This is a genomic window from Paracidovorax citrulli, assembly GCF_900100305.1.
GTDB classification, from domain to species: domain Bacteria; phylum Pseudomonadota; class Gammaproteobacteria; order Burkholderiales; family Burkholderiaceae_C; genus Paracidovorax; species Paracidovorax citrulli.
This window is the reverse complement of sequence record NZ_FNEY01000016.1, coordinates 57,474-101,343: the sequence shown is the minus strand read 5'-3', so window position 1 is coordinate 101,343 and position 43,870 is coordinate 57,474. Positions and strand designations below refer to the sequence as shown.

47 protein-coding genes and 1 pseudogene are annotated in these 43,870 nt (G+C 68.5%); 19 read left to right on the top strand and 29 right to left on the bottom strand.

Annotated elements, in window-relative coordinates; genetic code table 11:
• The 7 genes from BLR99_RS12680 to BLR99_RS12650 all read right to left on the bottom strand — a co-directional run.
• Positions 1–242, bottom strand: a 242-nt coding sequence (locus BLR99_RS12680) for a leucine zipper domain-containing protein (RefSeq protein WP_139160162.1), incomplete at its 3' end; no start/stop codon positions are given.
• A 174-nt stretch (positions 243–416) separates the two neighbouring features.
• Positions 417–1,073, bottom strand: a complete 657-nt coding sequence (gene adk, locus BLR99_RS12675) for an adenylate kinase (protein ID WP_011795659.1) — start codon at positions 1,071–1,073, stop codon at positions 417–419.
• Positions 1,074–1,228: 155 nt separating this feature from the next.
• Complete coding sequence (kdsB, locus tag BLR99_RS12670) at positions 1,229–2,020, bottom strand: 3-deoxy-manno-octulosonate cytidylyltransferase (protein ID WP_011795660.1); 792 nt, start codon at positions 2,018–2,020, stop codon at positions 1,229–1,231.
• On the bottom strand, positions 2,017–2,199 hold the full coding sequence (locus BLR99_RS12665) for a Trm112 family protein (protein WP_011795661.1): 183 nt from the start codon (positions 2,197–2,199) through the stop codon (positions 2,017–2,019). The genes kdsB and BLR99_RS12665 overlap by 4 nt, the downstream gene beginning before the upstream one ends.
• Before the next feature lie 35 nt (positions 2,200–2,234).
• Positions 2,235–3,278 carry a tetraacyldisaccharide 4'-kinase gene (gene lpxK, locus BLR99_RS12660; RefSeq protein ID WP_048857579.1) on the bottom strand — a complete coding sequence of 348 codons (1,044 nt, stop codon included), beginning with the start codon at positions 3,276–3,278 and terminating at the stop codon, positions 2,235–2,237.
• A gap of 5 nt (positions 3,279–3,283) precedes the next feature.
• A complete protein-coding gene (locus BLR99_RS12655; protein ID WP_011795663.1) occupies positions 3,284–3,709 on the bottom strand; it encodes an ExbD/TolR family protein in 426 nt (141 codons plus the stop codon).
• 8 nt (positions 3,710–3,717) lie between these two features.
• Positions 3,718–4,344: a MotA/TolQ/ExbB proton channel family protein gene (locus BLR99_RS12650; protein WP_011795664.1), complete on the bottom strand. Its 627-nt coding sequence runs from the start codon at positions 4,342–4,344 to the stop codon at positions 3,718–3,720.
• 362 nt (positions 4,345–4,706) lie between these two features.
• Between BLR99_RS12650 and xseA the strand changes: the two genes are divergently transcribed.
• Both xseA and BLR99_RS12640 read left to right on the top strand, forming a co-directional pair.
• Positions 4,707–6,017, top strand: coding sequence for an exodeoxyribonuclease VII large subunit (gene xseA / locus BLR99_RS12645; RefSeq protein WP_011795665.1), 1,311 nt, complete (start codon positions 4,707–4,709; stop codon positions 6,015–6,017).
• A 130-nt stretch (positions 6,018–6,147) separates the two neighbouring features.
• Entirely contained in the window at positions 6,148–6,732 is a 585-nt protein-coding gene (locus BLR99_RS12640; RefSeq protein WP_011795666.1) for a superoxide dismutase, read from the top strand.
• 61 nt (positions 6,733–6,793) lie between these two features.
• On the opposite strand, the pseudogene BLR99_RS12635 reads toward BLR99_RS12640, so the two are convergent.
• The 3 genes and pseudogenes from BLR99_RS12635 to BLR99_RS12625 form a co-directional block, all read right to left on the bottom strand.
• A pseudogene (locus tag BLR99_RS12635) lies at positions 6,794–7,045 on the bottom strand (HD domain-containing protein); the annotation flags it as partial.
• A gap of 165 nt (positions 7,046–7,210) precedes the next feature.
• The gene (locus BLR99_RS12630) at positions 7,211–7,717 is read right to left on the bottom strand and encodes a DUF192 domain-containing protein (protein WP_017438192.1); all 507 of its coding nucleotides are present in this window, start codon (positions 7,715–7,717) and stop codon (positions 7,211–7,213) included.
• A gap of 134 nt (positions 7,718–7,851) precedes the next feature.
• Positions 7,852–8,070: a hypothetical protein gene (locus BLR99_RS12625; protein WP_011795668.1), complete on the bottom strand. Its 219-nt coding sequence runs from the start codon at positions 8,068–8,070 to the stop codon at positions 7,852–7,854.
• A gap of 201 nt (positions 8,071–8,271) precedes the next feature.
• On the opposite strand from BLR99_RS12625, the gene icd reads away from it, so the two are divergent.
• Entirely contained in the window at positions 8,272–9,531 is a 1,260-nt protein-coding gene (gene icd / locus BLR99_RS12620; protein WP_011795669.1) for an NADP-dependent isocitrate dehydrogenase, read from the top strand.
• A gap of 287 nt (positions 9,532–9,818) precedes the next feature.
• On the opposite strand, the gene BLR99_RS12615 is transcribed toward icd, so the two are convergent.
• Positions 9,819–10,730 (bottom strand): LysR family transcriptional regulator, encoded by a 912-nt coding sequence (locus BLR99_RS12615; RefSeq protein WP_011795670.1) that lies wholly within the window; start codon positions 10,728–10,730, stop codon positions 9,819–9,821.
• Between the two features lie 115 nt (positions 10,731–10,845).
• Here BLR99_RS12615 and gstA point away from each other — a divergent pair, with 115 nt between their 5' ends.
• The 4 genes from gstA to BLR99_RS12595 are packed head-to-tail and all read left to right on the top strand — an operon-like array spanning position 10,846 to position 12,432.
• Positions 10,846–11,454 carry a glutathione transferase GstA gene (gstA, locus tag BLR99_RS12610; protein WP_011795671.1) on the top strand — a complete coding sequence of 203 codons (609 nt, stop codon included), beginning with the start codon at positions 10,846–10,848 and terminating at the stop codon, positions 11,452–11,454.
• 23 nt (positions 11,455–11,477) lie between these two features.
• Positions 11,478–11,723, top strand: coding sequence for a tautomerase family protein (locus BLR99_RS12605; protein WP_074687253.1), 246 nt, complete (start codon positions 11,478–11,480; stop codon positions 11,721–11,723).
• Positions 11,720–12,106 carry a nuclear transport factor 2 family protein gene (locus BLR99_RS12600; RefSeq protein WP_074687251.1) on the top strand — a complete coding sequence of 129 codons (387 nt, stop codon included), beginning with the start codon at positions 11,720–11,722 and terminating at the stop codon, positions 12,104–12,106. Before BLR99_RS12605 ends, BLR99_RS12600 begins: the two co-directional genes overlap by 4 nt.
• A complete protein-coding gene (locus BLR99_RS12595) occupies positions 12,103–12,432 on the top strand; it encodes a VOC family protein (protein ID WP_233427230.1) in 330 nt (109 codons plus the stop codon). The genes BLR99_RS12600 and BLR99_RS12595 overlap by 4 nt, the downstream gene beginning before the upstream one ends.
• A gap of 73 nt (positions 12,433–12,505) precedes the next feature.
• Here the strand turns inward: BLR99_RS12595 and BLR99_RS12590 are convergent, their stop codons facing one another.
• The gene (locus BLR99_RS12590) at positions 12,506–13,786 is read right to left on the bottom strand and encodes an MFS transporter (RefSeq protein WP_211481582.1); all 1,281 of its coding nucleotides are present in this window, start codon (positions 13,784–13,786) and stop codon (positions 12,506–12,508) included.
• A 107-nt stretch (positions 13,787–13,893) separates the two neighbouring features.
• On the opposite strand from BLR99_RS12590, the gene BLR99_RS12585 reads away from it, so the two are divergent.
• Complete coding sequence (locus tag BLR99_RS12585; protein ID WP_011795676.1) at positions 13,894–14,325, top strand: helix-turn-helix domain-containing protein; 432 nt, start codon at positions 13,894–13,896, stop codon at positions 14,323–14,325.
• An 83-nt stretch (positions 14,326–14,408) separates the two neighbouring features.
• On the opposite strand, the gene BLR99_RS12580 is transcribed toward BLR99_RS12585, so the two are convergent.
• The 10 genes from BLR99_RS12580 to BLR99_RS12535 form a co-directional block, all read right to left on the bottom strand.
• Positions 14,409–14,768: an H-NS histone family protein gene (locus BLR99_RS12580; RefSeq protein WP_011795677.1), complete on the bottom strand. Its 360-nt coding sequence runs from the start codon at positions 14,766–14,768 to the stop codon at positions 14,409–14,411.
• A 95-nt stretch (positions 14,769–14,863) separates the two neighbouring features.
• Positions 14,864–15,442, bottom strand: coding sequence for a putative pterin-binding protein (locus tag BLR99_RS12575; protein WP_074687249.1), 579 nt, complete (start codon positions 15,440–15,442; stop codon positions 14,864–14,866).
• Positions 15,443–15,673: 231 nt separating this feature from the next.
• On the bottom strand, positions 15,674–16,294 hold the full coding sequence (locus BLR99_RS12570; RefSeq protein WP_074687248.1) for a hypothetical protein: 621 nt from the start codon (positions 16,292–16,294) through the stop codon (positions 15,674–15,676).
• A 257-nt stretch (positions 16,295–16,551) separates the two neighbouring features.
• Entirely contained in the window at positions 16,552–17,763 is a 1,212-nt protein-coding gene (locus BLR99_RS12565) for a S8 family peptidase (protein ID WP_233427229.1), read from the bottom strand.
• A 149-nt stretch (positions 17,764–17,912) separates the two neighbouring features.
• Positions 17,913–18,596 (bottom strand): zf-HC2 domain-containing protein, encoded by a 684-nt coding sequence (locus BLR99_RS12560; RefSeq protein WP_074687246.1) that lies wholly within the window; start codon positions 18,594–18,596, stop codon positions 17,913–17,915.
• Positions 18,593–19,186 (bottom strand): RNA polymerase sigma factor, encoded by a 594-nt coding sequence (locus BLR99_RS12555; RefSeq protein WP_011795682.1) that lies wholly within the window; start codon positions 19,184–19,186, stop codon positions 18,593–18,595. Before BLR99_RS12555 ends, BLR99_RS12560 begins: the two co-directional genes overlap by 4 nt.
• Positions 19,187–19,262: 76 nt before the next feature.
• A complete protein-coding gene (locus BLR99_RS12550) occupies positions 19,263–19,979 on the bottom strand; it encodes a hypothetical protein (RefSeq protein WP_074687244.1) in 717 nt (238 codons plus the stop codon).
• A gap of 132 nt (positions 19,980–20,111) precedes the next feature.
• Positions 20,112–21,023: a 5-dehydro-4-deoxyglucarate dehydratase gene (gene kdgD / locus BLR99_RS12545; RefSeq protein WP_011795684.1), complete on the bottom strand. Its 912-nt coding sequence runs from the start codon at positions 21,021–21,023 to the stop codon at positions 20,112–20,114.
• Between the two features lie 71 nt (positions 21,024–21,094).
• Positions 21,095–22,069, bottom strand: a complete 975-nt coding sequence (locus tag BLR99_RS12540; protein WP_011795685.1) for a Bug family tripartite tricarboxylate transporter substrate binding protein — start codon at positions 22,067–22,069, stop codon at positions 21,095–21,097.
• Between the two features lie 81 nt (positions 22,070–22,150).
• A complete protein-coding gene (locus BLR99_RS12535; protein WP_074687257.1) occupies positions 22,151–22,963 on the bottom strand; it encodes a FadR/GntR family transcriptional regulator in 813 nt (270 codons plus the stop codon).
• 65 nt (positions 22,964–23,028) lie between these two features.
• On the opposite strand from BLR99_RS12535, the gene BLR99_RS12530 reads away from it, so the two are divergent.
• The 8 genes from BLR99_RS12530 to BLR99_RS12495 all read left to right on the top strand — a co-directional run bounded on the left by BLR99_RS12530 (position 23,029) and on the right by BLR99_RS12495 (position 31,478).
• Entirely contained in the window at positions 23,029–23,841 is an 813-nt protein-coding gene (locus BLR99_RS12530) for an NAD-dependent epimerase/dehydratase family protein (RefSeq protein WP_074687242.1), read from the top strand.
• A 5-nt stretch (positions 23,842–23,846) separates the two neighbouring features.
• Positions 23,847–24,785 (top strand): SMP-30/gluconolactonase/LRE family protein, encoded by a 939-nt coding sequence (locus BLR99_RS12525; RefSeq protein ID WP_074687255.1) that lies wholly within the window; start codon positions 23,847–23,849, stop codon positions 24,783–24,785.
• Between the two features lie 108 nt (positions 24,786–24,893).
• A complete protein-coding gene (locus BLR99_RS12520; protein ID WP_011795689.1) occupies positions 24,894–25,862 on the top strand; it encodes a TRAP transporter substrate-binding protein in 969 nt (322 codons plus the stop codon).
• Positions 25,863–25,921: 59 nt separating this feature from the next.
• Positions 25,922–26,410, top strand: coding sequence for a TRAP transporter small permease (locus BLR99_RS12515; RefSeq protein ID WP_017438132.1), 489 nt, complete (start codon positions 25,922–25,924; stop codon positions 26,408–26,410).
• A gap of 3 nt (positions 26,411–26,413) precedes the next feature.
• On the top strand, positions 26,414–27,709 hold the full coding sequence (locus BLR99_RS12510; RefSeq protein WP_074687240.1) for a TRAP transporter large permease: 1,296 nt from the start codon (positions 26,414–26,416) through the stop codon (positions 27,707–27,709).
• 46 nt (positions 27,710–27,755) lie between these two features.
• Positions 27,756–29,312 (top strand): galactarate dehydratase, encoded by a 1,557-nt coding sequence (gene garD, locus BLR99_RS12505; protein ID WP_074687238.1) that lies wholly within the window; start codon positions 27,756–27,758, stop codon positions 29,310–29,312.
• Positions 29,313–29,358: 46 nt separating this feature from the next.
• Positions 29,359–30,432 carry an SMP-30/gluconolactonase/LRE family protein gene (locus BLR99_RS12500; RefSeq protein ID WP_011795693.1) on the top strand — a complete coding sequence of 358 codons (1,074 nt, stop codon included), beginning with the start codon at positions 29,359–29,361 and terminating at the stop codon, positions 30,430–30,432.
• A gap of 44 nt (positions 30,433–30,476) precedes the next feature.
• Entirely contained in the window at positions 30,477–31,478 is a 1,002-nt protein-coding gene (locus tag BLR99_RS12495) for a Bug family tripartite tricarboxylate transporter substrate binding protein (protein ID WP_074687236.1), read from the top strand.
• A 2-nt stretch (positions 31,479–31,480) separates the two neighbouring features.
• Here the strand turns inward: BLR99_RS12495 and BLR99_RS12490 are convergent, their stop codons facing one another.
• The 7 genes from BLR99_RS12490 to BLR99_RS12460 form a co-directional block, all read right to left on the bottom strand.
• The gene (locus BLR99_RS12490; protein WP_074687234.1) at positions 31,481–33,652 is read right to left on the bottom strand and encodes a TonB-dependent receptor family protein; all 2,172 of its coding nucleotides are present in this window, start codon (positions 33,650–33,652) and stop codon (positions 31,481–31,483) included.
• Positions 33,653–33,657: 5 nt separating this feature from the next.
• On the bottom strand, positions 33,658–34,377 hold the full coding sequence (locus BLR99_RS12485; RefSeq protein WP_074687232.1) for a superoxide dismutase family protein: 720 nt from the start codon (positions 34,375–34,377) through the stop codon (positions 33,658–33,660).
• A gap of 157 nt (positions 34,378–34,534) precedes the next feature.
• Complete coding sequence (mmsB, locus tag BLR99_RS12480; protein WP_074687230.1) at positions 34,535–35,434, bottom strand: 3-hydroxyisobutyrate dehydrogenase; 900 nt, start codon at positions 35,432–35,434, stop codon at positions 34,535–34,537.
• A gap of 59 nt (positions 35,435–35,493) precedes the next feature.
• Positions 35,494–35,994: a TfoX/Sxy family protein gene (locus BLR99_RS12475; protein ID WP_074687228.1), complete on the bottom strand. Its 501-nt coding sequence runs from the start codon at positions 35,992–35,994 to the stop codon at positions 35,494–35,496.
• Positions 35,995–36,027: 33 nt separating this feature from the next.
• Entirely contained in the window at positions 36,028–37,194 is a 1,167-nt protein-coding gene (locus tag BLR99_RS12470) for an acyl-CoA dehydrogenase family protein (protein WP_074687226.1), read from the bottom strand.
• A gap of 74 nt (positions 37,195–37,268) precedes the next feature.
• On the bottom strand, positions 37,269–37,691 hold the full coding sequence (locus BLR99_RS12465; protein WP_074687224.1) for a lysozyme inhibitor LprI family protein: 423 nt from the start codon (positions 37,689–37,691) through the stop codon (positions 37,269–37,271).
• Positions 37,692–37,839: 148 nt separating this feature from the next.
• The gene (locus BLR99_RS12460; RefSeq protein ID WP_074687222.1) at positions 37,840–39,363 is read right to left on the bottom strand and encodes a CoA-acylating methylmalonate-semialdehyde dehydrogenase; all 1,524 of its coding nucleotides are present in this window, start codon (positions 39,361–39,363) and stop codon (positions 37,840–37,842) included.
• 163 nt (positions 39,364–39,526) lie between these two features.
• Between BLR99_RS12460 and BLR99_RS12455 the strand changes: the two genes are divergently transcribed.
• The 3 genes from BLR99_RS12455 (at position 39,527) to cycA (ending at position 43,811) form a co-directional block, all read left to right on the top strand.
• Complete coding sequence (locus tag BLR99_RS12455) at positions 39,527–40,414, top strand: LysR family transcriptional regulator (RefSeq protein WP_011795702.1); 888 nt, start codon at positions 39,527–39,529, stop codon at positions 40,412–40,414.
• Positions 40,415–40,832: 418 nt separating this feature from the next.
• Complete coding sequence (locus BLR99_RS12450; protein ID WP_011795703.1) at positions 40,833–42,152, top strand: ATP-grasp domain-containing protein; 1,320 nt, start codon at positions 40,833–40,835, stop codon at positions 42,150–42,152.
• 195 nt (positions 42,153–42,347) lie between these two features.
• Positions 42,348–43,811: a D-serine/D-alanine/glycine transporter gene (gene cycA, locus BLR99_RS12445; protein WP_011795704.1), complete on the top strand. Its 1,464-nt coding sequence runs from the start codon at positions 42,348–42,350 to the stop codon at positions 43,809–43,811.
• Positions 43,812–43,870 lie beyond the last annotated feature (59 nt).

Here is a 43,870-nt window from a genome sequence, read left to right as displayed (position 1 = left end):
TGTTCGAACAGCTGGACCTGCTCGGGTGGGCAGGCCTGGGGGCTGCGGTGCGGGCGGGAGCTGCGGTCGAGCAAGCCATCGGGGCCTTCGTTGCGAAAGCGGGCCATCCACTTGTAGCCGGTGCGCAGGCTCACGCCTGCGGCTTCGCTGGCTTGGCGCATCGTCCAGTTCTGCTGGAGCACTCTGTCGACCAGAAGGGCTCGACCTGCGCGGGTCAATCGCGCATGCTTATGACTGTTCATCCGGTGTCCTGTCCTGAGTTGCTGGGGCCTGGTAACCACAGCTTCCCAGGTCGGGCCTGGATGAACAACCTATTGAGACATCACACCTAGGCCCCCCCGGTCCGGAAACGAAAACGCCGCCCGGAGGGCGGCGTCGGTCAAGGGCCGGAAAGGCGCCGGCCCTGTGCCAGGCACTCAGTCCGCCAGGGCGGCCAGCGCACGCCGGGTGATTTCCTCCACCGTGCCGGTACCGCTGATGGCGCGGTATTTGGGGGCGTTGGCCGGATCGTTCTTCGCCCAGGTGGAGTAGTACTCCACGAGCGGGCGCGTCTGCGCGCTGTACACCTCCAGGCGCTTCTTCACCGTGTCTTCCTTGTCGTCCTCGCGCTGGATCAGGTCCTCGCCGGTGACGTCGTCCTTGCCTTCCACCTTGGGCGGGTTGAACTTCACGTGGTAGGTGCGGCCGCTGGCCGGGTGCGAGCGGCGGCCGCTCATGCGCTCGATGATGGCATCGAACGGCACGTCGATCTCCAGCACGTAGTCGAGCTTGACGCCAGCGGCCTTCATGGCATCGGCCTGGGGAATGGTGCGCGGAAAACCGTCGAAGAGGAAGCCCTTGGCGCAGTCCGGCTGGGCGATGCGGTCCTTCACGAGATTGATGATGAGGTCGTCGCTCACCAGCTTGCCGGCATCCATGACGGCCTTGGCCTGCTGTCCCAGCGGCGTGCCGGCCTTCACGGCGGCGCGCAGCATGTCGCCGGTGGAGATCTGCGGAATGCCGTATTTCTGGCAGATGAACGCGGCTTGCGTGCCCTTCCCGGCGCCGGGCGCGCCCAAAAGAATCAGTCTCATGGAGGTCCTCTAAGTGTTGAAATCAGCCAGCGCCGGAAGCCCGGGGCTTGCCGTAGGCCCGGGTTGGCGCTTCAATCGCGGGCAAGGATAGCATGCGGGTCCTTCCGTCTGCCTGACAGCCGCGACACCATCGTGACGGCGTCCGGCGCGCGGTTTCAGCCCAGCAGCGAGCGCACCCGTTCGAGGTCTTCCGGCGTGTCCACGCCCGGCCCCGGCGCGGCGTCCGCCACATGCACGGCGATGCGGTGTCCGTGCCACAGCGCACGCAGTTGCTCCAGCGCTTCCAGCGCTTCCGTGGGGGCCGGCGGCAGCGCGGCAAACGCCCGCACGAACGCTGCCCGGTAGCTGTAGATGCCGATGTGGCGCAGCGGCGCGCAGCCCGCGGGCACGCCTGCCTGCCCGCCCTGCCACCACGCCGTGTCCGCATGGCCGCGCGCATGCGGGATCGGTGCCCGGCTGAAGTAGTGCGCGAGGCCGCGGGCGTCGAGCACCACTTTCACCACGTTGGGATTGGCGAAGTCCTCCCGCGCATGGATGGCATGCGCGGCCGTGCCCATGTCCGCTTCGGGGCGGGCCGGCAGCAGGGCCGCGACCGCGTCGATGAGGGCCGGTGCGATCAGCGGCTCGTCGCCCTGCACGTTCACCACCACGTCGTCGTCGGCCAGCCCGAGCTGCACGCAGGCTTCGGCCAGCCGGTCGCTGCCGCTGGGATGGTCCGCGCGCGTCGCGACGGCCTGCACGCCGTGCGCGGCGCAGGCTTCCAGGATGCGGGGATGGTCGGCGGCCACGACCACGCGCGCGGCCCGGCTGCGGGCGGCCTGCTGCGCGACCCGGACGACCATGGGGATGCCGCCGATGTCCGCCAGCGGCTTGTCGGGCAGGCGGGTGGAGGCCAGCCGCGCAGGAATCAATACGGTGAAGCCGGCGGACGCGGCCCCACCGCTCACGCTTCGAGCTCCGCGTCGGTCAATGGGCGTGCCTCGGTTTCCAGGAGCACCGGGATGCCGTCGCGCACCGGGTAGGCGAGGCGGGCACTGCGCGACACCAGTTCGTCGCGCTCGCGGTCGTAGGTCAGCGGACCCTTGGTGACCGGGCAGACCAGCAGTTCGAGCAGTTTGGGATCCATGGCGTGACAAGCGTGTTCAGAAAAAGGGAAACCGATCATAGCGAGCGCCGGCGCGGCAGCGCCTGCAGTCGCGCGTGCAGCCGGTCGAAGAAAGCGGCAGGGATGTCCACCACGAGCGGCACCGCCAGCGCCTGGGGATGGGTCCGCCAGAGTTTGGCGGCATCCTTTTCGGTGCATACCAGCGGCATGCCCGGATCCGTGACGGGGGCCCAGTCCGAGAAGTCCGCATGGTCGGGCAGGGCGGTTTCCTTCGCCAGCGTGAGCCCTTCGGCACGCAGCATGGCGAAAAAGGCGGCGGGCCGGGCAATCGCGGCCACGGCATGCACGGGCCGACCGCGCAGGCACGAAAGTGCCGTGGTGCTTCCGGAGGCATCCACCGCATGGGACGCGAGCGACCTCCGCAGGGCGAACGCCCCCATGGGGGCGCGGTCCGCGCCTTCAGGGGCGGCTCCGGCGTGCAGCACGGCATCCACGTGCCGCGGCCAGCGCTCGCGCAGCGGGCCGGCCGGCAGCAGCCATCCGTTGCCGATGCCTTCCTCGCTGAATACGCACAGCTCCACATCCCGGGCCAGCGCCCAGTGCTGCAGACCGTCGTCGCAGACGACCACGTCGGTCCGCGGATGCCGCTCCAGCAGGGCGCGGGCCGCCTGCGCGCGCCGTGGCGCGACGAACACCGGCACGCCGGTGGACCGCGCGATCAGCAGGGGCTCGTCTCCGGACTCGGCGGCGCTGCTGCCCGCCAGCACCTCGCGGCAGTCGGAGGTGCCGCGCCCGTACCCGCGGGACACCACGCCCGGGTGCCATCCATGCCGCCGCAGCGCCTGCACGACGGCCAGGGTCACGGGGGTCTTGCCGGCGCCGCCGGCCACTACGTTGCCCACGACGACCACGGGAACGGGCAGGCGCTCCACCCGCAATACTCCCCGGACATAGAGCAGCCGCCGCAAACCGGCCAGGGCGCCGTAGAGGAGGGAGATGGGCGACAGCAGCCAGGCCATCGCGCCGCGGTGGCGCCACACCCGCTGGATCCCCGGCGTCGCGTCCGGCGCGGATCGTCCGCGGCGGCGTGGCTGCGCCATGCGGATCAGCGGCCCGCGCTGGCGGACGATTGCGTGGCGAAGGTGATCTGCGACAGGCCCGCGCGGCGCGCGGCTTCCATCACGGAAATCACGGCCTGGTGCGGGGCGCTGGCATCGGCGCTGATGATCACCACGCTGTCGCGCCCGGCCTGCGCGGCGGCCCCGAGGGCCTGCGCGATCGCTTCCACGCCCTTGCCTTCCACGGCCGTCTTGTTGACGGCGTAGCGCCCATCGGCGGCGACCGCGACGATCACTTCCTTGGGATGGTCGCGCTGCTGTTCCGCGTCCGCCACCGGGAGCGTGAGCTGCAGTTCGGTGAACTTGCTGTACGTGGTCGAGAGCATCAGGAAGATGAGGATCACGAGCAGCACGTCGATGAACGGGATCAGGTTGATCTCCGGCTCTTCCTTGGGACGGGGGCGGAAATTCATCGCGCCGCTCACTTGCGCAGGCGCAGGAGGTGGCGGACGAACTGCTCGGAGGCGAGCTCCAGCGTGAGCAGGTAGGCGTCCACGCGGCTGCGGAAATACCGCCAGAAGATCAGCGTCGGGATGGCGACGATCAGGCCGAAGGCCGTGTTGTAGAGCGCGATGGAGATCCCGTGCGCCAGCTGGGCCGGGTTGCCCTGGCCCGTGGCGGACGATCCCTGCGAGCCGAAGATCTCGATCATGCCGATCACCGTGCCGAGCAGGCCCAGCAGCGGGGCGGCCGAGGCGATGGTCGCCAGGGCGTTGAGGTACTTCTCGAGCCGCTGGGCGACGGCACGGCCCGTTCCCTCCATCGCGGCGCGGACGTCCGCCTCGCTGCTCTGGGGATGGCTGTTGAGCGTGCGCAGTCCGCTGGCCAGCACCTCGCCGAGGGCGGAGTTCTGCGCCAGTTGGTTGACGACGTCCGGCGTGGGCAATCCGCGCGAGGAAACGGAGATGGCCTCGTCCAGCAGTTTGGGGGGGACGACCTTGGTGGTTTTCAGGGTGGCGAAGCGCTCCGCCACCAGTGCCAGCGCCAGGATGGAGCAGGCTATCAGGGGCCAGATCGGCCAGCCTGCGGCTTGTATGATCGACAGCAATTCTCTCTCCGCGCAGATGGAAGCAGTCCGCGATTATGGCCCAGTGCCATGGCGGTCCGGCGGCTGCGCAGGCATGGGCCCGGCTCGCCGGTCGCGACGGCGCCGTTTTTCACAGCCACCCACATTTTCTGTGGATAACTTTGTGGGCAACCGGGTGTGTAACACCTGCTACATGGCGCCAAATCGACACTTTGACAGATTGATGAAAAATTGCGCAGCAAAAAATCGTTGTAAATCAACAGGTTGCACGGAATCTCGTGGCTTGCGCGCACATCCGGCCCACCTGTCCGCCACGCCGCAGGCTCCGCGCAGCTTGTGGACTATTGGGGCGGTGCCGCTCCCCGCAAACCCTGGTGGCGCCGATGTTTGAACGGCCGGACCCAGCAACGGCGCCGCGAATCTGGGACGTCGGGGCGCTGTGCCGCGCCGTTGCTGATGCGCTGGAGGCGCGGTTCAATCCTGTGGCGGTGCGCGGGGAGATCACGGGCTTCTCGCGGGCTTCCAGCGGGCATTGCTACTTTTCCATCAAGGACGGACAGGGACAGATCCGCTGCGCCATGTTCCGCCGCGCAGCCATGTTGCTCAACGGCACCCCGCGGGACGGGGAAATGGTCGAGCTGCGGGGACGGCTGGCGGTTTACGAAGCCCGGGGCGACCTGCAGCTCATCGTCGAGAGCCTGCAGCGGGCAGGGCAGGGGGCGCTGTTCGAGCAATTCCTGCGGCTCAAGGCCCGGCTGGAATCGGAAGGCCTGTTCGACTCCGCCCGCAAGCGCGGCCTGCCGGTCATGCCCCGCTCGATCGGGCTGGTCACCTCGCCGGGCGCCGCCGCGCTGCACGATGTGGTGACCGCCCTGCGGCGGCGCGTTCCGCACCTGCCGGTGGTGCTGGCCCCGGCCCTGGTGCAGGGGGCGGCCGCGCCGGCATCGATCTGCACCGCCCTGCGCGCGCTCTACCGCATGGCCGAGCCGGGCGGCGGCGCAGGCCATCCGCCGGTGGAGGTGATCCTGCTGGTGCGCGGCGGCGGCTCCATCGAGGACCTGTGGGCCTTCAACGACGAGCAGGTCGCCCGCACGCTGGTGCAGAGCCCCGTGCCGGTGGTGTCCGGGGTGGGCCATGAAACGGATTTCACCATCGCCGATTTCTGCGCCGACCTGCGGGCCCCGACCCCCACGGCCGCGGCCGAACTGGTCGCGCAACCCCAGGCCACCTGGCTCGCAGGCATGGACGCGCTGGCCGGCCGCCTGTCGGACAGCCTGCAGCGCCAGCTCGACGGGCGCCACCAGCGGCTGGACATGGCCGCCCAGCGGCTGGGGCGGCCGTCCGGCCTGGTCACCCGGCAGGAACTGCGCCTCGCGCGCCTCGCGCAGCAGCTGCGCCACGGCGCGGCCTGGACGACCCAGCGGTACGCCCAGCGGCAGGATGCCCTGGCAGACCGTTTGCCAAGGGCTGTGGCGCAGGGCGTGGCCCGGCAGGCGCAGCGGCTGGACCATGCGGCATTGCGGCTGGAACTGCTCGACCCGCGCCTGGTGCTCCAGCGCGGCTATGCGCTGCTCACGGACAGCGGGGGCCTGCCCGTGACCCGCACCGCCCAGGTACGCACCGGAGACGCCGTGCGCGCCGCCGTATCGGACGGCGAGATCGATCTGACGGTGTCTGCTCCGCGCCCGCTGTGAGCCCGGCATTCTGGGCCGTCGCCTACAACGCGGAACGCGATTAACTTCCTACAATGCCGCCCTGTCGCGTCGCATGTCACACCGCGGCGTCGCACACGCAAGAATCACCAACCACCCACGAGGACCGCACATGGAACATACCCTGCCACCGCTGCCTTACGCTATCGACGCCCTGGCTCCGCACTACAGCCAGGAAACCCTGGAGTACCACCATGGCAAGCACCACAATGCCTACGTGGTGAACCTCAACAACCTCCAGAAGGGCACCGAATTCGAGAACATGCCCCTCGAGGAGATCATCAAGAAGTCCAGCGGCGGCATCTACAACAACGCCGCCCAGATCTGGAACCACACCTTCTTCTGGAACTGCATGGCTCCCAATGGCGGCGGCGAACCCTCGGGCGCGCTGGCCGACGCCATCAAGGCGAAGTGGGGCAGCTATGCCGCCTTCAAGGAAGCCTTCGTGAAGAGCGCCGTGGGCAACTTCGGCTCCGGCTGGACCTGGCTGGTGAAGAAGGCGGACGGCAGCGTGGACATCGTCAACACCGGTGCCGCCGGCACGCCCCTGACCACCGCCGACAAGGCGCTGCTGACCGTGGACGTCTGGGAGCACGCCTACTACATCGACTACCGCAACCTGCGTCCCAAGTTCGTCGAAACCTTCCTCGACAAGCTGGTGAACTGGAAGTTCGCGGAAAGCAATTTCGCGGCCTGAATCCCACGCGCCTGAAACATGCCAGTCAGCCAGCCTGACTGGCATTTTTTTTCGCCGAAATTTACGAGCGCGGTCCTTGCTGGGCGAGCCGCTGGCGTGTGCCTTCATCCAGGACGCTGCGCATCAGCGCGAACAGCGGATCGGCGTCGGTGTGCTTCTGGCCGTAGGTCAGGTTGAATCCGTAGTCGAAGTCGGGTGGGTTGATCCCCTGGTTGTGCTGAAGGATGGTTTCGAGCTTGTCCAACGCCTTGACGGCCTTGGCTTCGGGCGAAGTCGCGTCCTCGTACTCCTGCCAGAGCGCCAGGATGCCGGCCCGCTGCTGATGTTCTCGATGTCCATGGCTTGTCCCTTCGTTGCTCGATTTCCTCGAGAGCATAGAACGGCCTGGCCGCACCGGCGCTTTGCCAGTCGAAGGGGCTGCCGATCCGACCTGTTCCCTGGTGAGGTTTCAAGTCGAGGATGGCGGCCGACGTCGTCATCAACGTGCTGGCGATGGCCTGGCGAACGGGGCGCCGGACAGCTTGAAGCCAGGCTTGATGCCGCGCTTGGCGAACCAGCCCTGGTTCATCTCCAGAACGAAGCGCACGGGCTTTTCGGAGCAGTGGGAATTCAGCGTCTGCGGCTTCATGTCGGCCAGGTTGACGATGGTGCCGTCGTCCGCCACGAAGGCTGCAGTGAGCGGCAGCAGGGTGTTCTTCATCCAGAAGCACTGCACGGCCGGCACCGAAAACACGAACAGCATGCCTTCGTTGGAGGGCATGTCCTTGCGGTGCATGAGGCCGGTCTCGCGCTCCTGGGGCGTCACCGCCAGTTGCGCGTCGATGCGGTGCATGCCTGCGGCCAGGTCCACCCGCTGCAGGTCGAGCTGCGGCCCTTCCTGTGCCCGGGCCTGGGCGGTGCCGAGGCAGGCCGCGACGAGAGCCAGGGAAACCGCCATTCGGCGAAGGGGGCGGGGCATCGGTCCGGACGGGAGATCGTGGTTCATGGCAGGTGGGTCATCCATTGGGAAGGAGGCTGCTCCAAAGCCTATCAGCCAAAAGCAAAGCCCGCGTAAAGCGGGCTTCGGGGCGGGGATTGCGCAAGGGAGAGGCATCCCCGCAGCGCGGGAGTGGGCAACCTTCAGGCGGCAGCCTTGGAGTGCTTCTTGCTCTTCTTGTGCGCGACCTTGTGCTTGGCACCCTTGCCGGCCTTCTTGGCATGCATCTTGGAAGCAGGAGCGGGAGTGGCGGCGTCGGCTGCCATGGGAGCGGACGTCGTGGAGGGGGCCTGGGCCGGAGCCTGGGCGAAGGCGCCGGCGGTGAACAGACCAGCGATCAGGACAGCGAGGAGTTTTTTCATTTGGCCGTTTCCTTGATGAGTTTCGGAAGGTTTGCGAGCCCCGCGTAGGCCCGCGAAGCCCTGACTCAACGATACCGCAGGCCGGGGCGTTGACAGACAAGGCCTACAAATTTTTATCGCTAAAATCATTGCGTTTTGTGCCTGTCGCACAGGCCGGCCGGGCGCCGCCCCGGACGCCATTCCACCGGAGATAACCGTTCCATGACCAGCTACCAGCACATCAAGGTCCCTGCCGAAGGCCAGAAGATCACCGTCAATGCCGACATGTCCCTGAACGTGCCGGACCAGCCCATCATTCCCTACATCGAGGGTGACGGTACCGGCTTCGACATCACCCCTGTGATGCTGAAAGTGGTGGATGCGGCCGTGGCCAAGGCCTACGGCGGCAAGCGCAAGATCCACTGGATGGAAGTCTTCGCCGGCGAGAAGTCCACGAAGGTGTACGGTCCCGACGTCTGGCTGCCGGAAGAAACCCTGCATGCCGTGCGCGACTACGTCGTTTCCATCAAGGGCCCGCTGACGACGCCCGTGGGCGGCGGCATCCGCTCGCTGAACGTGGCGCTGCGCCAGGAACTCGACCTCTACGTCTGCCTGCGCCCCATCCAGTACTTCAAGGGCGTTCCCTCGCCCGTGAAGGAACCCGAGAAGACCAACATGGTGATCTTCCGCGAGAACTCGGAAGACATCTATGCCGGCATCGAGTTCGAAGCCGAGTCCGACAAGGCCAAGAAGCTCATCAAGATCCTGCAGGAGGAGTTCGGCGTCAAGAAGATCCGCTTCCCCGAGACCTCCGGCATCGGCGTGAAGCCCGTGTCCAAGGAAGGCACGCAGCGCCTGGTGCGCAAGGCCATCCAGTACGCCATCGACAACGACAAGCCCAGCGTGACCATCGTCCACAAGGGCAACATCATGAAGTTCACGGAAGGCGGCTTCCGTGACTGGGCCTACGACCTGGCTGCCAGGGAATTCGGCGCCGAACTCATCGACGGCGGCCCGTGGATGAAGTTCAAGAACCCGCGCACCGGCAAGGAAATCACGGTCAAGGACAGCATCGCCGACGCGTTCCTGCAGCAGATCCTGCTGCGCCCCGCCGAGTACAGCGTGATCGCCACGCTGAACCTGAACGGCGACTACGTCTCCGACGCGCTGGCAGCCCAGGTGGGCGGCATCGGCATCGCCCCGGGCGCCAACCTGTCCGACTCCGTCGCGATGTTCGAAGCCACGCACGGCACGGCACCGAAGTACGCCGGCAAGGACTACGTGAACCCCGGTTCCGAAATCCTTTCCGCCGAAATGATGCTGCGCCACATGGGCTGGACCGAAGCGGCCGACATCATCATCAGCTCGATGGAAAAGTCCATCCTGAGCAAGAAGGTGACCTACGACTTCGCCCGCCTGATGGAAGGTGCGACGCAGGTGAGCTGCTCGGGCTTCGGCCAGGTGATGATCGACAACATGTGATTGCCGCCGGCGGCGTCGCATGACGTTTCGCAAGCCCTTGATCCTCCCTGGGGATCAAGGGCTTTTCCGTTTTCGGGCGGGTCCGGCGGGCGCCCCCTGGCGCCGAGCTTGGATTGAGCGTTGTGACCATCCTTTCGCGGGAATTGGAAGCGCTGTCAGACCGGCGCGCGGCGGTCTTTGGCGGGTGGGCGCGGAACTCCGGGGGAACTGGCAAGGCTCGCAGGCTTGACTGCGGCAGCGATGGCGATCCGGCGAGCGGAAGAAAGGTCGGGGAGAGCCCCCGGGAGTCATGCTGCCAGACTGGCCAGCAAGAATTCGATCGTCACCCGTACCCGCAACGGCATGTGCCGTTGCGCCGGATACAGCAGCGAGAACGGCCGCGAAGCTCCGTCCCACTCGGACAGCACAGGCACCAGTGTGCGCCGAGCCAGGTCCTCCTCGACGATGAACCGGTAGGTCTGCAACAGGCCCGCGCCGTTCCGGGCCAGGGTCACGGTTCCGAGGATGTCCTCCGCGCAGCAGATGCCGCCCCTGGTCAGGTGTTCGACATCCACGCCTTTCTGCCGAAACAGCCACGGCGTGGGCTGGCCGGTACTGGGCAGCAGGAACTGGATGCAATCGTGCTCCTGCAGCGATTCCAGCGTCGTGGGGCGCCCGTGCCGGCTCAGGTACGCCGGCGTAGCCACGACGACCAGCTCGGCGTCCTCCAGCTTGCGGGCGACCAGCCCCGAGTCCGGCAGGGTGCGGCCACGCACGGCGAGGTCGAACCCCTCCGCTGCGAAGTCGATGTTGCGATTGGTGAGCTGGACATCCAGCGTGATGCCCGGATACCTGGTCCGGAAGGCCGGTAGCAGGGGCAGCACGCGATAGTGTCCATAGGGGGTAGGCAAGCTGATGCGCACCAGGCCTGTCGGTGCCTGCTGTTGGCCCGTGACCTCCCTTTCCGCATCGATCAATTGCGTGATGGCCTGGCGGCAACGCTCGAAATACGCCTGCCCGGCTTCGGTCAGGCGCACCTGCCTGGTCGTGCGCACGAGCAACTGGACGCCCAGTCTCGCCTCGAGGCGGCTGATGGAGCGGCTGACGGCGGCAGGCGTCAATCCCATGGCCCTCGCCGCTGCCGTGAAGCTCTGCTGCTCCGCCGTCGTGCAGAACAGCTCGATGCCGCCCAGCTTCAGGTCTTCAAAGTGTCGCTGCATGAGGTCCCCCGCACTGCGGCATTCCGTGTCAATAGTGAATTGAATGATCCCACCTTTCTGGACGTCGGCGTCATCAATACGATGAAAACGCCTTCTCATCACAAGGATCCATTTCATGAAGCTTTACTACGCTCCCGGCACGTGTTCTCTGGCGCCACACATCGCCTTGCGCGAGGCCGGTCTGCCATTCACCCTCGCCAGGGTCGATCTGAGCACGCACACCCTGGCTTCCGGTGAGGACTACCGCCAGATCAATCCAAAGGGGCAGGTACCCGCACTGGAGCTGGATGATGGAACCCGATTGACGGAAGGACCCGTGATCGTGCAGTTCATCGCCGATTACGCCGCGAACACCGCGTTCATGCCGGCCAGCGGCAGCCTCGACCGCTACCGTGTCATGGCATGGCAGAACTACATCACTGCCGAGCTGCACAAATCGTTCAGTCCGCTGTTCAACCCCGACTTCGATGCGGCCGCCAAGGATTTGCACCGCCGCCTGCTCCGCGGGAAGTACGACTGGATCGACGAGCAGCTGTCCCCGGGGCCGTTCCTGACGGGCAGTGCCTTCACCGCGGCGGATGCATACCTTTTCGTGGTGACCAAATGGGCCAGACACGTGGAACTCGATCTGTCCGACCTGCGCGCACTGGCGGACTTCATGTCTCGCGTGGCCGGTCGGCCCGCGGTCCGGAGCGCCATGCAGGCCGAAGGCCTGCCGGGCTGAAACCGGCGAACGGGAGATCGAAAATGCCTTTGGTCCACATCCATATCACCCGGGAAGGCGCCACGGCCGAACAGAAGGCCGAGCTGATTCGTGGTGCCACCGATTTGCTGGTTCGTGTCCTCGACAAGAACCCGGCCACCACTTTCGTGCTGATCGACGAGATCGAAACCGACAACTGGGGAGTCGCGGGCAGGACCGTGACCTCGCGGCGGATCGAAGAGGCCGCCCGGTCGCCGCAGTCTTCGCACCTGGAGTCCGGGCAAGCATGACCACACCCTTCGACGACATCACGGCGCTGCTGCAGGCCTACTTCGACGGCCTCTATCACAGCGATGCGGAAAAGCTCCGCACCGTCTTCCACCCCGACGCCCTGTATGCCTGCGCCACAGGGGGCAATCTGGTGTGCATGCGCATGGACGAATACCTGCCGATGGTCGCCCGGCGGCCTTCTCCCGCCAGCCGCGGCGACCCCCGGGAGGACCGCATCGTCGCCATCGAGTTCGCGGGGCCGGTGACGGCCATGGCCCGCGTGCAATGTGCCATCCTGCCCAGGCACTTCACCGACCTGCTGACGCTGGTGCTGCTGGATGGCCGATGGCAGGTGATGGCCAAGGTCTTCCATTACGAACTGGACGACACACACCCGTCGTGACGGGGCGTGCCCGTTCGGACCGGCTCCTTCCGTCGCCCGCTTCCTCTCCCGACGCGTCCGAACCGGACGGCAGGAAAGCCGACGTGTGGTTCATCGACGGGCCTTCGCCGTATGGCGGCCCCGCGGCCACCGCCGGCTGCCGCCTCCCCTGGAAGGCCGTCACCCGCGCACGGGTGGACGCCTTCCACAGGGCCGCGATCGCGGCGGGCGGCAAGGGCAACGGGGCTCCGGGACTGCAGCCCGACGACCATGCCCGCTATTACGGAGCCTTCGTGATCGACCCGGAAGGCAACAACATCGAGGCGGTCAGCCATCTGCCGGGGTAGCGTGTCCTCGCGAATCCCGTCTCGTGCATGGCATCCATGGGATGCCTGGCGATCGGCGGGGCGTTCCTGCCGTTCATGGACCAGTGGGTCCGTTGCACTTGCGGCGCCCACCGGACCAGGAGAACGAGATGGCGATCGCCACCAGCATCCCGATGCCCGCTACCGCGAACGTCAGCCGCAGTCCGTCGGCCATGGCCTGCGGGGTGGCGTGGCGGAGGTCGGCCGTGCCTGCGCCGAACGCGAAGACGGAGCCCATCAAGGAGGCTCCCGCGATCAGGCCCAGGTTCCGCGAAAGGCCCAGCAGTCCCGAAACCGTGCCGCGCCGGTTCTGCGGGACATCGGCCAGCATCGCCGTGTTGTTGGCGGCCTGGAACAGCTGGTAGCCGGGCGTCAGGGCCGCGATGGCGAGCAGGTAGCCGGCCACGCCGATCCATCCGGGAAGCAGGGACAGGAGGAAGGCTCCGCAGGCCAGCAGGCCCAGGCCTATCGCGAGCACCTTCCGGCTTCCCCAGGCATCGACCCTCCGGCCCGCAGGAATCCCGCCGAAGATCGAGATCACGGGCCCCACCGCCATCACCAGGCCCACCTGCGTTTCCTTGAGGCCCAGGCCCGTGCCCAGGTAGAACGGGCCGACCACGAGCGTCGCCATCATGACCGCCGCAACCGATCCATTGACCAGGAGCGGGGAGACCATGCGCCGGTCCAGGGCGTGCATCCAGGATGGCTTAGGCCCTGCGCGCCCGGGCCCGCCATGGGGCAGCCAGAAGAAGGCCAGGGCTCCCGCCAGGAGCGTCAGCGGCACCTGCACCAGGAAGATGCTGCGCCACCCCGCCGTCGATACCAGCATGCCGCCCAGCGAGGGGCCGAGGGCCGTTCCGATTGCCGACACCGTACCCAGCATGCCCATGGCCCGGCCCAGCCGTTCCGGATCCGCGGTTTCGCGCATGAGCGCCATGGACAGCGTCATCAGGAAGGCCGCGCCGACGCCCTGCAGCACCCTGGCCGCGGTGAGCAGTCCGAGGCTTGGCGCGATGCCGCAGAGCAGCGCTCCGGTGGCGAACAGGGCAAGGCCCGCGAGCAGCGTGGGCTTGAGGCCGTGGCGATCTCCCAGATGGCCTGCGATGAGCACCGAAACGGTCAGCCCTGCGAGATAGGCGACGACGACCGCCTGCACCTGCGGGAAGGGCCGTGCGAAGGCACCGGCCAGCGCAGGCAACGCGATGTTGGCGATGCTGGTTCCCAGCGAGGCCAGCAACATGGACAGTGCCAGGCTGGCCGTGGCACCGCGCCATGGGGAGGAGGGCTGCCGTACTGCATCGGCGGGGAATTGCGGTTCGATGGGGTTCATGGCCATGGCGAATGGGTGAAAAAAGGGTGGGCGGCGGCGCTGCGCCTCGTGCACAGGCCTGCCATTCGCGGCAAGATACGACTTCAAGTCCACTTGAAGTCAAGAGGTGAGCCATGGAAATTGCCGAGGTGGCCAGGCGCTCGGGGGTGCCTGCGTCGGCACTGCGTTACTACGAAGGGAAGGGGCTGATCGCGTCCGTCGGCCGGCAGGGCATCCGGCGTGTGTTCGGCCCCGATGTGCTGGAGCGGCTCGCGCTGATCGCGCTGGGGCGCAGCGCAGGTTTCTCGCTGGACGAGATTTCACGCATGTTTGCGCCCGACGGCAAGCTGGCCATCGATCGCCGGATGCTGCTGGCCAAGGCGGACGACATCGACCGCACGATCCTGAAATTGCGTGCGATGAGCGAAGGGCTGCGGCATGCGGCCGTATGCCCGGCCCCTTCGCACATGGCATGCCCGTCGTTTCAGCGGCTGCTGCAGAAAGCTTCGGCCCAGGCCGCGCCCCGTAGCGGGCGGCGCGGGGCGGCGAGTCCCATGGACTCTTGAGGGAGCCGGTACGGTCGCGGCAAAGTCGCGCCGGGCCGCGAGCTACGGGTGACCGGCGGAGCAGGTTCCGGAAGGGGGCTGGTTCAACGTCCGTCGCGTCGAGCCGCTGCCGCAGCAGCCGCCATTTCGGCCAGGAAGGGGCCCTGCTGGGCCGGCTGCGTGACCGTCTTCTCGATCAGGAACTGGTCGCGGTCCTTGCCGGCAATCCACGCGGGAGGCTTGCCGCGGCCCGTCCAGGTCGCACCGGTTTTCGGATCCAGGTATTTGGCGGGAACGTGTTTCCTGGTGGGTTGCCAGGGAAATACCTGCTGGGCGGTGAACCCGAACTCTGCAATCAAGGCCTGTATCTGGCTCAGGGCCTGGGCGGCTGCCTGCTTTTTCTCGCGGGCGATGGCCGCGTCCAAAGCTGCCTGCTCTGCAAGCAGCGTCTTCAAACTCTTCATGCTGTCTTTGTTGGGGCTGAGGGTGCGTGATCGCGCTGGATCATAGCGCCAACGCCGCTCCCGGGCCCGCCGCGCAGCAGAATCCTCGGGCCGCCCTAGCGTACTTCGACCAGATAGAGCCCCCACGGGGCGAGCGCGAAACGCTCCTTCAGCGGTTTGTCCTTGAACTGGGGCAAGGCGTCCGCGTCATAGACGGCCCACTGGGGCCCGAGTCCGCCGAGCGGCAGCGGGGCGCCGTCCATGCGCAGCGCGACGACCATGCGCAAGCGTACGGCGTCGGCCACGCTCAGGGAGGCGTTGTAGCCGTCCACGGCGCGCAGCACCAGGGTCGCGGTGCTGTCCGCCGGAACGCCGGCGGCTGCGATCACGGTGGCGAGCAGCGGGCCTTCGAGGGTATGGCGCCGGGCATCGTATTCCAGCGTGGGCGTGATGGAGACGGCCGGCAACTGCTGCAGTGCCATCGCATCGAAGCTGCGGGCCTGGCTGAATTGCACGCCCTGCTTGGCGGCCAGCAGGTCTTCCGTGGGATGGAGCGCCCCGCGGTTGGGGTGTCGGATGGCGCCGGCGACGGTGAGCAGCGCGGGTTGCGCCTGGGCCGGCGCATGGGCCAGCGCCGTGCCGGCGGGCAGCATGCCGGCAAGGCCGAGGTGGGTCAGGAAGCGACGTTTTTGCATGGGCGTCCACTGGTTGCTAAGGACGCAAGCATGGCACGGAACCGGGTCCGGGGGGCCGTGGAAGAGAAACAGCCCGGCATGCGGTGGATGACGGGCCATGCCTTTTTGCCGGAACAAGCCTCTGCTATGGCGGAAGCCGGGTCCCATGCCGGGTATGCGACCGCGCGCACGCATGCGGGCAACGCGCGCACTTCCCGGAAGACGCCGCGGCCGAACGCCGGTTGGGCGGAGTCAGGTGGTGCTGGAAGACGTGTCCTTCTTCCATGTCCGCACGGGCAGGGTGAATGCTTCCGGAGCGCGCTGGTACAGGTGCCGCAGGGTCGCCATCAGGGCCATGGAGCCGCATGCCGCCAGCAGGAGCAGGCCCAGGTAGATCGCCAGGGCGTGCTGGAAGGGCATGACGTGGTTCCACGAGCGCGCGATGCCCAGGAAGGACGCATAGAGCCAGGACACGGAGGAGACCGCGGCGAACAGGGTGAGGCCGAGCATTCTCCCGAGCGGGAATTCCAGGAAGACCCCGCCCTGCATCATGAGGGGAAATGCGAAGCGGTGCATGAGCATGCCGTTCAGCGTGAGCACGCTCACCGCCAGAATCTTCATCCAGAGCTTTTCGTTCATCACGTAGGCGGGGTCCTGGGCATAGCCGATATAGACGAACAGCAGGCCCGTGGCCCAGAGCAGCCACAGCGCCGCCGTCATGGTGGCCTTGGTGCGCCGCAGTTCGTCGCGGCGCTCCACGGTGATGGGTCGGTGGACCATGCCGAGGAATCGGAAGTCGTATTCCAGCATCTTCGCGATGGCGACGGCCATGGCCAGCAGGTGGAGGAAAACCAGTGCGTTCTTGGTAAACATGGGTGATTCAGCAATCAGAAAAGGACCGTCGTGGGTGCTGCTTTTGCGCTTTTTGCGCGTTGCCCGGCCGATCGGTTTCATTGATCGCGCCCATTGGCTGGTTCAATGCGGCGGGAGCCGCGGAACCCCTGCGCGCGCAGGCGCGACGGCGCGCACAGGCCGTGCGATGCGGACGTGGAGACGTGCCGGGCCCTGCCCGGAAAATGGTGGAGGCCGGCGGCGGGAGGGGCTCGGGGCTGCCCGCCTGCCTGGCGCTTTCAGCGGGCGGCGAAGCGCGGGCTGGAAGAAGAGAGCGTGGCCAGCGCACGCTCGGCGTTCACCATGGCGGGCTGGGCGCCGTCCTGGTTTTCGCTGCGCAGCAGCAGTCTCTCGACGGTGTCCCTGTCGAGGCGGGGCTCCACCGACTGGAGCAGCGCCACCATGCCGCTCACGTGGGCAGCGGCCATGGAGGATCCCGAGGCGAAGTCGTATCGTCCCTGCGGCTGGAGGGTGAGGATGTCCGTGCCGGGGGCGAGCAGTACGCCGCCGGGGGAAGGCGTGCGCGGTGCCCCGGCGGAATCCACGGCGAGCACGCCGGGCACGCCTGCGGGGAAACCGCCGCGCTGGCCGCCCGCAGGTACGGCGGCGACGATGATCCGGCCCTGGCCGACGAGTTGGGAGAGCAACTGCCCGAGAAGGGGGTCGCTCGGGCCGCCGAGACTCATGTTGACGATCCGTGCGTCGGAGGACATCACGGCGACGAGCGCCTTTGCGAGCGTGAACGAGTTGCAGCGCGCGCCGCTGCCCGGCGGCTGGGCGGGGTACCAGCAGGCCTTGTAGAGGCTGAACCGGGCGGCGGGGGCCATGCCGACGATGCCCTGCAGGTTGTTGCCGGTGGCGGCCATGATGCCCAGCACTTCGGTACCGTGCCGGTCCTTCTGGAAGGCGCCGGCATCGTCGTCCACGAGGTTGTGGGTTTCGAGAATGCGCCCCTGGAGGTCCGGATGCCCTGTCTGCGCACCGGTATCGATGACAGCCACGTGCGTGCCGCGGCCGGTGGTGACGCGGTGGGCCTGCGCGGCGGACGTGCCGATGAATCCACGCTGCAACGGGGCGTAGGGATCGTTGTAGGCCACAGCGGCGTCCGCCGTTCTGGCCGTCGGCTGTTCCTGGACCGAGAAGTCCTGCAGCGGCTGGGCGAGGGCGATGCGGTCATCCTTGGCGAGGGCCGCGAGCACTTCCTCGCGCGGACGGCTGTCCAGGATCTCGAACACGATGCAGTGCACGTTCAGCGAAGGGATGGGCCAGGCGGCGGCCTGGACGAGCCGGTGCTCCCGCGCGATCTGCTCCACGAGGGTGGCGGCGTGCATGCCGGTGGTGTACCTCGGCGGCGCTCCGTAGCCGGCCAGGCTGGTGGCCGCCCGCACGGGAACCCGCTGCAGCGGGTTGGCGAGCGCGACGATGACGTAGCGGCTGCTGTTTTCCCGCATGGAAAGGTCCGCGGCCTCCGGCGCCGTGGCTCCCGGTGCCGGCGCGGCTGGCACGGACGGGGGCGCGCCCGGGGATGGGTTCGCACAGGCGGCGAGCAGGGCCAGGGCCGAAAGCAGAGCAGGCCTGCGCAGGCGTTCCATGGCGCGTTTCACTGCGCATCCCCCGCGGGCTCGACCAGCCGCATGCCCGCCGTGGCCCGCAGTCGCTCCAGCGCCTGTGTGCCGGAGGTTCCGGGCAGGGGGGCCAGCGTATAGGCTCCCATGGCGTTGGGGCCTCCGACCACCTGCAGGCCGGAGCCCGCCAGCGCCGCATTCCAGGCGGCCAGCGTGAGCCGCTCGTCGGGAACCGCCCGGATCATGCCCTGCGCGCCAGTCGCCGCGTCGGGGGTGGGTTGCGGGCTGCTGAACATCCGGTACGGGGAGGACTCCTGGTCCGCCATGCGGTAGCCCACGAGCGCGAGGGCCGCGGTCTGCAGCAGCGCCACGGCTGCCAGCGCATAGGTGGACCATCCGTGCCGCCGTGGCTGGGGCACGGCTTGCGGGGCGGGCTGGTCGCACAGGGCATCGAGGTCGATGCGCTGCATGAGCCGCTGCAAGCCCGCGTCGCAATCGGGAAGCGCCGCGGCCGGCTGGAGCTGCAGGCCTGCCTGGATGCGCTCCTGCAGCGCCAGTTCCGCCTGGCAGTCCGGGCAGGCGGCGAGGTGCCCCGCGGCCGCGGCGCGCTGCTCGTCGGTGGCCGTGCCGTTCACGATCCACGGCAGCAGTTCCTGCGTGAGCAGGTGGGACCGGTCCTGGTCCTGGCCATGGGCGGATGCGGGGGGGAATGTCGTCATGGTTGGATATCCTGGGTGCCGGTGCCGCCTACCGCCAGTCCGGGCAGCAGGTTGCGCAGTTTCACGCGCGCATGGAACATGCGGGCCTTGACGGTGCCCACGGGGGCCTGCGTGATGACGGCGATCTCCTCGATCGAGTGTCCGTGGGTGTAGGCGAGTTCGAGGACGAGGCGCTGGTCCGCCGACAGCCGGGCGAGGCCCTTGGCCAGCCAGTCCCTCAGCTCGCGGTCATCGCCGGGGTTGATGCCGGGGTGGTTCCGTTCCGCGGCCGCTCCGTCGTCCGCGTCGTCGCTCGCATCCAGGCCGCCGCTCTGCCGCAGGACCTTGAGTCCGCAGCGGTAGGAGATGCCCATGATCCAGGTGGAGACGCGGGAATCCCCGCGGAACGTGCCGGCCTTCTGCCAGACCACCCAGAAGCAGTCGTTGATGATCTCCTCGATCAGGTCCGTGCGGCGCGTGAGGCGGGTGAGGAACTGGCCCAGGCGACGATGGTAGCCGCGGTAGAGGGTGGCCAGCGCATCGCGGTCGCCCGCCGCGATCGCGTGCAGCAGTGCAAGGTCGTGGGAATTGTCTGGATAGTGAGCGGTCATGGGCCACCGGGAAAACGTGCCGTCCTGGTTGCGGTGGGTGCGCCTGTGCAGCGGAAAGGTTGCACGCCGGTCCGCCTCAGAAGGTGCGGATGACGGTGACGGTCCAGCGGCCCGCGCTGGCACCCATGATATGGCGCTGCGCCCAGCGGTCGGACGCAAGGTAGTTCAGCTCGGCGCGCCAGGGGCCGGCCGCCCACGTGGTTCCCACGCTGCCGTAGGCGTACTGGCCGCGGGGGCGCACGGCCGAGACGCCGAGCGAGCCGACCAGGGACCACCGGGGCGCCAGCGGCCAGCGGGCGCCCGCGTCGAGCGCCCAGCGCATGGGGGAGATTTCGTCCCGGGTGTGGACGTAGCGGAACGCGGACAGGCCGAGGGTGAAGACGTCCCGGAAGCTGGTGCTCACCGTGGCTTCGGCGCGGTCGAACAGGCGGAAGAACGGGTCCCCCGGGTAGGCGTAGTACTGCAGCGATGCCTGGTACTGCCAGTCGTTGTCGATCACGCCGTCGTAGGCGCCCCGCACGATGGCGCGCGTGGAGCGGGAACCATAGGTCTGCATGCCGAGCGCGGCGCTGGCGGACCAGCCGCGGGCGTCGTAGAAGCTGAGAAGGCCCTGGACGATGGGCCGGGGGCGGCCCACGAAAATTCCCCGTTCGATCAGGTCGCTGCTGACGGCCAGTTCGCCGGAGACGTCCCGGGTCTGGGCCGTGCCGGCCACCGGAAGCGCGCAGGCCAGCAGCAGGCAGAGGCCGCAGGCGGTATGCGTGGGCTGTGGGGGGCGCGCTGTACAGGGCATGCGCGCAGTTTAGAGCGGGTTCCGGAGGCTTCCGGCAGTTCGTCGTCGGGTACCCCCCGGACGCCGCATCCCGCGGCGCCCGGGAAGCTTCCTCGCGGCACGCGCCGCGCAGCGTCTCGTTGGCGGTTCCGCTTACTGCGGACCGAGCTGGTCGATGAGTGCCTTGAGGGCGGCCATCTCGTCGGCCTTGAGGTCGGTGAGCGGCGCGCGGACCGGTCCCGCGTCGTGCCCGACGATCTTCGCTCCGGCCTTCACGATGCTCACCGCATAGCCCGGCATGCGGTTGCGCAATGCCAGGTAGGGCATGAAGAAGCTGCGCAGCAGCCGGTGCTGCGTGGCCTGGTCGTCGTTCGCCACCGCGTGATAGAAGTCCATCGCCGTTTTCGGGATGAAGTTGAAAACCGCCGAGGAATACACCGGTGTGCCCAGGGCCTTGTACGCGGCCGCATACACCTCGGCAGTGGGCAGGCCGCCCAGGTAGGCGAAGCGGTCGCCCATCTTCATGTAGATGGAGTTCATCAGCTCGATGTCGCCGACGCCGTCCTTGAAGCCCACGAGGTTGGCGTTGCGCTCGGCCAGGCGCGCGAGCGTCTCGGGCGTGAAGCGGCTCTGGCCGCGGTTGTAGACGATGACGCCGAACTTCACGCTCTTGCAGACGGCCTCGACGTGTGCTGCCAGGCCCTCCTGGCCGGCCTCGGTGAGGTAGTGCGGCAGCAGCAGGATGCCGTGGGCGCCGGCCTTCTCGGCGGCCTGGGCGCACTGGATGGCGAAGCGCGTCGGGCCGCCGGCGCCCGCGATGATCGGCACCTTGCCGCGGCAGGTCTGCACGGCGGTCTCGATGATGGCCGGGTACTCGTCGGCGGTGAGCGAGAAGAATTCGCCCGTGCCGCCGGCCGCGAAGAGGGCGCTGGCGCCGTACGGGGCGAGCCATTCGAGGCGTTCGGCATAGCCGCGGGCGTTGAAGTGGCCTTCGCTGTCGAAGTCCGTCAGCGGAAAGGACAGCAGGCCGGAGCCCATGATGGTCTTGAGTTCTTGAGGTTGCATGGCGGAGGCCCGGAAGCGAGTGGAAAAAAGCGGTGAAGGTGAGGAACTGCTCCTGCAGACGGGGCCGGGCGTCAGTCCAGGCGGATCTGGGCTGCCGACACGACGCCGGCCCAGCGGGCGCGTTCCTTGTCGAAGAACCGGTCCTGCTCCGCAGGCGTCATCGTGACCACCTCGGCGCCCTGGCCGGTCAGGCGGGAGCGGATGTCGGGGGTGCGGATGACGGAAATCAGCGCGGCATTGATCCGCTGGACAACCGCCTCCGGCGTGCCGCGGGGTACCAGCACCCCTTGCCAGGTGCCCGACTCGAAGCCCGGGACACCCTGTTCGGCGATGGTGGGAACGTCGGGCAGCAGGGGCATGCGGGTGCCCTTGGAGAGCCCGAGCACTTTCAGCTTGCCACTCTGTACGTGGGGCAGGGTGGCGAGCATGCCGTTCATGAGGACCTGCGTCTGGCCGGCCATGGTGTCCTGGATGGCCGTCACGCCGCCTTTGTAGGGCACATACTGCCAGCGCGCTCCGCTGGCGGCCGCGAGGGCCACGCCAGCCAGGTGCGGTGCGCTGCCCGTGGCCGTCACGGCGAAGTTCAGATCGCTCGTGCGCGACAGCGCGATCAGTTCCTTCAGGTTCCGGGCCGGCACGGAGGGATGCACCACCAGCATGTGGGGCGAGTAGGCGAGCATCGTCGTGCCGCGCAGATCCTTCGAGGGATCGAAAGGCAGCCTGGTATAGACGGAGGGGCTGATCGCCAGGGCGCCCACGTCGCACAGCAGCAGTGTGTAGCCGTCCGGCGCGGCCTTGGCCACGAGGTCCGCGCCCAGGTTGCCGTTGGCCCCCGGTTTGTTTTCCACCACCACCGGCTGCTTCAGGGCCTCCGAAAGGGGCTGGCTGATGGCCCGGGCGATGATGTCCGAGCTGCCCCCCGGCGGATAGGGGACCACGATGCGCAGCGGCTTGGCGGGCCAGGAGGGCGCCGTCTGCGCGGCGGCGGATGAGCAGGCGAGGGCCAGGGTGGCTGCATGCAGCAGTGCGCGGCGGGAAAAGGGCATGTCTCTGTCTCCTTAATGTTGTACGTCATCATACAACTGTGCCCGCCTGAAGAACAATGGCGGTCATCCCTGCCCGTTTCGCTAGGCGGAAGGTGGCGACGGAGTCTCGGAGCCGGCCTGGTTCCTGGCCGCCTCCTGGGCCAGTCGCAGGCGTTCGCGGCTGTTCGTCAAATGGATGCGCATGGCCGCACGCGCGGAATCGGGGTCCTGCCGCGCGATGGCGGCGTAGATCTCTTCGTGCTCGCGGTTCACCCGGTCCAGGTACTCGGTGCTGCGCGGCACCCGCAGGGCCGCGATGCGGGTGCGGGGTATCAGGGTGGTGCCGAGGTGGTTCATGATGTCCGCGAAGTACGGATTGCCCGTGGCCTCGGCGATCTGCAGGTGGAAGCGGAAGTCGTGCGCCACCGTGTCTCCGCCGCTGCGGACGTTGCGCTCGAAATCGTCCAGGGCCTGCGCCATGGCCTGCAGGTGCGTATCGCTGCGCCGCATGGCGGCCAGGCCCGCGGATTCGGTTTCGAGGCTGATGCGCAACTCCAGCACGGCGAGCACGTCGGCGGACGTGCTGAGCTCGGATGGATCGAGCCGGAAGCCTCCGCCCGCGCGCGGCGGCAGCACGAAGGTCCCGATCCCGTGGCGGGTCTCCACGAGGCCGGCGGCCTGCAGCCGGGAGATCGCCTCGCGCACCACCGTGCGGCTGACATCGTGCGCGCGCATGATCTCGGATTCCGTGGGCAGCTTGTCGCCCGGCACGAGGGCCCGGTCGCGGATCCTGCCCGAGAAATCCTCCATCACCGCATGGGCCAGGCCCCGGGCACGCCGCGCCGGCAGTGCGGGTGGCGCATGTCGGTCGGCGGGGGCGGTGGGTGAGGGTAATCCCTTTGTGGAGGCGGCCATGGCGGTGATCATAATCCCGTCGCGTTGTACGACAACATATGACAAATACCCGCACACAAAACGCCATGAGCCAGCCTTCCCGATTCCACCGACTGTTGCTGACCGGTGCCGCTGGCGGCCTGGGACAGGTTCTGCGAGAGCGCGTCCGGCCTTTCGCCGAGATCGTGCGGCTTTCGGACATCGCGCAATTGGAACCGGCGCGCGGCGATGCCGAAGAGGTGGTGGCCTGCGACCTGGCCGACAAGCCGGCCGTGGATGCGCTGGTGGCCGGCTGCGACGCCATCGTGCACCTGGGCGGGATATCGGTGGAGCGGCCGTTCGAACAGATCCTCGAGGCCAACATCAAGGGCGTCTTCCACATCTACGAAGGGGCACGCCGCCACGGGGTGAGGCGGGTGGTGTTCGCCAGTTCCAACCACGTGACCGGCTTCTACCGCCAGGACGAGCGCATCGATGCCCTGGCGCGCCGCCGGCCCGATGGCTACTACGGCCTCTCGAAGTCGTTCGGAGAGGACATGGCCAGTTTCTATTACGACCGCTATGGCATCGAGACGGTGAGCCTGCGCATCGGATCATCGTTCCCCGAGCCCCGTGACCGGCGCATGATGAGCACCTGGTTGAGCTACGACGACCTGACGCAGCTGGTGCAGAAGGCGCTGTTCACGCCGGACGTGGGCCACACGGTGGTGTACGGGGCTTCGGCCAACCGCGACCAGTGGTGGGACAACCACGCGGCGTCCCACCTCGGGTATGTGCCCAAGGACAGCTCCGAGCCGTTCCGCGCGAAGGTGGAGGCGCAGCCGGCCCCCGCGCCGGACGACCCCGTAGCGGTTTTCCAGGGCGGGGGCTTCACGGCCCAGGGGCCGTTCGAGGGATGAGCGGCATGCAGGCCATACCCTCGAGCCGGGCCGAGCTGGTGCTGGACGCGCGCTGCGCCACGGGCGAGAGCCCGGTATGGCGCGCGGCGGAGGAATCGCTGTACTGGACCGATATTCCCCGCGCCGTGCTGCACCGCTGGTCGGCGCGCACTGGCGCCCGGACGCAATGGACGGCACCGGAGATGGTGGCCTGCATGGCCGCCTGGGCCGGCCGGCCGGGCCGCTGGATCGCCGGCCTGGAGACCGGGCTCTTCGCACTGGATGCGCCGCGGGACGGCGGTGCGCTGGCGGCCGAGCGCCTGGCCGGGGTGGCGCATGCGTCGCCCGGAATGCGTTTCAACGATGGGCGATGCGACCGGCAGGGGCGTTTCGTCGCGGGAACCATGCTGATGGACATGGCAGCCGCCTCCCCGGTGGGGGCCGTCTTCCGCTTCGGCGGCAGCGAGCTGGCTGCGGGCCGCGCCACGGACCTGGGACTCGGGCCGCTGATCGTGCCCAATGGCATCGCCTTCAGCCCGGACGGGCGGACGATGTACCTGTCGGACTCGCATCCGCAGGTACAGAAGATCTGGGCGTTCGATTACGACACCGCCACGGGAACCCCGCACGGCCGCCGCCTGTTCGTGGACATGGCGCCCCTGCCTGGGCGCCCGGACGGCGCGGCGATCGACGTGGACGGCGGCTACTGGATCTGCGGCAACGATGCCGGCCTGGTGCACCGCTTCACCCCGGACGGCCGGCTGGACCGCTCGCTGGCGGTGCCGGTCAGGAAGCCGGCGATGTGCGCGTTCGGCGGCCCGCGGCTGGACACGCTCTTCGTCACTTCGATCCGGCCCGGTGCGGAGTCGGACCTGGCGGACCAGCCCCTGGCCGGCGGCGTGTTCGCGCTGCATCCTGGCACGCAGGGCCTGCCGGAGCCCGAGTTCGATCCCGCGGCGCAGTGATGGTCCGCGCGATGTGGCCTCCGCGATACGGTTCAGTTTCGAGTCAGCCCGCCATCCAAAGATCGTCTCCTTTTTTCACCTGACAGACGTCTCCAAGAGGTAGAAAGCATGAAGTTCATCAAGACCACCCTGGCCGCCGTGGCGGCCTGCCTGACGGCCTTCGCGGCGCAGGCGACGGAATTCCGATCCGCCGACATCCACCCCGACGACTACCCCACCGTGACCGCGGTGAAGTTCATGGGCGAACGCCTGAAGGCGCTGTCGGGCGGCAAGCACTCCATCAAGGTGTACAGCAGCGGCGCCCTCGGCAACGAGAAGGATGCCATCGAGCAGGCCAAGATCGGCGCGCTGCAGATGGTGCGCATCAACATCGGCGCGATGAACAACATCTGCCCCGAGACCGTGGTGCCCACCATGCCCTTCCTGTTCCGCTCGGTGGAGCACCTGCACAAGGTGCTGGACGGCCCGGTGGGCGAGGAGATCCTGAAGGCCTGCGAACGCCAGGGCTTCGTGGGCCTGGCCTATTACGACAGCGGCGCGCGTTCCATGTTCACGGCCAAGAAGCCGGTGCGCAAGTTCGAGGACATGAAGGGCATGAAGGTGCGCGTGCAGCAGTCGGACCTGTGGGTTTCGATGCTGGAGGCCATGGGCGCCAACGCCACGCCGATGCCGATGGGCGAGGTGTACACGGGCCTGAAAACCGGCCTGATCGACGCCGCCGAGAACAACTATCCCACGTACGAAAGCTCGCGCTCGTTCGAGGTGGCCAAGTACTACACCAGGACCGAGCATTCCATGGCGCCCGAAATGCTGCTCTTTTCCAAGCGCGCCTGGGACCGCCTCTCGCCGCAGGAGCAGGGCTGGATCCGCCAGGCCGCGAAGGAGTCCGTGCCGTACATGCGCAAGCAGTGGGCCGAGCGCGAGGTGAAGTCGCTCGCCACCGTGAAGGCCGGCGGCGCGGAGATCATCGAGATCGACAAGGCCCCGTTCCAGGCCGCGATGAAGCCTGTCTATGAAAAGTTCATCACCGACGCGAAGCTGAAGGACCTCGTCAAGCGCGTGCAGGACACGCAGTGATTCCCCATCCCCGGGCCATCCCAACGGAAGCCCGGGGATTTTTTTCATCTCCCATCAACATGTACACCCAAATCTGCCGCACGCTCGCGCGTGCCTGCATGTGGCTGGGCATCCTCGGGCTCGTCGCGGTGATCTGCGCCGTGAGCTGGCAGGTGTTCGGCCGCTACGTCCTCAACAACACGCCCACCTGGGCGGAAAGCCTGGCCCTGCTGCTGGTGCTCTACGTGACCATGTTCGGCGTGGCCGTGGGTGTGCGGGACGCCGGGCACATCGGGCTCGAATCCTTCCTCGTGCTGGCGCCCGACTGGCTGCGCCTGAAGATGGAGTACCTGATCCACGTGCTCATCCTGGTGTTCGGCGCGGCCATGGCATGGAGCTGCGCATCGCTCGCCCAGTCGGTGTGGGAATACCGCCTGCCCACGCTCTTCATCTCCGAAGGCTGGAAATACGTCCCGGCCAGCATCGCCGGCGTGCTCATCGTGCTGTTCTCCGTCGAGCACATCATCGCGCTGGCCCAGGGCCGCGAAGTCGAACCCGCCTGGGGCTGATCCATGACCGTGCCACTCCTGATCCTGTGCGTGTCGTTCACGCTGTTCCTGCTGCTGGGCGTGCCGGTGGCGTTCTCCATCGGCCTGTCGGCCCTGGCCACGCTGGCCTATGAAGGCCTGCCGCTGGAAGTGGGCTTCCAGCAGATGACCTCCGGCATGGGGATCTTCTCGTTCCTGGCGATCCCGTTCTTCATCTTCGCGGGCGAGCTCATGCTGTATGGCGGCATCGCCGACCGCATCGTCAATTTCGCGCGGGCCCTGGTGGGCCACGTGCGCGGCGGCCTGGGCATGTCCAACGTGGTGGCCTGCACGCTGTTCGGCGGGGTTTCGGGCTCGCCGGTGGCCGACGTGTCCGCGATGGGCGCGGTGATGATTCCCATGATGAAGAAAGAGGACTACCACGCCGACTACGCCGTGAACGTGACGACGCACGCGGCGCTGGTGGGCGCGCTGATGCCGACGAGCCACAACCTCATCATCTACTCGCTCGCCGCGGGCGGCAAGGTGTCGATCGCGGCGCTGATCCTGGCGGCACTGATTCCCGCCCTGGTGCTCACGATCAGCAATCTGGCGGCGGCGTACCTCGTGGCCGTGAAACGCGGCTACCCGAAGGGCACGTTCCCGGGCTGGGACATCGTTGCCCGCTCGTTCGCGGCGGCGCTGCCGGGCCTCTTCATCGTCGTGCTGATCCTCGGGGGCATTCTCTCGGGCATCTTCACGGCGACCGAATCGGCGGCGGTGGCGGTGCTCTATGCGCTGGCGCTGACCATCTTCCTCTACCGCACTTTGACGCGGGAGCATTTCATCAAGGCTGCCTCCAAGGCCGTGCGCACCACGGGCGTGATCCTGCTGCTGATCGGCATCTCCAGCACTTTCGGCTACCTCATCAGCCTCTACGGCGTGGCGGAGCTGACGGGCGAGATGCTGTCGCAGGTGACCAGCACGCCCTGGGTGATCTTCCTGCTCATCAACATCATCCTGTTCGTGCTGGGCACCTTCCTGGACATGGCGGCGACCATCCTGCTGTGCACGCCCATCTTCCTGCCGATCGCGCAGCACTACGGCATGAGCTCGGTGCAGTTCGGCATCGTGATGCTGATCAACTGCGCGCTGGGCCTGAACACGCCGCCCGTGGGAACGACGCAGTTCGTGGGCTGCGCGATCGGCGGGGTGTCGGTGGGCACGGTGATGCGGACCATCTGGCCGTTCTACGGCGCGCTGATCTTCGCGCTCGCGCTGGTCACCTTCGTGCCGTCGTTCTCGACCTGGCTGCCCAGCATGTTCATGGCGGTGCGCTGAGGCGCCGCCCGGCCCGCCCCGAAACCATGCGCCGAACGAACACTCCATGACCACGCCCCTGACCATCCGCATGCACGAGGCCGACAACGTGGCCATCGTGGCCAACGACGGCGGCCTGCCGGCCGGCACGGCGCTGCCTTCGGGCATCACGCTGCGCGAGCACGTGCCCCAGGCCCACAAGGTGGCGCTGCAGGACATTGCCGAAGGCGGTGCCGTGCGCCGCTACAACGTGCCCATCGGCTATGCCATCCGGCCGATCGCGGCCGGCAGCTGGGTGCACGAGAAGCTGCTGCACATGCCCGACGCGCGCTCGCTCGAAGGCCTGCCCATCGCCACGGCTAGGCCGCCGGCCCTGCCGCCGCTGGAGGGCTACACCTTCGAGGGCTACCGCAATGCCGACGGTTCGGTGGGTACGCGCAACATCCTGGCCATCACCGAGACCGTGCAGTGCGTGGCCGGTGTGACCGAATTCGCCGTGCAGCGCATCAAGGCGGAACTGCTGCCGAAGTACCCGCACGTCGATGACGTGGTGGCCCTGGCCCACACCTACGGCTGCGGCGTGGCCATCGATGCGCCCGATGCGGTGATCCCGATCCGCACGCTGCGCAACATCAGCCTCAACCCGAACTTCGGCGGCGAGGTGATGGTGGTCAGCCTGGGCTGCGAGAAGCTGCAGCCCGAGCGCCTGCTGCCGCCCGGCGCCATACCACTGGTGGACGAACGCACGCTGCAGGAGGCTCCGCTCGACGTGGTCTGCCTGCAGGACGAGGCCCATGTGGGCTTCATGTCCATGGTCGGTTCGGTGATGCGCCAGGCAGAAGTTCATCTGGAGCGACTCAATCGCCGCCGCCGCGAGACCGTGCCGGCCAGCGAGCTGGTGGTCGGCGTGCAGTGCGGTGGCAGCGACGCCTTCAGCGGTGTCACCGCCAACCCGGCCGTGGGGTTCTGCACCGACCTGCTGGTGCGCGCCGGGGCCACGGTGATGTTCAGCGAGGTGACCGAGGTGCGCGACGGCATCGACCAGCTCACCTCCCGCGCGGCATCGCCCGAGGTGGCCGAGGCTATGATCCGCGAGATGGCCTGGTACGACGCCTACCTCAGCCAAGGCCGCGTGGACCGCAGTGCCAACACCACGCCGGGCAACAAGAAGGGGGGCCTGTCCAACATCGTCGAGAAGGCGATGGGCTCCATCGTCAAGAGCGGCAGCGCGCCCATCAGCGGCGTGGTGGCACCCGGCGAGAAGGCGCGGCAGAAGGGGCTGCTCTATGCGGCCACGCCCGCCAGCGATTTCATCTGCGGCACGCTGCAGGTGGCCGCGGGCATGAACCTGCACGTCTTCACCACCGGCCGGGGCACGCCCTATGGCCTGGCCGAAGTGCCAGTCATCAAGGTGGCCACGCGCAGCGACCTGGCGCGGCGCTGGCACGACCTGATGGACGTCAACGCCGGGCGCATCGCCGACGGCGAATCCACCATCGAGGAGATGGGCTGGGAGATGTTCCGCCTGATGCTGGACGTGGCCAGCGGCCGCAGGAAGACCTGGGCCGAGCACTGGAAGCTCGCCAACGCGCTGGTACTGTTCAATCCCGCGCCCGTGACCTGACTGCGCACGTGGCGCTTTCCATCATCACGAACAGGGAGAGAGAAACATGACGCCACGGCACCCAACCTTTCACTCCGGCGGCCACCGCAGGGCCTTTCTCGGCGGAATGCTGGCAGCCGGCGGTGCTGCCGCCTGGCCTGGCGCCGCGGGCGCCCAGGCCTTCGATTTCAAGCCCAACCAGCGGTATCCCGATCCGGCCGTGCAGGTGCTGGATCCCTCCTTTTCCAGGTACCGCCTCTTCAACAGCACCGTGGAGCAGGTCGCGACCGGTCTGCGATGGGCCGAGGGGCCCGTCTGGTTCGGCGACGGGCGCTATCTGCTGGTCTCGGACATTCCCAACAACCGCATCGTGCGCTGGGACGAGGCCACGGGGCAGATGGGTGTCTTCCGCCAGCCCTCCAACTTCTCCAACGGCCTCGCGCGGGACCGCCAGGGCCGGCTGCTGGCCTGCGAGCACCTGACGCGCCGCATCACGCGCACCGAGTACGACGGCAGCATCACGGTGCTGGCGGACGGCTACGGCGGAAAGCGCTTCAACTCGCCGAACGACATCGTCTGCAGGAGCGATGGCTCCGTCTGGTTCACCGACCCGTCCTTCGGTATCTCGGGTCACTGGGAAGGGGACAAGGCGACGCCGGAACTGCCGCATTCGGTCTATCGCATCGATCCGCAGAGCGGCAGGACCGAGCTGGTGCTGGACGACCTCGCCGGCCCCAACGGCCTGTGCTTTTCGGCGGACGAGCAGCGGCTCTACATCGTCGAGTCGCGTGCGCAGCCGCACCGCGTGGTGTGGGCGTTCGATGTCGCGGCGGGCGGCCGGCGGCTTGCCAACCGGCGCGTGCACATCAAGGCGGCGGGGGGCGGCGCGCTGGACGGAATCAAGTGCGACGAAGACGGCAACCTCTGGTGCGGCTGGGGCAGCGATGGTTCCGCCGGAGCCAGCGCCGCCGACCTGGACGGGGTGATGGTGTTCAACCCGCAGGGCCAGCCGATCGGACATATCCATCTGCCCGAGCGCTGCGCGAACCTCGCGTTCGGAGGCGCCAAGCGCAACCGCCTCTTCATGGCCGCCAGCCATTCGATCTACGCGCTTTACGTCGAGGCGCGCGGCGCGGCCTGAGGCGTCGCGGCCCGGAATCTTTTCACAACAAGGAGACAACCACCATGCAGCGCAGAACCTTCACCCTCCATGCCCTGGCCCTTGGTGCAGGTGCCGCCCTGGGCGCCGTGCCGGCCCTGGCCCAGGCCCAGGCCCCATGGCCCACGGGCAAGACCATCACCTACCTGGTGCCGTTCGCGGCGGGCGGCACGACCGACACGCTGGGCCGGCTGGTCAGCCAGCAGCTGGGAACGGCCCTGGGCACCACGGTGGTGGTGGACAACAAGGGCGGGGCGGGTGGCAGCGTGGGCTCCGAGATCGCGGCGCGGGCCGCCCCGGACGGCTACACGCTGCTGGGGGGCACCATCAGCTCGCATGCGATCAACGTGAGCCTCTATCCGAAGCTGGGCTACGACCCCGTCAAATCCTTCGCGCCCGTCACGCTGATCGGCACCAACCCGGTGGTGCTCGTGGTGGCCGCCGGCAGCCCCTACAAGACGCTGCAGGACGTGCTCGCGGCGGCGAAGGCCAAGCCCGGCGGGCTCTCTTCGGCCTCGGCCGGTACGGGCACCTCGCAGCACCTGGCCCTGGAACTGCTGGCCTACAAGTCGGGCGTGAAGTTCACCCACGTGCCCTACAAGGGCAGCGGGCCGGCAATCCAGGACGTCATCGGCGGCCAGGTGGACATGATGTTCGACACCACCGTGGTCGCGGCGCCGCACATCCAGAGCGGCAAGCTGCGCGTGATCGCCGTCACCTCGGCGAAGCGGCTGGCATCCATGCCCGACGTGCCCACGGTGGCCGAATCGGGCTTGGCCAGCCTGAAGGACTTCGAGGTGGTGTCCTGGCAGGCGATCTTCGTGCCCGCGGGAACGCCCGCGCCCATCGTCAACCGGCTGCATGACGAGATCCGCAAGATCCTGGCCCAGCCCGACATGCAGGCCAGGCTCAAGGGTTTCGGCATGGAGCCGGCGGACCTGTCCACCGCCCGGATCGCGGCCTTCCAGAAGGCCGAGGTCGAGAAATGGGCCCAGGTCATCAAGGCCGCGAACGTGAAGGTGGACTGAAGTCAGGGCAGCTGCGCGCGCAGCCCCACCATGATGCGCCGGCCGGCCGCGGGCTCGAAGAAGCGGCCGTTGCCGTCGTTGACGATCAGCGAGCCTGCATAGCGGCGGTCGAACAGGTTGTCCAGCCGCGCCCAGGCCTGCCAGCGCACGGTGCCTCCGGTCTTCCATCCATAGCCCGCCTGCAGTCCGGCGACGGCATGGCCGGGGGCCGCCTCGGTGTTGGCATCGTTGGCCTGCACCCGGGAGGAGAAGTCCACCGCGCCGCCCAGCGTCCACCGTGCGTCGGGCGCGTAATCCAGCGACAGGCGGGCCGTGTGGCGCGCCGTTCCCGGCAGGCGGTTGCCCGAAGGCACCGCCACGCCCCCCGCACTGGTATAGGGACTGGCGAAGAAGGCGTCCAGGTAGGTGTAGGCGGCCCGCGGGACGAAGGCACCCATGCGCGCGCTCCAGCCCAGCTCCATGCCGCGGCGGCGCACGCGGTCGGCATTCTGGTACACCGTGCGGCCATTGACCGTCGCCGCGGGAACGATTTCCCCGCGCGTGCGGGCATCGAACCAGGCGGCCTCGAGGCGGTGCACGCCGTCCTGCCACTTGGCGCCGACCTCGAACTGGCGGTTGCGCGCGGCCTCCAGCCCGTAGTTCGGTCCGCTGTTGGTGCGGCTGTAGGCCATCTCGGCCAGTGTCGGCGTCTCGATGCCTCCGCCGGCATTGGCGTACAGGTTCAGGTGTTCCGACGCGGCCCAGACCAGGCCCACCGCCGGGCTGGTGCGACGCCAGGTGCGCTCGCCGCTGTCGTCCGGATTGGCGGCGCCGGCCGGAAAGCGGTCGTCCACGGCCAGCCGGACCCGCGTCGCGCGCAGCCCCGCGATCGCGCGCACGGTGGGGGCGATCCAGGCGTCCACCTGGGCGAAGAGGTCGGTGTTGCCGGCGCGGTCCTGCTCGTCGCGCCGCAGCGCGCCGGGCACGCCCGCATCGTTGACGAAGCCCTGGCGGTGTTCGGAGAGCCGGTCGGCGTCCAACCCCACCGTCCAGGACCAGGGCAGGCCGGCGGCCGTGCGGTCGCTGTGCGTCCAGGCGGCCCCGAGGCCGTAGTAGTCGCGGTCCAGGTCCACCACGCCGCCGGCGCTGCTGGCGGCCGCGCCGGAGAAGGACAGGGTCTGGAACAGGCTGCGGGTGCCGCCGTAGAGCCTTGCGCGCACGCTGTCCGTGGCGCTCAGCGCGTGCTCCACCACCAGGCCGAGCTGGTTCTGCCGCACGGTCTTGCGGGTGTCGAAGCTGTACGCCACCGCCGGGGCCTGGCGGGGATCGGCCCGCCACTGCTCGCGCGTCAGGCCCAGCGGGTCCTGCGCCAGCGGCTGGTCGAACAGGTTCATCAGCACCGTGACGCGGGTGTCGCCAGAGGGACGTGCCACGACCTTGGCGTTCAGGTGCGTGCGGCGGGCGGCGCCGTGGTCCCGCCAGCCGTCGGTCTCGAAGCGGGAGATGTCCACCAGCCCGCCCAGGATGCGGTCGCCCGCGTCGAACGATGCCTCGGCCATGCGCTGGCCGTAGGATCCCGCGGCCACCGAGGCCGAAGCCCCGCCGCCTTCCCGCGGATCGCGCGTGGTGACCTGCAGCACGCCGCCCGCCGCATTGCCGTACTGCTGGGCGAGCGGCCCGCGAAGCACTTCCACCTGGGACGCGGACGGCAGCTGTGCCGTGGCGGCCTGGCCCTGGCCGTCCGGCATCGTGGCCGGGATGCCGTCCACGAGGATGCGCACGCCCCGCACGCCGAACGTGGAGCGCGACCCGAAGCCTCGCACCGCGATCTGGAGATCCTGCGCGTAGTTCTGGCGGTCGGACACCGCCACGCCGGGCTGGCCGGCCAGCAGTTCGGACAGGTTCACGAGCGGTGTGGTGGCCGTGAAGGGGTCCAGGGAGATGGCCGTATGGCTCGCGGCGGCATCGAAGCGGCGCTGGGCGGCCGCCTGGCCGCCGGACACTTCGACGGCCGGCAGCTCGGGATCGGGGCCGGCGGCCTGGGCCACCGCTTCCGGCGGCGTGCCCGCCCACAGGGCGCAGCCGGCCACGACCGCCCAGACCGGCGCCGAAGCGCGGGCGGCGGCAGGGCCGGAGGGGGCGGATGGCGGAGGGGAGGAGGCCGCGCGGTCTGGGGGAGGGGGCACGCAGCGCATGCGGATCAGCTGCGTGGCGACGGGGCCTGGCCAACCACGCTGCTGGGCTGCGCCGGCTCGATCACGCCGCACAGGACGCGGCCACCGGAGTTGCCGGCCGGATTGCTCTTGTAGTCGTCTTCCTTCTCGTGCACCACGAGGGCGCGGCCCATGATGGAGGCCTTGCCCGGCGTGAGCGTGACGTTGGTGTTCAGGTAACGCACCGTGCCGCGGCCGTCCGCGCCGACGCTGATGTTGGGCAGTTCGCCGGCATGGGCCTTGTCGATGGGCGCTCCTGGCTGGCCGTGCTGGTGGGACATGCCCGGGTCGAAATGGCCGCCGGCCGCGCCGAAGGGGACGGTTTTGCCGGTGGCGGCGTCCGGACCGGGGTCGCATTGGCCATTGGCGTGGATGTGGAAGCCATGCAGGCCGGCCGTCAGGCCCTGCACCTGCGCGACGATCTCCACGCCGCTGGGAGTCTCGGTCAGCACGGCCGTGCCGGCCGGCTGGCCGCTCGCTGTCATCAGGCGGGCGGAAGCCGTGGCCCGCTCCGGGCCGGGTACCGGCATTTTCGTGGCGCTGCCGGCGGCTTCCACCGCATGGGGCGCGGGCGCGCCCTGCGCCTTGCCCGGGCCCTGGGCGCCGCAGCCGGCGAGGGCGAGCGCGGCGCCCGCAGCCGCCAGCGCGGAGGCCGGGCGCAGGAGGCGGAAGGAAGATGCGGTCGGGTGGAACAGGTGCAGGATCATGGTCGGCAGTCGGAGTGAAGGACAAAGACCCTGCGATGCAGGGTCGCGGTACCCGATGAGCATGCGGCGCGATGCCTGCCCGTCGCGTAGGACAACCGCCCGGAGGCCGCCAGTGTGGACCTTCGGCAACGGCTGCCGGCAACGTACCGTGGGGAGCTCAGGCACCGGGTTTGCGGACGAGGCGCACGATGCTGGAAAAATCCAGCTCGCCATGGCCTGCGAGGCTGTGCGCCGCGTACAGGCTGCGCGCGAGTCCGCCCAGGGGCGTGGCCGCCTTCACCGCAGCAGCGTTCTCCTGCGCGAGCCCCAGGTCCTTGAGCATCAGGTCGGTGCCGAAGCCTCCCGCGTAGTCCTTGCTCGCCGGGGCCTGGGGCATGACGCCCGGCCAGGGGTTGTATTTTTCCAGGGCCCAGTTGCCGCCCGAGCTGCGGCGCATGATCTCGCTGAGCACTGCCGGATCCAGGCCGTTGGCGACGCCCAGGGCGAGGGCCTCGCTCGTGCCGGCCATCAGGATGCCCAGCAGCATGTTGTTGCAGATCTTGGCGGTCTGCCCCGCGCCCACGCCGCCCGCGTGGAAGATGTTGGCGCCCATCTTCTCCAGCACCGGGCGCGCGCGTTCCAGATCGGCCGCATCGCCGCCCACCATGAAGGTCAGCGTGCCGGCGACGGCGCCCCCCGTGCCGCCGGAGACAGGCGCGTCGATGAAGGCGATGCCACGCTCCCGCGCGGCATCGGCCACCTTGCGCGATGTGGCCGCCGCGATGGTCGAGCAGTCGATCACCAGCGTGCCTGCGGCCAGTTGGGGCAGCAGGCCGGGCTGTTGGCCGCCTCCCAGGAAAAGCGCCTCCACATGCGGGCTGGCCGGCAGCATGCTGATGACCACCTCGGCACCCGCCACGCAGGCGCTGGCGTCGGTGGCGATGCGCACCCCGTCGGCCGCCAGCCTGTCGCAGGCGGGCCTGGACAGGTCGAACGCGCCGACGTCGTGGCCGGCCTTGTGCAGGTTCAGGGCCATGGGGCCGCCCATGTTGCCCAGGCCGATGAATGCGATCTTCATGTGTTGTCTCCTTGGGGTGGTGAATCGGTGTGCAGGCCGGCGGACGGGATGCGTCCCCCTCAGTCATCGGCCTCGAAAATGCTGTGGCGCCGTGGGGCTCCCGTGGCTTTTCCGCCCGGGGCCGGTCGTGCCGCCTTCCGACGGGCCGGCGGTGTTACCGGGGCCGTCGGGGCCGTGGCCGCAGTCGTGGCCGCCTTCCGGCGTTTCGGACTCGCCTTGGCGCGCGGGTTGTAGGCCAGGGCTTCATCGAGCCAGAAGGCCCACTGCGCGGCGCGTGCATAGCCGTGCGGCTCGATCCAGAAGTAGCCCTGCATGCCGCCGCCGGGAGAGAGCTCGCGCGTGTTCTGCATTTCCTGGAATTCGCCGTGGCGCTCCGGAGGCAGGCGCACCAGCAGTTCCGTGCCTTTCACGCCGACGCAGAGCTTGCCGTCCACGAAGAAGGCCCAGCAGCCGAACAGCGTGCGTTCTTCCAGCCCGGTGGGGCCGCACCGCTGCGCCAGTGCATGGCGCACGGCATCGATGAGGTGCAGTGTCTCGTCGGAGATGGGGCGGGCAGGCATCTGGAGGCACTTCAGCGGGTGGTACGGCAGGGCTCAGCGGATCGCGTCCGGCGCGCCGCCGTCGAGCATGCGCCGGGCGATGATGACGCGCATGATCTCGTTCGTGCCTTCCAGGATCTGGTGCACGCGCGCATCGCGCAGCAGGCGCTCCAGCGGGTATTCGCGGATGTAGCCGTAGCCGCCATGCAACTGCAGCGCCTCGTTCACCACGTCGAATCCCGCATCGGTGGCGAAGCGCTTGGCCATGGCGCAGTAGGTGGAGGCATCGCGCGCACCGGCATCGAGTTTGCTGGCGGCCAGCCGCACCATCTGCCGCGCGGCGACCAGCTCCGTCGCCATGTCGGCCAGCTTGAATTGCAGTGCCTGGAAACTGGCGATGGCCTTGCCGAACTGCTTGCGGTCCTGCATGTATTGCTGTGCGGCGTTCAGCGCCCCCTGGGCCGCGCCCACCGAGCAGGTGGCAATGTTGATGCGGCCCCCGTCCAGGCCCTTCATCGCGATCTTGAAGCCTTCGCCCTCGGCCCCCAGCAGATGGTCGGCCGGGATGCGCACGCTGTCGAAACTGATGGTGCGCGTGGGCTGGCTGTTCCAGCCCATCTTCTCTTCCTTCTTGCCGTACTGGATGCCTGCCGCATCCGCCGGCACGGCGAAGGCGCTGATGCCTCCCGCGCCGGAATCGGGCGACCCCGTGCGGGCCATGAGCACCAGCACATCGGTGCTGCCGGCGCCGCTGATGAAGGCCTTGGCGCCGTTGATGACGTATTCGTTTCCGACGAGCTCGGCGCGCGTCTTGAGCGAGGCCGCATCCGAGCCCGCGCCCGGCTCGGTCAGGCAGTAGCTGGCGAGCTTCTGCCCACTCGTGAGCAGTGAGCCCCAATGGTTCCGCACCGCATCGGTGGCCCAGGTACCCAGCATCCAGGTCGCCATGTTGTGGATGGTGATGAAGGCGGTGGTCGAGGGATCGATGGCCGCCATTTCCTCGAACACCAGCGTGGCGTCCAGCCGGGGCAGGGCGAGGCCGCCGGCGTTCTCGGGCGCGTAGAGGCCGCAGAAGCCCAGGGCGCCGGCTTTCGCGATCGCCTCGCGCGGGAAGATGCCTTCCGCGTCCCATTGCGCTGCATGGGGTGCCAGTTCGGCCCGGGCGAACTCGCGGGCGGTGTCGGCGAAGGCGCGTTGTTCTTCGGTCAGCTCGAAATCCATGGTGCTTGTCTCGTCCTGCTCGTTGTCTTGTCTTTGTCGCCGTGCTGGTGGGGCGTGTGGATGCGTGGTGCCCGCTAGGGTTTCGCGGATGGATGCTCCAGCGTCAGCCAGCGCATCAGGCCCCGGCGCCGCGCTTCGGTTTCGGCCGTCAGGCACTCGTGGTAGAGGCGGGGCCCCTCGGGCAGCGCTTCGGTCGCCCGCGTCGCATGCTTGCACCGCGTGACGCGCTCGCGCTGCCACGCGGCCTGCTCCTGCCGCAGCTGCGGCCGTTCGTGCGCCGACAGCGCCCGCATCATGTCGCCGTACAGGATCGCCATGGCCGTATCCGCCTGCTGCCAGGCCTGTACCGCACAGGCATTCGTTTCAGCCACCGTGCCCTTGGGATCGCAGCCCGCGCCGGCCTGGGCGTGCGCGCCGGCGCTGCACAGCAAGAGGGCGAGAGCGCCCGTGGCACTGGCCACCCGGGCCGATCGTCGTGGAATCTTGAGAATTTCCATCCTTCGCTTGTACCACTGCGCCAGATACCGGCGCGGCCCGAGGCCAGCACACGCCGTGGAACTGGCTTTGCCAGGCCACTGGCGTCGTCCCCCTTCCCGCGCGCCAGCGCGAGAGAAGGGGGAAGGCGCGCAGCGCCTCAGGGGGATGTCACTTCAGACTGATAGTGGTGTTCACGCCATGGCTGATCGTGCTGTCGTCGAACCACCGCGCCGTGACCGTCTTGGTCTGCGTGTAGAACAGCACCACCTGCTTGCCGTAGGGTCCCAGGTCGCCGAGCTTGGAGGCGCGCGAGCCCGAGAACGAGAACAGCGGCACCGGCACGGGAATCGGCACGTTGATGCCCACCTGGCCCACGTCGATCTCTTCCTGGAACTTGCGCGCCGCCGCGCCCGATTGCGTGAAGATGGCCGTGCCGTTGCCGTTCGGGTTGGCGTTGATGAACTCGATCGCCTCGTCGATGTCCTTTGCCGCCGCCAGGCACAGCACGGGGCCGAAGATCTCCTGGTCGTAGATGGACATGCCGGGCTTCACGCCGCTGAAGACGGTCGGTCCGACGAAGTTGCCCTTCTCGTAGCCCGCCACCTGGGGCTTGCGGCCGTCCAGCTCCAGCGTCGCGCCATCGGCGATGCCGCGCTCGATCAGGCCCTCCACGCGGTCCTTGGCTGCGCAGGAGACCAGCGGCCCCACGTCCGTACCCTTCTCGGTGCCGGCATTCACCTTGAGCGTCCTGGCCTTGGCGACCAAGTCGGGAATCCACTGCTGCGCCTCGCCCACCAGCACCACCACGGACAGCGCCATGCAGCGCTGCCCCGCGGCGCCGAAAGCCGCGCCGGCCAGGGCGTTGAGGGTCTGCTCCTTGTTGGCGTCGGGCATGACGATGGCGTGGTTCTTCGCGCCCATCATGCATTGCACGCGCTTGCCCGAAAGGCTGGCGCGCTGGTACACGTGGGTGCCCACCTTGGTGGAGCCCACGAAGCTGACGGCCTTGATGTCCGGGTGGTCGCAGATGGCATTCACCGCGTCCTCGCCGCCGTGCACCACGTTCAGCACGCCGGGCGGGATGCCGGCCTCCAGCGCCAGTTCGCACAGGCGCATGGTCACCATCGGGTCCTGCTCGCTGGGTTTGAGCACGAAGGTGTTGCCGGTGGCGATGGCCATGGGGAACATCCAGAGCGGAATCATGGCCGGGAAGTTGAACGGCGTGATGCCCGCGCACACCCCCAGCGGCTGCATCAGCGTATAGGTATCGACGCCGCCGGCCACGTTGTTGGCCAGCTCGCCCAGCTGCAGGTTGCCGATGGCGCTGGCGTGCTCCACCACCTCCAGGCCGCGGAACACGTCGCCTTCGGCATCGGGCAGGGTCTTGCCCTGCTCGGCCGTCAGCAGCGCAGCCAGCTCGGCCATGTTCTCGCGGATGAGCTGCTGGTACTTCAGGAAGATGCGCGCCCGTGCGCCGATGGCGGTTTTCTTCCAGGTCTTGAAGGCTTCCTTGCCGGAGGCCACGGCCGCGTCGATCTCTTCCGGCGTGGCGAAAGGCACGCGCGCGAGCACCTCCTGCGTGGCGGGGTTCACCACGTTGCGCCACCGGGTGGTCCTGGACTCGACGAACTTGCCGCCGATGAGCAGCTTGACCGTGGGCGCCAGGATGGCCGTGGATTGGGGGGCATTCATGCGCTTGTCTCCTGTCTGGGTTGGAATGGGTGCGCCGGCGCCGGACCAGCGCGCCGATGGATGCTATCCGTGCGAAATTGCAAGATCAATAGAGAAAAATCGCACGGGTGCTTTGCGAAATTGCACAACACAATCCCTGCATCGAACACGACACCGCCGCCTTATGGATTGGGAGAACCTTCGCTATTTCCTGGAACTGGCCCGGACCGGCACGCTGGCCGCCGCGGCACGCCGCACCGGCGTGGAACACACCACCGTCGCGCGCCGCATCCAGGCCCTGGAGAAACAGATGGGCGAATCCCTGTTCGCCCGCGAAGCCGGCGGGCACCGGCTCACCGAAGCGGGCCGGCACCTGCTTCCGGCCGTCGAGGCGATGGAGACGGCCGTGCTCGGCGTCGAGCGGGTGCGGCCCGCCGGCATCGGTCCGGCAGGCCTCGTGCGCGTGGGCGCCACGGAGGGCTTCGGCACGCAGGTGCTCGCTCCGCACCTCGCGCGCCTGACGCTGCAGTATCCGCACCTCAGCGTGGACCTGCTGGCCTTGCCCCGCATGCTGCATCTGTCCCGGCGCGAGGCGGACATCGTCATTTCGCTCGAGCGTCCAACCCGGGGCGCCGTGATCGTCTCCAAACTGGCGGACTACACGCTGCGCCTGTATGGCCAGCGGGACTACCTGGCCCGGCGCCCGGCCATCGCCCGCCGCGAGGACCTGCGCCACCACGCGTTCGTCAGCTATGTGGACGACCTGCTGTTCACCAAGGAACTGCAGTTCCTCGACCAGCTTGTGCCGCCGGAGCGTTTCGCGTTTCGCAGCACCAGCGTCGCGGCGCAATACGAGGCGGTACGCGCCGGTGCAGGGCTGGGGGTGCTGCCGGCTTTCCTGGCCGACAGCGACCCGTTGCTGGAGCGCGTGCTGCCCGATGAGGCACGTTTCACCCGCACGTTCTGGATGAGCATGCCGGCCGAAGCGAAGTACCAGGCCCGCACCCAGGCCGTGTGGGATTTCCTGAAGGATGTCGGGCTGCAGGAGGCTTCCAGGCTCATGCCCTCCTGATACGCGGTGTTTCAATTCAAAGAAACATTAATGGCGTGCATGACCTGTCAGGTCAAGGTCTTTTCATTCCGGCGTGCAATCATGCAGCCATTGCATTCAAAGAGATTTCGAGGGTAGGGCAGGGCGAAGCGCTTCGGGGGCCGGGGCGCAGTCCGGGTTGGTCATGTGCGTGCCGTCGATGCATGTCGAGCGGGCACGGGCAGGTACGCAAGCTGACTGCGGTTCACGGCAGCTCCCGCCAGATGCGGCGCGATCCCGGGCGGATGCTGCCGGGGTTGCGCGCAGCGCATCGGCAGCGCATTGGCATCGTGCTTTCTGGCACCGAGTGAGCCGAGTGCGGCCCGCGCGTCCGTGATGTCTTTCTTCCCTGGCCGGCGTACCGCCGTCCGCGCGCCATGGCTGTCGAGATCGCGGTTCCATGAACATTCTCATCTTCCATTCCGTCCCCTATCCCCACGTGGAGTACCACCGTGGAATCGATCACTCCCGGCACGACGTGACCTACTTCGGCCCCGCAGAAGCGTTGGGCACCTTGCCGGAAGGCCTGCGCTGCCGCAGGATCGCGCGCCCCTGCATGGCCGGGGCCTGTGAAGAGGCCCGCGCCTGGATGGCGGCCCATCCTTCGGCCGTGTTCGACCGGGTCGTCGCCCTGTCCGAGGGCGAACGCCTCGAGGCCGCCCGCCTGCGCGAATGGCTGGGCTTGCCAGGCGACCGGTCCGATAAGGTCGCGGCCCTGCGCAACAAGCTCTGGATGAAGCAGGCCGTCGCCGCGGCAGGGCTGCGGGTGCCGCGGTTCGTTTCCCTGCGGGCCTTCCTCGGGTGCCGGGATCGCCTGCCCTGGCAGGGAAAGACCGTGCTCAAGCCGCACAGCGGTGCGGCCAGCGAAGACGTGGCGGTGTTCCCGTCTGCCGCGGCCGCGCGTGCCGCCGTGCTGGGCTTCTGTTCGGGGATTCCCCGCCTGGATGCCCTGCAGGCCGTGGACGCCTGCGGCGACTTCGAAGTGGAGGAATACGTGGAGGGGCCCGTCCTGCACTTCGATGGCGTGGTCGCCGGCGGCACGGTCTTCGCGCTGGCCGCCAGCCGCTATCTGAACACCTGCCTGGACTATGCCCGCGGGGCGCCGCTCGGCTCCCTGCACATTCCGCTGGACGACCGCATGCGCCATTGGGTCGCGCGCGCCCTGGAAGGGCTCGGCATGCGCGACGGCTGTTTCCATCTGGAGGCGATCGAGCAGGGGAGCGACCTGGTTTTCCTGGAGATCGACCATCCCGTCGATGTCCCCCACGGCATCGCCACGTTCGAGCGGGCCACCGGCATCCACCTGCCTTCGGTGGAGCTGCACCGGCTGCTCGGCGAAGCGGGTGAGAACGAAGTGCCCCCGCTGGCCCGGGAGGCCGGCTCCGCCGATCCGCTGCGGTGCTGGCACGGCTGGTTCGCCGTGCCCGGGCACCATCTGGGCTGCAGCGCCCACCCCGGTCTGGAAGGCATTGCCCTGTTCCGGCGCAGCGAGGCGGTGGTCGGCTGGAGCGAACTCCCGGCAGGTGCGCCGCTGCCGGGAAGGGTCACCTACCGGACCGATGCACTGCCGCTGGCAGGCATCGTCGCCACCGCCGCCCCGCCGCAGACCCAGGCCTGGATGGAGTCGCTTTTCGCGGCGGTGCAATGGAAATCCGCCGCGCCGCACGCGGTGCCGGAAGCCGCTCCCGCTCCCGTGGCCGAGCTGCCCGCCACCGCATGAGCCACCAGGCTCCATGGACCCGGCTGCCGCAGGCCGGCTTGACTTGGGTCTAAGATTCGCAGTTTCCGACCAGCGGAACCGTACGCCGCCCGAACTGCCGGGCGGCTTCTTTCGGCCGTTGCCCGGCTTTCGTTCCGCCTTCCGCGGCGATGCGCGCGGGCCGGTTTCCCTCTCTCTTTCTTTGGAGTTCCCTGAATGACACCTCAGGCCACGCCCGCGACACCCGATCCCGCGGGGCACGACCATCTGCAGCGCAACCTCACCAACCGGCACATCCAGCTCATCGCCATCGGGGGCGCGATCGGCACCGGCCTTTTCATGGGCTCGGGCAAGACGATCAGCCTCGCGGGCCCGTCCATCGTGTTCGTGTACATGGTGATCGGCTTCATGCTGTTCTTCGTGATGCGCGCCATGGGCGAGCTGCTGCTCTCCGACCTGCGCTACAAGTCCTTCATCGATTTTTCCGCCGACCTGCTCGGGCCCTGGGCCGGGTTCTTCACCGGCTGGACCTACTGGTTCTGCTGGATCGTCACGGGCATCGCCGACGTGATCGCGATATCGGCATACACCCAGTTCTGGTTTCCGCACATCCCGCAGTGGGCGCCGGCCCTGGGCTGCGTGGGGCTGCTGCTCTCGCTCAACCTCCTCACTGTCAAGCTCTTCGGCGAGATCGAATTCTGGTTCGCCATGGTCAAGATCGTCGCCATCGTGGCGCTGGTGGCCACCGGCCTCTACATGGTGGGCACGGACTTCGTCGCCCCGGCGGGGCACGAGGCCAGCCTGAGCAACCTCTGGAACGACGGCGGCATGTTTCCCCACGGGCTGATGGGCTTCTTCGCGGGCTTCCAGATCGCGGTGTTCGCCTTCTCGGGCATCGAGCTGGTCGGCACCACCGCGGCGGAGGCGCAGGACCCGGAGCGCAGCCTGCCGCGGGCCATCAACTCCATTCCCTTGCGCATCATCGTCTTCTACGTGCTGGCGCTGGTCGCCATCATGGCGGTCACGCCATGGCGCGAGGTCGTGCCCGGCAGGAGCCCGTTCGTGGAGCTGTTCGTGCTCGCAGGGCTGCCGGCCGCTGCAGGCGTCATCAACTTCGTCGTGCTGACCTCGGCGGCCTCGTCCGCCAACAGTGGCGTGTTCTCCACCAGCCGCATGCTCTACGGACTGGCGCTCAAGGAGGACGCACCCCGGGCCTTCCGCCACCTGTCGAAGCAGAGCGTGCCCTCGCGCGGCCTGCTGTTCTCGTGCACCTGCCTGCTGGCGGGTGCCCTGCTGATGTGGGTGATTCCCGACCTCGTGGAAGCGTTCACCCTGGTCACCACCGTGTCGGCCATCCTGTTCATGTTCACCTGGTCGCTGATCCTGCTGTCCTATATCGCCTACCGGCGCAACCATCCGGAACGGCACGCCGCGTCCATCTACAAGATGCCCGGCGGCGCGGCGATGTGCGCGGTCTGCCTGGCGTTCTTCGTGTTCATCCTGGGGCTGCTGGCGCTGGAATCGGACACGCGCAAGGCGCTCATCGCGACCCCGCTCTGGTTCGTGCTGCTGGGGGCGGCCTACAGCCTGCTGCGCCCCGGTTCCCGCCGGGCGGCCGTGCTGGACGCCGAGGCGGGGATGGCCCCGGGCTCGGTGCCCGGACCGGCTTCCAGCCGCTGACCGGGCGGGGCGTTCCAGGGGACGGCGGCACCAGGTCCATGCGGGGCGCGGCTTCGTGC

Bases quoted from the DNA above. Each gene is read 5' to 3' on its own strand.
- BLR99_RS12460 (WP_074687222.1), bottom strand. From the start codon at position 39,363: ATGAATGCCCCCCAATCCACGGCCATCCTGGCGCCCACGGTCAAGCTG.
- BLR99_RS12590 (WP_211481582.1), bottom strand. From the start codon at position 13,786: ATGGCCATGAACCCCATCGAACCGCAATTCCCCGCCGATGCAGTACGG.
- BLR99_RS12585 (WP_011795676.1), top strand. From the start codon at position 13,894: ATGGAAATTGCCGAGGTGGCCAGGCGCTCGGGGGTGCCTGCGTCGGCA.
- BLR99_RS12450 (WP_011795703.1), top strand. From the start codon at position 40,833: ATGAACATTCTCATCTTCCATTCCGTCCCCTATCCCCACGTGGAGTAC.
- BLR99_RS12515 (WP_017438132.1), top strand. From the start codon at position 25,922: ATGTACACCCAAATCTGCCGCACGCTCGCGCGTGCCTGCATGTGGCTG.
- adk (WP_011795659.1), bottom strand. From the start codon at position 1,073: ATGAGACTGATTCTTTTGGGCGCGCCCGGCGCCGGGAAGGGCACGCAA.
- BLR99_RS12530 (WP_074687242.1), top strand. From the start codon at position 23,029: ATGAGCCAGCCTTCCCGATTCCACCGACTGTTGCTGACCGGTGCCGCT.
- BLR99_RS12555 (WP_011795682.1), bottom strand. From the start codon at position 19,186: ATGACCGCTCACTATCCAGACAATTCCCACGACCTTGCACTGCTGCAC.
- icd (WP_011795669.1), top strand. From the start codon at position 8,272: ATGACCAGCTACCAGCACATCAAGGTCCCTGCCGAAGGCCAGAAGATC.
- xseA (WP_011795665.1), top strand. From the start codon at position 4,707: ATGTTTGAACGGCCGGACCCAGCAACGGCGCCGCGAATCTGGGACGTC.
- BLR99_RS12665 (WP_011795661.1), bottom strand. From the start codon at position 2,199: ATGGATCCCAAACTGCTCGAACTGCTGGTCTGCCCGGTCACCAAGGGT.
- BLR99_RS12525 (WP_074687255.1), top strand. From the start codon at position 23,847: ATGCAGGCCATACCCTCGAGCCGGGCCGAGCTGGTGCTGGACGCGCGC.
- BLR99_RS12630 (WP_017438192.1), bottom strand. From the start codon at position 7,717: ATGAACCACGATCTCCCGTCCGGACCGATGCCCCGCCCCCTTCGCCGA.
- BLR99_RS12535 (WP_074687257.1), bottom strand. From the start codon at position 22,963: ATGGCCGCCTCCACAAAGGGATTACCCTCACCCACCGCCCCCGCCGAC.
- BLR99_RS12575 (WP_074687249.1), bottom strand. From the start codon at position 15,442: ATGCAAAAACGTCGCTTCCTGACCCACCTCGGCCTTGCCGGCATGCTG.
- BLR99_RS12485 (WP_074687232.1), bottom strand. From the start codon at position 34,377: ATGATCCTGCACCTGTTCCACCCGACCGCATCTTCCTTCCGCCTCCTG.
- mmsB (WP_074687230.1), bottom strand. From the start codon at position 35,434: ATGAAGATCGCATTCATCGGCCTGGGCAACATGGGCGGCCCCATGGCC.
- BLR99_RS12655 (WP_011795663.1), bottom strand. From the start codon at position 3,709: ATGAATTTCCGCCCCCGTCCCAAGGAAGAGCCGGAGATCAACCTGATC.
- BLR99_RS12520 (WP_011795689.1), top strand. From the start codon at position 24,894: ATGAAGTTCATCAAGACCACCCTGGCCGCCGTGGCGGCCTGCCTGACG.
- BLR99_RS12475 (WP_074687228.1), bottom strand. From the start codon at position 35,994: ATGCCTGCCCGCCCCATCTCCGACGAGACACTGCACCTCATCGATGCC.
- BLR99_RS12500 (WP_011795693.1), top strand. From the start codon at position 29,359: ATGACGCCACGGCACCCAACCTTTCACTCCGGCGGCCACCGCAGGGCC.
- kdgD (WP_011795684.1), bottom strand. From the start codon at position 21,023: ATGCAACCTCAAGAACTCAAGACCATCATGGGCTCCGGCCTGCTGTCC.
- BLR99_RS12495 (WP_074687236.1), top strand. From the start codon at position 30,477: ATGCAGCGCAGAACCTTCACCCTCCATGCCCTGGCCCTTGGTGCAGGT.
- BLR99_RS12490 (WP_074687234.1), bottom strand. From the start codon at position 33,652: ATGCGCTGCGTGCCCCCTCCCCCAGACCGCGCGGCCTCCTCCCCTCCG.
- BLR99_RS12600 (WP_074687251.1), top strand. From the start codon at position 11,720: ATGACCACACCCTTCGACGACATCACGGCGCTGCTGCAGGCCTACTTC.
- BLR99_RS12580 (WP_011795677.1), bottom strand. From the start codon at position 14,768: ATGAAGAGTTTGAAGACGCTGCTTGCAGAGCAGGCAGCTTTGGACGCG.
- BLR99_RS12615 (WP_011795670.1), bottom strand. From the start codon at position 10,730: ATGCAGCGACACTTTGAAGACCTGAAGCTGGGCGGCATCGAGCTGTTC.
- BLR99_RS12625 (WP_011795668.1), bottom strand. From the start codon at position 8,070: ATGAAAAAACTCCTCGCTGTCCTGATCGCTGGTCTGTTCACCGCCGGC.
- BLR99_RS12510 (WP_074687240.1), top strand. From the start codon at position 26,414: ATGACCGTGCCACTCCTGATCCTGTGCGTGTCGTTCACGCTGTTCCTG.
- BLR99_RS12465 (WP_074687224.1), bottom strand. From the start codon at position 37,691: ATGGAAATTCTCAAGATTCCACGACGATCGGCCCGGGTGGCCAGTGCC.
- BLR99_RS12560 (WP_074687246.1), bottom strand. From the start codon at position 18,596: ATGACGACATTCCCCCCCGCATCCGCCCATGGCCAGGACCAGGACCGG.
- lpxK (WP_048857579.1), bottom strand. From the start codon at position 3,278: ATGGCGCAGCCACGCCGCCGCGGACGATCCGCGCCGGACGCGACGCCG.
- BLR99_RS12570 (WP_074687248.1), bottom strand. From the start codon at position 16,294: ATGTTTACCAAGAACGCACTGGTTTTCCTCCACCTGCTGGCCATGGCC.
- BLR99_RS12540 (WP_011795685.1), bottom strand. From the start codon at position 22,069: ATGCCCTTTTCCCGCCGCGCACTGCTGCATGCAGCCACCCTGGCCCTC.
- BLR99_RS12470 (WP_074687226.1), bottom strand. From the start codon at position 37,194: ATGGATTTCGAGCTGACCGAAGAACAACGCGCCTTCGCCGACACCGCC.
- BLR99_RS12455 (WP_011795702.1), top strand. From the start codon at position 39,527: ATGGATTGGGAGAACCTTCGCTATTTCCTGGAACTGGCCCGGACCGGC.
- gstA (WP_011795671.1), top strand. From the start codon at position 10,846: ATGAAGCTTTACTACGCTCCCGGCACGTGTTCTCTGGCGCCACACATC.
- BLR99_RS12550 (WP_074687244.1), bottom strand. From the start codon at position 19,979: ATGCCCTGTACAGCGCGCCCCCCACAGCCCACGCATACCGCCTGCGGC.
- BLR99_RS12640 (WP_011795666.1), top strand. From the start codon at position 6,148: ATGGAACATACCCTGCCACCGCTGCCTTACGCTATCGACGCCCTGGCT.
- BLR99_RS12565 (WP_233427229.1), bottom strand. From the start codon at position 17,763: ATGCGGGAAAACAGCAGCCGCTACGTCATCGTCGCGCTCGCCAACCCG.
- cycA (WP_011795704.1), top strand. From the start codon at position 42,348: ATGACACCTCAGGCCACGCCCGCGACACCCGATCCCGCGGGGCACGAC.
- BLR99_RS12605 (WP_074687253.1), top strand. From the start codon at position 11,478: ATGCCTTTGGTCCACATCCATATCACCCGGGAAGGCGCCACGGCCGAA.
- garD (WP_074687238.1), top strand. From the start codon at position 27,756: ATGACCACGCCCCTGACCATCCGCATGCACGAGGCCGACAACGTGGCC.